The sequence below is a fragment of the Streptomyces sp. NPDC002446 genome, assembly GCF_053595675.1.
In genome coordinates this window covers 1-41,075 of the sequence record NZ_JBSFYC010000070.1, presented here as the reverse complement: position 1 = coordinate 41,075, position 41,075 = coordinate 1, and the positions used below count along the sequence as shown (strand labels likewise).

Below are 41,075 nucleotides of genomic sequence, written 5' to 3'. Positions count from 1 at the left end.
GAACACGGCCGCACGGTGGACCAGGGCGGCAGCGCGCTCAATCTCGTGGTGAACTCCTCCTCCGCGATGCTGCCGACGGAAGCGCTGCTGGCCGGAGCCGGCGCCGCCGCGGCCGTCGCTGATGCGGTAGGTGCCCGCGCTGTGCCACGCCATCCGGATGATGAACGGGCCGTAGTGGCCGAAGTCGGCCGGCCACCAGTCCTGCGACGTCGTCAGCACCTCGGCGATGTCCTGCTTGACCGCCGGAAGGTCAAGCGTCTTGAACGCCGCTGCGTAATCGAACTCCTCGCCCAGCGGGTTGGCCGCTGCCGGGTTCTTGGCAAGGATCTTCAGATTGAGGCGTTCCGGCCACCACTGACGGTTCCCGCCGCCTTGCGTGGGATGCGGTGCGCGCCCGTGCGCGACCGGGCAGCCACCCCCGCCCTCCGGCTTCGCGTCAGTGACGATCGCATCATGGTTCTGGGTCTCGTTCTGGTTCTCAGGCATGGGAATCCCTCCGGGCTAGGCGGATCACGGTGCTCAGGAACTACGGGCGGCGAAACGGTCGGGTGTGTGGTGAGCCGGTCGGGCAGGTCCTCATCCATGGCACACACGGCACGCAGCTGGGGAGCGGACCCGTCTGCTGAAGCATCACGTGCTGTTCCCGCCGTCGTCCGTCAACCGTCCGCCATGGCCGCCCACCCCGGAACCGATCCTACGATCGACAAAGTCCAAGTCAATACAACAACCAGGACCTGCGGAAACCTGCGGATTGATGCGCAGGAGCCACTCGCGGCGAGGCTGAAGGACATGGCAACGCCCGTCGGAAGTCGGCTTCCGGGGTTCCCGGGGCTTCCGGTAGGTACCGCGTGGCCGTGCCGGGGGCTGCGTCTGCGGTAGGTGGCACCGCCTCGTACTGCGTCTGCGGCAGGGCAAGTGTCTGCGGACGGGCGACGACAGCCCCGCGGCCACCACGGCACGGTGGAACTGCCGCAAACGCCCGACAGCCGACCGCAGACCGCGGCACATCGCAGCACACCGCGCCGCGCACCACCCGCATGAGAACTGGAGCAGTCATGGCCCCGGAGGCACCCAACGCCCACGCGGACGATGGCACCCCCACGCTCCCGGCAGCCGCACGCGATCGGCTGCGTCACGCAGCGGTCGATATCGCTCCCGTTTTCGCCTTCACCGTCAGCTTTGCCCTCACCCACCGGCTCACCACCGCGCTGACTCTGGCCCTGGCGGCCGCCGCCGGCGTCAGCGTCTACCGGATGGCACGCAGGCAGTCGGCACGGCGCGCACTGGCCGTCCTCGGCTTTGTGTGCCTCCAGGGTGCCGTGGCCGCGAAGACCGGGCAGGCCGCCGACTTCTTCCTGCCGAGCCTGATGGTGCACTGCGTGATGGTCGCGGCGAACGCGGTGATGATGCTGCTGCGATGGCCGCTGATGGGCATCGCCGTCGGGCTGATCACGAAGGAAGGCACCGCCTGGCGCCGCTGTGCGATCCGGCGCCGGGCCTTCATCAAGGGCAATCTGGTCGTCCTCGCCGGCAGTCTGGCCATGCTGGCGGTCCAGGTGCCGCTGTACTTGTCCGGCCAGGCCGTCGCGCTCGGCTTCGTCGACAGCCTTGCGCCACTCGTCCTAGCCGTCGGCGTACTGCTCGGCTGGCGCGTCTACCGCCGCGCCCTCGCAGACCACCGCTGCATCCCCCACGACGGCGGTCACGACCACGACCACGCCGACGATCACGACCACGCCGACGGTCACGATGCCGACCGCGCCGACGACCACGATCACCATCACGCCGACGACCGCACGACGGCCCCGTCACCCCGCCATACGACGGCCCCGTCACCCCGCCATCCGTCCCTCCAGCTGGAAAGGACCCTCCCGTGACGCACACCCAGCCCACCAGGACCCAGCCCACCAGGACCCAGCCCACTACGGCTCAGCCCGCCACGGCCCAGCCCACTGCACGGTCCTGCCCCTTCGACCCGCCGCCGGAGTACCGAACCCTGCGTGAGCAGCAGCCGGTCACCCCGATGACGTTCCCTGACGGCATGACCGGATGGGCGGTCACCCGCTACGAAGATGCCCGGGCGGTCCTCGCCGACCCGCGCTTCAGCGCGCGGCGCCGTTTCCTGCGGCCCGGCGCAGACCACTCCGAAACGCACGAGGCTCCCGCGCCGCAGCCCGGCATGTTCCTCATGATGGACCCGCCCGAGCACACTCGCTTCCGGCGGCTGCTCACCGGACAGTTCACCGTCCGCCGGATGCGGCAGCTGACTCCGGCGGTGGAGCAGATCGTCGCCGAGCAACTCGACGCAATGGCCCGTACCGAAGGACCGGTCGACCTCGTCCAGGCCTTCGCGCTGCCGGTCCCCTCACTGGTGATCTGCGAACTGCTCGGCGTTCCCTACACCGACCGGGCCGAATTCCAGCGCAACTCGGCGACGCTCCTCCGCCTCGACGCCAGCGCCGAAGAAGTCCACCAGGCCCACAACGCGCTGCACGGATACATCCACCAACTCGCCCTCGCCAAGCGCGAGAACCCTTCCGACGACATCCTCAGCGCCCTGGTGCACTCCGGCGAACTGACCGACGCCGAACTGGCCGGTGTCGGGGCACTGCTGCTGCTCGCCGGACACGAGACGACCGCGAACATGATCGCGCTGGGCACCATGTGCCTGCTGCGCACCCCCGACCAGCTCGAGGCGCTGCGCGCCGATGCGGCGTTGATGGACAACGCGATCGAGGAGCTCCTGCGCTACCTGACGATCATTCAGTTCGGCTTGCGGCGCACCGCCCTGGAGGACGTGGAACTCCACGGCCACCGCATCGCAGCAGGCAGCACCGTCCTGGTCTGTCTGGCATCGGGAAACCGGGACACCGCACACTTCACCGGCGACCCCGAGCAGTTGGACATCCACCGGCCCTACCGCCCCCACCTGGCCTTCGGCCACGGCATCCACCAGTGCCTCGGCCAGCAACTGGCCCGCGTCGAGATGAAGGCAGCCCTCTCCGCCTTGCTGCACCGTTTCCCCACCCTGCGACTGGCCGTCCCTGTAGAGCAGGTGCCCCTGCGCGACGACATGCTCGTCTACGGCGCCCATGAACTGCCCGTGACCTGGTGAAGCTGAACCGGCACGAGCCCAGCTAGCCGCCCGGCCCACCCTGCGCCCCCCGGCCCACCCTGCGCCCCGCCACTCCACTTCGCGCCACCGGAGCTCCCGATGAAGATCACCCTTGACCGGAACAAGTGCGTCGCAGCCGGCCAGTGCGTACTGGCCGCCCCTGACGTCTTCGACCAGCGAGACGACGACGGCACCGTCCTCCTCCTCGACGCCGCCCCACCACACGAGTCGCTGCCTCATGTCACCGACGCAGCGGCCCGCTGCCCCGCATCGGCCATCGAGGTGGCGCAGTAGCCACGGGACGCCACCCGCCTACGGCACCTGCACCTCTGGCCCGCGCCCCACCGCAAGCACCCCCGGGCCCCATCCTGCCCAAAGCACCCCGGCCCACCGTCACCGACCGGCCACGAACAGCGACAGCGCCAGCGCCAGCGACACCACCCAACGGCGCCCAACCCGACCCGAAGCCCAATCCCACCCGAAGCCCCATCCCACCCGACGCCCAACCCCACGCGGACCCCCACCCCGCCCCCCCGTAGCAAGCGGACCCCCACCCCACTGCCCGCCCGCCTGCCTCCCCCGCCACCCCGCCTCCGCCACCCGTAGCAAGGAGCCCGCATGTCCACCGCTGCGTACCGTGGAGGCGTGCAGTTCCTCCACCGGCTGGGACAGCAGCTACGGTCGGCTCCGCCGCCTCTGCGCGACCTGATGGTCACCGCGGGCTGCTTCACCCTGGCCGCCCCGGTGGCCGTCGGCACCGCCTACCACGACCACGCCTCCCTCACCGGCGCGGTCGCCGCCCTCGCCGTCTCCTGCCTGCCGCTGACCGTCCGCAGCCGCTGGCCCCTCGCCGTCGCCGTCACCACCGTGGCCATCCACCTGGCGCAACTCGTCCTGCTGCCGCTTCCCAGGCCTACGCCCGCGGCCACCGCCGTCGCGCTCTACACCGTGGCGCGCCGCAGCAGCCGCCGCCGCGCCTGGCTCGTGGGAATGAGCGCGGCCACCGTCCTCATCACCACCTCGCTGATCTTCCGCCCCGGTCTGGAGAACCTCCCGCAAGCCATCGCCCTGATCGCCTGGACGCTCACCCCGGTGGCGCTGGGCGACGCCGTCCGCAGCCGCCGCCAAGTGCTCGCCGCCGCCACCGAGCGGGCCGAACGCGCCGAACGCACCAAGGAAGAGGAAGCCCGCCGCCGGGTCACCGCGGAACGCCTGCGGATCGCCCGCGAACTCCACGACGTCGTCGCCCACCACATCACCCTGGTCAACGCCCAGGCAGGCGTCGCCCACCACCTCATGCGCACCGACCCCGACCACGCCTACCAAGCACTCGAACGGATCCGGGACACCAGCCGGGCGGCTCTCGACGAACTGCGTACCACCGTAGGTCTCCTGCGCTACAGCGAAGACGCCGTCGCACCCCGCGAACCGACCCCCTCCCTCGCCTCCCTCGACGACCTGCTGGACTCCTTCCGCCACTGCGACCTGACCATCTCCCTCACCCGCACCGGCGAGGCGGGCCAGCTTGCTCCCATCACCGATCTGGCGGCCTACCGCATCATCCAGGAAGCCCTGACCAACACCCGCAAGCACGCCGGCCCCACCTCGGCACGCATCCACCTCGACTACCTCCCCGACGCCCTGCGCCTGACCATCGAAGACGACGGCCCCCGCATCACCCCACACCACCACCCCGCCGGCGCCAACGCCGCCACCAGCACCAACCCCCTCACGGGCACTGGCACGGGCACGGGATCCGGCACCGGCACCGGCCATGGAATGATCGGCATGCGCGAACGCGCCAAAGCAGCCGGAGGCACCCTCACCGCCGGCCCGGACCCCGGCAAGGGCTTCCGCATCGACGCCGAGCTGCCTCTGCGACCCGGCCGAAAGGGCTGACCGTGACCATCCGCGTCCTGCTCGCCGACGACCAGGCCCTCCTGCGCGGAACCTTCCGGATGCTCATCGACTCCGCACCCGGCATGGAAGTCGTCGCCGAAGCCGCAACCGGACGCGAAGCCGTCGAACTCGCCCGCGCCCACCGCGCCGACCTGGTCCTGATGGACATCCGGATGCCCGACCTCGACGGCCTCGAAGCCACCAGACTCATCGGCCAGGACGAAGACCTCGCAGGCGTCAAAGTCCTCATCCTGACCACCTTCGAAAACGACGAATACGTCGCCGAGGCCCTGCGCGCCGGCGCGAGCGGCTTCCTCGGTAAAGGCATCAATCCCGACGAACTCCTCAACGCCATCCGCGTGGTCGCCGCAGGCGACTCCCTCCTGTCGCCCACCGCCACCAAATCCCTCATCGCCCGCTTCCTGGCCCAACCCGCCCCACGCCACCCCGCCGCACCCGCCCAACTGGCTGCCCTCACCCCGCGAGAACACGAAGTCGTCACCCTCGTCGCAGCCGGCCTGTCCAACGACGAAATCGCCGAACGCCTCTTCGTCACCCCCCTCACCGCCAAAACCCACGCCAACCGCGCCATGACCAAACTCGGCGCCCGCGACCGGGCCCAACTCGTCGTCATCGCCTACCAAACGGGCCTGGCCCACCCCGACGGTGCATAGCCCACTACCAACCGCCGACACCTTGGTTCCGGTGATGCTCGTGGTTTCGGGCTCTGGCTGGAACGGCCCTCTGGCCGCGGGGTGTCCGGTTCCCGCATAACGGGGGCATGTCAACGACAAGCGAGACCACAAGTGAGCAGACCACAAGCGAGACCACAAGCGAGCAGACCACCGACCCGCGTCCCCTCCACGAGCGCGTCGCTGCGGACCTACGCGACGAGATCCTGTCCGGAGCCGTACGCCCCGGCGCCGTCCTGCCGGCCGCCGAACTCCGCCGCCGCTATGCCATATCGAGCGCGACCGTGGACCAGGTGCTGCAACTCCTGCGAGCAGAACGCCTGGTCGCCCCACGGGCAGACAGTGCCGCGGCATCGCACGCCGTCGTCCTCGCACACCGGCAGCGGACCATGCGCCCCTCGCGCAGCGTGGCTCCGTCCGATCCGGGGCAGCCCTACCGCTGGATCACCGAGGCCCGCAAGCGCGGCGTACGCGCCCACAGCACGCTGCTGGAGGTCAAGGTCTTGCCCGAGGCACCGCCCCATGTGGCCCGTGCGCTCGAACTGGACGCGGGGAGCCCTGTCCTGCTGCGCTCCCAGGTCCTGACGTTCGACGACGAGCCGGCGGGACTGGTCAAGGCGTACTTCCCCGCCGAGATCGTCCGCGGCACCGCCATGATGGACCATCGCAAGATCCGCGGCGGCATCTCGACGCTCATGGCCCAGCTGGGCTACCCGCCGCGCCGGTGCGTGGACTCTGTGTCCGCCCGCATCCCCACCCAAGAGCAGCACGCCCTGCTGAGACTGCCGAACAACGTGCCGGTCCTGCGAACGTTCCGAGTGGTCTACAGCGACCACGACCGCCCCGTCGAAGTCCATGACACGGTCGAGTCCGGTCACCTCTACGAGCTGCAGTACGAGTTCACGCAGACGCTGTAGCGATATCCGGCCGCACCCTGGCTCTGGGGGCCGCGTCCCCGGCACTTGCGGCCCCCGCACGCCGCGGGTGCCGGCTGGCCTCGCGATACGCCCGTGGCGGCGGCGGGCCATCGTCCAACTGCCCAACATGCCCCGCCACCATGCCCCGCCAGCGTTTCGGCAGCGCGGAATCCCATTGAGCATGCAATCCCGGCCGTGGTACCACTTCCTGGTTCATCACATGATCACGGTGTGCGTAACGTAAGGGGAAGGTGGGCGTGGCACTCGGAGAACTGGTGCAACTGCGGGCGATGGGCCCGGCGGACGCCGAGGCGCTGTGGCGCTGGAATCACGACCCTGAGGTCATGCGGTGGATGGACGACACCTATGCACAGACGGTTGAACAGGTGCGCAGGGGACTGGACGAGCGCCCCCGCAACGCTTACGGCGACGTGCTCCTCGGCATCGAGGCGCTCGCCGACGGCACGCTGATCGGCCTGGTCATGCTGCATGACGCGGAGCCGGAGAAGGGCATCGCGAAACTCGACATCTACCTGGGCGAGAAGTCGTACTGGGGCCAGGGCTACGCCACCGATGCGGTGCGGACGATCTGCCGCTACGGCTTCGAGGACATGCGCCTGCACAAGGTGACACTGACCGTGGTCACGGACAACCATGCCGCGCGCAGGGTCTACGAGAAGGCCGGTTTCGTCGAAGAGGGCCGTCTTCGCCAGGTCTTCCGCCGCGACGGCAAGTGGTACGACATGTTCACGATGGGCCTGCTGGCGAGCGAACTGCGCTGAGCCGGTCTGTGGTGGATCCGCTGTGGTGGATCTGCCGGTAGAGGGCCACCGTCTCGACCGCACACACGGCCAAGGGGCATGCATGGGCAGGTCGATGGCAGGTCGATGGCAGGTTGGGGGAAGGTGCCGCAGAGCCATGGCGCTGTGAAGAATGGTCGCGGCTATTCAACCGTCTCGGTGCGAAGCAGGTCGATCTCACCCTGTGCGTTCAGCCGACGCTCTGCTTCCGAGGTGACGTAGCTGACGAAGATGAGTGTCGGATACCGGGGGAATTCTGGGACCGAGAGGATTCCTTCGTCGTCCGAAAAGTTCGACTCAATCGTGATCTCGAAGAGGTTTGAGCCCCGATGTAAGAGATAGTTCCCTCCTCTGAAGGAGCTTTCCCGCGATGTGAATTTCACTCCCAAAGCGCTGGATACAAGCCTTTTGGCTTCATCGAGATCTTCCCCGTGAAAGCCATACAGATTGAAGCGATGCGGCATTCAGTACCCTCTCTTTTCCCAGTCGGAAGTCGGGTTAGGTCCGCCCTTGGCGCCGGCGGGGCTGCCGACCAATATTATCGGGTACCCGATTTTATCCGCAGCATTTTGGATACGCCGCGCATCGTTCGGGCTGATCCTTGCCTCGGAGGCTGTTCTGAGTCCCGGTCCGTCGGGGATGGCACGCTGCGGGATTGGTCTGGGTAGTCCTCCGGAGCCCCCTGGGACGATAGGTATGACTCCGTATGCCATGTTTTCGCAGAGGTCGCCGGGTTGGCAGGTAGGCCCATTCCAGAGGTCGTGGACCGCCTCGCGCAAATTCCCGCGTTCGAACTTACCGAAGGAGCTGTCGGCAGGGAAGAAGTAGCGGATTTGTGGAGCTTCCTGGAAAACGAGTCTCTCGGGGGCGCTCACATCCGCACTGATACTGGCAGCCGCCTGCCGCCCGCGCGCAGCGGGCCGTCTGCCGCCTTGTCGTGCAGTTCCGTCTTGCGCCCGAGTCCGTCGTAGACGCTGGCGACCGTGGTGCCCCGGGCGTCGGTGGTGCTGACCTGTTGGCCGCGGTCGTCGAACGTGGACGTCGTCGTGCCCTTGTCGGGGTCCTTGGCCTGGACCTGGTTGCCGAGCTGGTCGTAGGTGTACGACCACGCGTTGCCCGCCGCGTCCGTGACTCCGGCCAGCAGATCCGCCGCCGTGTAGGTGTACCGGACGGTGTCGGCGGGCGCGTCGGCCGAGCGGGTGTGGTGCTGGCGGAGCTGGGTGGTGCGGCCGCGGGCGTCGGTCACGGTGGTGGTGGCCGTGCCGCCCTGGGGCGGGATGACGGTGGTGCGGTCGCCGCCGTAGCGGGTGGTGGTGACGGCGAGGACCCTGCCGCCCTCGCCGTTGTCGGCGACGTCCCGGCTCTCGGTCTCCCGGCCCAGACCGTCGTACGCCTTCCAGGTCCGGGTCTCGACGCTCAGCGCGTCGGCGGGCTTGAACAACTCCCGTTCCGGCTTCTTCAGCGCGTAGTACGGGGCGAAGGTCTTCGCCGCCAAGCCGCGTTCATCGTAGAAGGTGTCACTGATCAGCCGCCCGCCGTCGGGCCGGGCGCCTGGGTCTGCCGTGCGCGCAGGTACCCGTCGTAGAGGGTGTAGGAGACCGTCTGCGACTGAGTACTGGGGTTGAGGGTGTACGTGGCGACGGCAGCCGGCTTGCCCTCCTAGGTGGGCAGGGAGCCGCGGTCGGGCAGCCATACCTTCACCGAGCGGCCCAGTGCGTCGTACTTCAGGGTGGTGCGCTTGCCGTTGGTGTCGGCGGTGGCGGCGGGCTGGCCGCGCAGCGGGTCGAGTTCGGTGGTGGTGGTCTGGGCGGTGGTGCTGTCCTTGGCGTCGGCGGGCGGTGTGGTGACGGTGGTCTTGGTGGGGAAGCCGGTGGCGGGGGTGTAGGCCGTGGTGGTGGTGCGGCCGTCGGCGCGGACCGTGCGGGTGGGCGTGCTGTCGCCGAAGGCGGTGACGTCGGCCCTGAGGTCGGTGACCTTCTGGGGACGTCCGTAGCCGTCGTATGCGGTGCCGGACTCCAGATAGGTGGCCGTGGTGCCGTCGTGCTTCTTCAGCTTGGCGACGGCGGTGGCGTCGCCCTTGGTGGGCGCGGCGCCGTAGCCGCCGCCGTCGTATGCGGTGCGGACGTCGGCGATGACGTCCTTGGAGCGGTCCGGGCTGCTGCCGCATTCGGTGGCCACGGTCTCGACCCGTGCGGGCAGGGTGAGGATGTTCTTGTCGGTGTTGGTGGCGTAGGTGGTGCGGGTGCACCGGTCGTCGTCGGTGGTCGCGTCGTCGCCGCGGTCGCTGACCTCTTTGACGCGCCCGGCGACCGTGTCGAAGGTGGAGGCGGTGGTGGTCGTGCGTCACTTCGCACCGGCTCCGTCGTCGAGTGAGGTCCAGGCGCGGGTGCTGGCCGTTCCGGTGAAGTTCGCGGTGATGGTTCCCCAGCCGCGGACCTTCTTGGCGGTCTCGTGGTGCCAGGGCCGGCTGACGGTCTTGGCCAGCATCTTTCCTCCGGGCCCGGATTTCCTCCGGGCCCGGAGGAAGAGACGGTCTTGTAGGCGAAGCCCGCGGCGGAGGCATCGTCGCTGAGGGATGCGCCCTCGCCGTCGTCCAGGGAGATGGTGACGTCCTTGCAGCCGCCACCCGACATTCCGGGTAGCGGAGGTGCGTGATGCTGCGTGATGCCTGTCACTACGCTCAGGGGTCGTACGGTTTCACGTCGCATCTGCAGCGAGAGCGCGCCAGCGGAGTCGGGCTGATGACGGCTGGAAGATCAGGGCCTGACGGGTACTCAGGCCCGCATGCCGCCGTCGACCCGGAGGACCGTGCCGGTGACGTAGGACGAGCGGTCGCTGAGAAGCCAGGCGGCGGCCTGGGCGATCTCGTCCGGATCGGCGGCGCGGCCCAGCGGGGTCTGGGCGTTGAGCTGCTCAATGGTGCCGGGGGACTTCTCCTCCCACTCGTGCAGCATCTCGGTGAGCGTGGTGCCCGGCGCGATGGCGTTGACGCGGATGCCTTCCGGGCCGTACGTGGCGGCTGCCGATGCGGTGAGGCTGTTGACCGCCCCCTTCGCCGCGCCGTACGCGGGCAGCCAGGGGTTGGCCATCAGGCTGCCGACACTGGAGGTGTTGACGATGGCCCCGCGCTTCGCGGTGGCGCGGATCGCGGCGATCTCGGCGGTCATGGCCAGCCACGGGCCCTTGAGGTTGACGGCGCAGACGTGGTCGAAATCGGCCTCCGACAGCTGATCCATCGGGCCGGGCGGCTGGCCCGTCGCGCCGTTGTTGAAGGCCACGTCGAGCCGGCCGTACAGCTCCACGGACCGGTCGACGGCGGCACGGACGCTCGCCGGGTCGCCCAGGTCGCACACCACGTAGTCCGCGATGCCGCCGGTCGCCCGGATCTCCTCGGTCACCGCCTTGAGCTGGTCCTCCGTGCGGGCCGCGAGGAGTACGCGGGCACCCTCCCGGGCGAACAGCCGCGCTGACGCCGCGCCGATGCCGCGGCCGGCACCGGTGACGAAGGCGACCTTGCCGGAGAGCAGGTTGGAGGTCGTGGTGGGCGTGATCGGTGTGTTGTTCATGCCGACGAGCCTGCGTTCGGCCGCTCCGCTCATCCAGGCACCGGCAGTACCTGGCTGGGCATCTCGGTGCCGCGAGACACTGGGATGGTGGATCGACGAGAACTGGCCGGCTTCCTGCGCAGCCGGCGCGAGCGCATCACCCCCGCCGACGTGGGGTTGCCCGCCGGGCCCCGCCGCCGCACCCCGGGGCTGCGTCGCGAGGAGGTGGCGCAGCTGGCGTTCATCTCGACCGAGTACTACACGCGACTGGAGCAGGCTCGCGCCCCGCACCCCTCGCGAGAGGTGCTGGCTCAACTCGCCCGCGCCCTGCGCCTGTCGGACGCCGAGCGGGACCACCTCCACTACCTCGCCGGTGCCCCGCCCGGACCATCGGCCGGGCCCTCGCGGGAGGTACGGCCGAGCATCGTCGACCTGCTCCGCCGGATACCGGAAGCGGCGGCGATCGTGTTGTCGGCGACGTACGAGGTCATCGCCTGGAACGACCTGGCCGCTGCCCTGATGGAGGACTTCTCCGTCCTGGCGCGCCGGGACCGTAACCTCATCCGCCGCGCCTTCCTCGGCCCCCACCGCGACCGCCGACGGCTGTACGGCGTCTCGGACGCGGACGAGTTCGCCCGGACCTCGGTCCAGCACCTGCGCGCCGCCGCGGCTCGCTACCCCGACGACCCGGAGGTGACCGGCCTGGTCAAGGAACTCCTCCTCGGCAGCGAGGAGTTCGGCCGGATTTGGGCCGCCCACGACGTCACCGACCGCCCCACCCTCTGCAAGACCTTCGAGCACCCCCTTGTCGGCCCCGTCTCCGTCAACTGCGACGTCCTGGACATCGCCGACCGGGACCAGCGAGTCGTCATCTACACCGCCGCACCCGGCTCACCGTCGGAAGAGGCACTGCGGCTGCTGTCCGTCGTCGGCACGCAACGCATGGACGTGCCCGGCTGACCGGGGACGCGGGGGATGCGGGGGAGTGGGGGAGTGGGGGTATCGCCCACATGTAGGACACGGCCCTCCTGCCTGGCCTGCCCTCCAGGTGCTCACCGAGCCGGCGACGGGTCCAGTCCAGTCCCATGCCAAGGCCCGGCAAATTGCTCCAGAGTCTCCTCTGCAGAGAAGACTCTGCAAAATACGCTGTTGTCATGTCCGGCGAATCTGTCCGGCGAATCTGAACGCACATCAAGGCCCACTCGGCGCATCGATGCACGCAGTCTGCGGGGGCTGGCCCATCCGCTACGGATGAACATCTTCGAACTGCTCAGCCTGGACGGCCCCGCCACCGCCACCGGCCTCGCCGGACGCCTCGGCGAGAACACCGGCACCATCAGCTGGCACCTGCGCCACCTCGCCGAGCACGGCTTCATCGAGGAAGAGACCGGACGGGGCACAAAGCGCGAGCGCTGGTGGCGAAGAGTCGGAATCACCAACGAGTTGAACACCGCCGACTTCCGCGACGATCCGGACACCCGGGGCGCGCTGTCGGTCTACCTGCACGAGCTGGTGCAGCAGTACTTCCACCGTGTCACCACCTACGTCAGCGAGGACTGGGACGACATGTGGCGCAGCGCCGGCACCATCGCGGACTGGCGTGACCTGCGGCTGACGCCTGATCAGCTGAAGGCGCTCAACGCCGAGCTGACGGCCGTCATCGCCCGCCACACCCCTGCCCCGGACGCCGAGCCCGCTCCGGACGTGCTCCCGGTCGTCGTGCAGCTCCAGTCCTTTCCCCGCAAGGGGCGTGGCGCCACATGAGCCAGGGCGTACGAGGTGGCCTTCTGCGTCGCCACCGCGATTTCCGGCTGCTGTGGTGCGGCGAGACCGCCGGCAAGTTCGGCACCGCCGTCACCGGGGTGACGATGCCACTGATAGCCGTTTCCGCCCTGCACGCCAGCACGTTCGAGGTGGGTCTGCTGAGCGCCGCCACCTGGGCCCCTTGGCTGATCATCGGTCTCCCGGCAGGTGTCTGGGTGGACCGGCTGCGGCGCAGGCCGATCATGGTGGCCGCGGCCACGGCTTCCCTCCTGCTCTTCGCTGCCGTCCCGGCTGCCGCATGGTTCGGCTGGCTGACTATTGGACTACTGCTGGCCGTCGCACTGCTGACGGGCACGGCAGCCGTGTTCTTCCAGACCGCCTACAGCGCCTATCTCCCCAGCATTCTGGAACCCGATGACCAGCCCGAGGGCAACGCCCGACTGCACGGCAGTGCATCCGCCGCGCAGATCGCCGGGCTCGGCTCCGGCGGCCTGATCGCACAGCTGGCAGGTGCCGTGAACGGATTGTTCGCCAACGCCGCGACATTCCTCGTCTCCCTCCTCTGCCTGGCAGGCATCCGGTACCGCGAGCCACGCCTCACCGGGTCCGAACACCGCCCCACAACACTGGTCAGCGGAGTCCACGAAGGCCTGCGACTGATCGCCGAGGACACCTGGCTGCGCACACTGACCCTCTTCGGGGCAGCCTCCAACCTGGCCCTGATGGGATACCAGTCAATCCAGGTGGCCTTCCTGGTCCGGAACGTCGGCTTGGCGCCCGGGCCGGTCGGCGCACTCATCGCGATTGCCGGCACCGGAGGTGTGGCCGGAGCCTTCGTCGCACGCCCGGTCGCCGACCGGATCGGCACGGCCCGCGCCACGCTGCTGTTCGAACTGGGACTTCCCGCGCTCGCTCTGCTCATCCCGCTGACCACCGGCGGACCGGGGCTCCTGCTCTTTGTGACAGGCGGCTTCTGCGTCTCCGCAGGCGTCGTTGCCGGAAACGTCATCAAGGCCAGCTTCCAGCAACGCTACTGCCCGCCGGATCTCCTCGGCCGTCTCACCGCAAGCACCGCATTCCTCAGCTACGGGACGATCCCTCTCGGAGCACTGCTCGGCGGCGTCCTCGGAACCGTACTCGGCATCCGCACGGCAATGGCGATCACAACGGCGGGGGTCCCGCTCGCCGCTCTGATCCTGTTCTTCTCCCCGATCCGGCGGTCCCGAGACCTGCCCACGTCCCGTCAGCCAACGAGCATCTCCGAGCTCCCGCTGACCCCCGATGGCGAGCCGGTCCTACCTCGTCAATGCCCTCGCCGCAGGACGCAGGTCGCAGGTCACAGGGCTACAGGCTCGAGCCCCGGCCCAGATCCTTCCTACTGCTTGCCATGCGCCGTACGGCCTGATTGGCAGCTTCGATGATGAGGATGACAGCGATGACGACAATGGAGCGCAACCACCACGGGCAGCCGTAGTGCTCGCCGAGGATCAACGCGACGACAAAGCCGACGGGGAGGGTGAGCCAGATGGGCAGGTTCGGGACCTCCGGCTTGGTCTTCGGGTCGCTCACGGTGGAGGGCACGGTGATTCCTTGTCTTCTTGGGCTGACGTTCCCGGCATGGAGATGCCGGGGGAAAATCATATGTGAGTCAACACGTCACTTTTCCAGGGAAAGGGGGTGTGGAATCAGCACCCCGGCAAGAATGCACACACGGATCCGGCGTAGCGTGCATTTCACTCCCCCGGAAGCCCGTAAGAACCCGCCTCGCAAAGAGTGACGTGTTTTTCAACTCACTTGCCAGTCAAGGCAATTACTGCAACTTGAACTCGCGTTGTCGAAGGGTTGACAGTTGACAATAGATGGCGTTCAGGGGGCGTCAGGTGGTGGTGGCCAGCAGTAGATCCTCTCCGCTTGACGGGCGGAGGCCGTCGGCGCGATCGGCGAAGTAGCGCTCGGCGAGCGAAGCTCCTGACACGTGTCGGGCGTCTTCGAAACCGGCTTCGCGAGCCAGCGCCAGCATCTCGGACGGGGTGTAGAAGCTGATGAACGGCGTTCCGGATGCTTGCGCGCCTTCCCTACTCGCCCGGAGGCCGGCGCGATCGGCGGCGTCGAGCAGTTCGGTCGGCAGCAGGAAGGTCATGGCGAGCGTCGAGCCGGGTGCGAGCCCGGTGATCTGGCGCAGAGTAGCCGCGGTGGTGTCTTTGGAGAGGTACATGGTGACGCCGGTGGAGACGACGACCGCCGGTCGGCTGGAATCGAAGCCTGCAGCGGTCAGCTTCTTCAGCCAGTCTTCGCTCGCTTCGAAGTCGACGGGCACCAAGTGCAGCCAGTCGGGGATGCCGTAGCCGAGTTCGACCAGGCGGTGGCGCTTCCAGGCCTGGGTTCCGGGCTGGTCGACCTCGAAGACCTGTAGGCGGGAGGCGACTTCTGGCCTGCGCTGGGCAAAGGTGTCCAGGCCGGCTCCCAGGATGACGTACTGAGTGATGCCGCGGTCGGCCTGCTCAGTGATCAGGTCCTCGATGAAACGGGCGCGGACCACGATGGCCGCCCGGATTCCGCTGGTGGTGTGCAGGTCCATGTCGGGGCGGTGGCGCCAGTCAGGGCCGGGAGCCGCCAGCTGCAGGCCGATCTCGTCCTTGAGTACGTGCGGTGGCGGGTCGGCCTGGACATGCAGTGCCCGCCAGAGGGCGGTGCGCACCGCGGTGTTGTCCGGCGCTGCCTCGATCTGCTCGCGTGCCATGGTGGTTCCCCCTTATTTCTTCTTTCGCTGCGGTCAGTTTTCGGCGGGAGCCTGGAGGCTCCACAGACGCCCGTCGGGGTCGCGGACGGTCATCTCCTTGGTTCCGTAATGGGTGTCCTCGAACGGCGTGACCACCTCGACGGCAGGATCGGGACGGAACGTGTCCGCATCAGGAACCTTCAGCACGATCTGCGTCTGGGGCTCTTGGTCCTCGGGGATCTCGGCGATGAAGACATACGGCCCGTCGCCGTTGCGGAGCCGGCCGGAGTTGTGGTCGGTCGAGAACTCCAACTCGTAGCCCAGCGTCTGGAAGAACTTCGCCGCCTTACCCCAGTTATGGGTCGTCAGGAACACGGCCTCGATTCCTTCGGTCGCCATGTCAGATCTCCTTCTCGGTCGATTGCTGTGTGTGCCCATGGGTGTCGTCGAGGTAGGCGCGCAGCGCGTCAGCAACCAACGCCGACAGCGACATGCCCGACTCGATGGCGCGGAACTTGACCTGCTTGATCAGCCCGATCGGCAGGTAGACGTTGAACTGCTTGACTTCCTCATCACTCACGAGTGCGATGCTAGCATCCTAGCAAGCTAGCTCGCCGTGTTGGAATCGACTTTCAGGGCGTGCTTGAACGGGCGGGGGGAGAGGCAGGCGGCCGCCAGGAGGTTCTGATCTCGCTTAGGTACAGGAAATCGGGAGGATGAGGATGAGGATGAGGTGCTGGAACATCGGCACGATGCCCGGATGACTGATGAGTAGCGGACGGAACCACCGCGGACAGCCGGCGAGCGCGCCTGGTTGACCGGGCCGTGCCACTATCTGGCCTGTCTTTGCTCGGGCTGGCCCGGTATCTGGCCGAGGTCGAGCGGAGCTGGTTCCAGGTAAATTCCCGCCATCGTCGCGCCATCCGTGAGGGATCTAAGCCACAATAAATCCGCCCACATCAGGTCAATGTGCTAGGTGTCGCCATCTTGCTCACTCCTGGTTGGCTGTGGATTCTGGGGTCGAACACTCGCTCAGACACCTGGTACCCACCGGGCCCGCCCGCCGGGCCGGGCCATGCCGAAACCGCCGAGCCTCCCCATGGAGCGTCACCAATGCCGCTGACGACTGGCGTGGAGGAGGAGTTCCTCCTGGTCGATGCCCGCACCGGGCAGGTCGCCGGGGCCGCCGAGCAGGTGGTGGCCGAGTTGGCCGACGACTCCGGCACGGTCCAACTGGAGGGCACCTGCCACCAGCTGGAGCTGGCTACCCCGGTCACCCACACGCTCCAGGACCTGCGCTGTCACCTGTTGATGCTGCGGCGCCGGCTTGCCAAGGCGGCCGGCGAGCACGGTTGCCGACTGATCGCCGGCGCGGCACCGGTGCTGGCGCTGTCGGGGCCGCCGAGGCTTTTGGACAATGAGCGGCGGCGTCAGCAGGCGGCACGGTTCGGTGCCTTGACGCACACCATCGTCCACTGCGGCTGCCACGTACACATCGGCACCCTCGACCAGGACACGGCGGTCCGAGTCATGGGCCATGTGCGCGCCTGGCTGCCCACCCTGCTCGCCCTGAGCGCCAACTCGCCCTTCTGCAACGGGCTCGACACCGGCCATGCCAGTTGGCGGGCGGTCGCCTGGGGCTCTTGGCCCACGGCCGGCGTACCGCCGGTCTTCCGTTCCGCCGCCCACTACCGGCAGACCGTGCACCGGATGCTCGCCACTGGCGCGGCACTGGACAAGAAGATGGCGTACTGGGACATGCGCCCCTCCCCGAACTGGTCGACGCTGGAGATGCGGGCCGCCGACGTCTCCCCGAGCCTGGACGGGACCCTGTTGCAGGCCGCTCTCAGCCGGGCTCTGGTGGCCCGGGGGCTGCGCGCCGTACGCGAGGAACGGCCCGTCCCACAGATCCCCGACGACCTGCTGCGCATGGCCCGTTGGCGGGCAGCCCGTGACGGGTTCGAGGGAGAAGGTGTCGACCCGCTGACCGGTGCCCTGCGCCCCGCGGCCGCTCTCGCCGACGCGCTCGTCGAGGTGCTCGCCTTCGACCTGGAGGCCGTCGGCGACCTGGGCTACGTCGAGCGTGCACTGACCGCGCTGCGCCGGAACGGCTCCAGCGCCCATCGCCAGCGGCTGGCGTTCGAACGCCGCCATGACCTAGGGGACGTGGTGCGCCAACTGGCCGAAGACACCGAGCTGTAGCCCGGCGTGACGGTGCGACGGTTGGGTGGCGCGGGGATGTGGCCCTGCCCGACTGCTGCGCAGGGTAGTTCCCCTTGTGCTCCCCTTGTGTTCCCCTTGTCAGGCTGGACGGGGTGGGAGCCGCGACGACGTCCTTGGAGGTCGTCGCATTTGGCGTGATCGGTGGGCTGTTTCTCCGCGACCGTAGTAGCGGAGCGATGTGTCCCTGACGGGCCGTGGGAGTTGTTCCAACGGGTGGTGCCGGTCGAACCGGTTCGCGTCCGGTCAGTCGGCCGGTCAGGTGCGGCAGCGCAGCATTTCCAGCGGCGGTTTTGCGAGGAGGCCCGCCCAGTGCCCGCCTGCCTCGCGAGGAATGGATATGTCACTACTTGTAAACCCCTGGCAAATGGTGCCCCAAGTCGGTAAACGCACTTTGCAAGCCGTCAGCCAAAGATGTTGATCTTGGTGTGCATACATCGGACAGAGACGCATGCGCCCGCTTCCAGTGGACTTGAAAGGAAAGACATAGCTTTATGCGTATGACGGCACGTCAGAGGGCCGGCCTAGGTGTCGTAATGAATCGGAAGGAACCGGGACCGCCCAACGGCAGGGTGTTCTTCGCGGGTGCGGTCGCCGTGGCCATCTGCGTGGGAACGGCCCTCAAGGCGTCCATGTCCGGGTGGCCATCGACCGTGGCAGGGCTCGCCGGTGCCGTCGTGGTCGCCTTGGTGGGCAGGCTGTGGCATCGGCAGGCCGACCTGAGATACCGATACCGAGAGAAGGCGCGCGCCCTCACGGAAGAGCGCAAGGGCACCGGCAGCGGGACGTCGTAACCGTTCGCGAGCATCGCCGATGGGGCGCCGGGCCGGGCCGGTCCGGGGCTGGGCTTGTCATGTTGCCGACCAGGCGCCCGTCGGCGGTCTGCGGCTGCCGCGGGGTGGGTCTGAGGCGGTGGGTCACCTGCTGTCGGACGGACGCGGATTTTCCATGCGGGAGAGCCAGGTGGTGAGCAGCCCTTCGAGTGCCTGGGTTTCGGCGGGTGTCAGCAGGTCCAGCAGGCGGCGTTCGTTGCGCATGTGGTCGGTGAACGCCCGGTCGATGAGTTCGCGTCCGGGCCGGGTGAGGGCGACGATCCGGCCGCGCTGGTCGTCGTCGGAGCGGCGGCGGGTGACGAGTCCGGCGCGCTCCAGGCGGTCGATTCTCTTTGTCATCGCGCCGGTGGTGACCATGGTGTGGGCGGCGAGTTCGCCGGGTGCCCGTTCGTAGGGCTCACCGGTGCGGCGCAGTGCGCACAGGACGTCGAACTCTCCCTCGCTGAGTCCGTAGCGCCCGTAGACGAGGCAGAGTTCCTCGGTGAGCTGGTCGGCCAGGCGGTGCATTCGGCCGATCACGCCTTGCGGAGCGATGTCGAGGTCGGGTCGTTCGCGGCGCCAGTCGGCCTGGATGCGGGCTACGCGGTCCAGTGGTTGCGGGTCGTCCATGGACACCATGGTAGCTTCCCAGGAAGCTATATTGTCTTCCATGGAAGCTAATATGCGATGGGTGGCACTGACCGCTGTCGCGCCGGTGGCCTGGGGAGCCAACTACTACGTCACCCATGAATTTCTGCCGTCGGACCGCCCGCTGTATGGGGCCGCCCTGCGGGCGTTGCCCGCTGGCCTCGTCCTGCTGGGCCTGTGCAGGCGGCGACCGCACGGCGCCTGGTGGTGGCGGTCCGCGGTGCTCGGGCTGCTCAACGTGAGCGTGTTCTTCGTGCTCGTCTACGCCGCCTCCCAGTTGCTCCCCACGAGCATCGCCTCGACCGTCATGGCGGTGTCCCCGCTGGCGATGATGCTCATCGCCTGGGCCCTGGTGTCCGAGCGCCCCGGCCTCGCGCACCTGGTCGGCGCCGCGATCGGGCTCAGCGGGGTCTGTCTCATGCTGCTCACGGGGGCGGGAGGGGTGAGCGTGCCGGGAGTCCTCGCCTCGGCCGCAGCCATGCTCGTGTCGTCCTTCGGCCACATACTGACCAAGCGGTGGAACACCGGTGCCGATGTGCTCGCCTCGACCGCCTGGCAGCTCACCGCAGGAGGACTGTTCCTGCTGCCGGTCGCCGCAGCCGTGGAGGGCCGTCCGCCGGCACTCTCCACACCGGCGCTCCTCGCGTTCGGCTACGTCACCCTGGTCGCCACCGCGCTGGCCTTCGCCGCCTGGTTCACCGGACTGCGGCACCTGCCCGCAGGGACAGTGGGCCTGGTCGGACTGCTCAACCCCGTTACCGGCGTGCTGCTCGGCATGGTAGTCGCCGAAGAGGAGCTGACCGCCCAGCAACTGTGCGGGCTGGCACTCGTCCTGGCCGGAGTCGTCCTGGGCCGGCCCACACGCGCGGGCGCGGGCCGACGCGGCAGCAGCCAGGCCCCTCTCCAACCTGTACCCGACGAGCGTCCCGTCCGCGAGTCCTCTACCTGCAATCCCCGGTGAGGATCAGAGACACGGGGGCAGACGCATGGACAACTGCTGTCGAGCGGTTCGAGGAAACATGCGGTTCGAGGAAACATGCGGGTTCGCGGTGTTGATGGCTCGGTGCCTGGTTCGGGCCGGCTGATCAAGTGGCTTCGGCCATCACGTAGTTGTGGGCGACGCCACGGCGTGCGGCGGGACGGGGCCCACCCTCGTCCGCGCCGCCAAGCCCGCCACCGACCGACACTGTCATCGGCCCGGACACCGTCACGACCCCTGTAGCGGCAGAAGGGCACGCAACCGGCCCCGCTCCGCCGTCAATGCCACCGAGCTGGATTGACCGGGCTGCCGGGCCTCCGGGCCGCCGAGCCGCCGGGCACCCAGCGAACCGGCCCCCGTCCCGTCTGGCCACCACGATGGCTCCGTCCTGGAGAACCCGCATGCTCAGTGCCGAGGCAGGCAGACAGGCAGACAGGCAGGCAGGAGGGGCGGGCGGGCGGAGACGGACGGACGGTTCAGCGGCGGGTGGGACCAGGATGCCGGTCATGCCTTACTGTGGCGGTGTCCTTGCCGTGAGTGACTGCGGTCCGGCACTGACGCGTGGGTGTTGAGGAGTGGGAGTGGGTTCTACGGCCGTAACCGGTCTGGAAACGTCGCTGGCGCCTGGGACTGGAGAGCAGGACGCAGCGGCGCTGGACGGCGATGGTTGGCATGAGGCGCTGAAGAGGCTCGTCGGATCGGAAGCGTACGACGCTCCGATGGCACAGGACGCGGTTCGGCGCTGCCGGTCCGGGCTGCTGACCGTGCACGACATACGGCTGGTGCTGCTGGCTACGGGAGATGCTCCGGGCTGGACACCGGCACGGCGCGCGGTGATCGAAGTCCTGGCCGGCGACCCGGAGCGAGCCAGGCAGGTCCTGCTCCTGCACACCCAGATCGAGGTGTGGCCGCCCCCGAAGTACGAAGAGCCCGGGCAGACAGGCAACGCCAGCCCTCAGGTCACCTTCGCCGCCGTGATCGGCCCCGCTGGCGCGACAGTCACCGGGCCTGCACAACATGCCCGCACCGGCCGCGAAGCCAAAGCCCGGGCCGCGCTCGCCCTACTGGCCCGGCTCGCCGGTGTCGCGCTGCCCGGCGACGACCTGGCAGGCAGCGAGGCGGAACGCCTGGTCCTGCCCGGCATGCTGTCGGAGGTGTTCGAGCACCGCCTCCGTTCTGCCCTGGAGTCAGGACAAGGGCCCGACGCCGAACTCAAGGACGAGGCGCTGCGCCGCGCGCACACCGGACGGCTACGACACCGCGAAATGTATCTGCTGCTCCTCACTGTTTCTGGCGAGGCGTGGAAGCCCGTACGGTCGGCGGCACTTCAGCGAGCTGCGGGGATGCCACCAGCTCCGGCGCAGCTGCTGCAATGGCACGCCGAACAGCACGCCGAACAGCACGGCGAGGACCACGGCTTGTCGTACGAAGAGGAGCCACCCGACGAGCAGGGCCGCCACCGGTTACGGGCCCACTTGCGGGCGGATCGGACGTGGACAGGCTCGGCACGCTCCGCCTTGTCACGCAAGACAGCCCGGCACTACGCCGCGTGCGCCCTGCTCGCCGAACTGGCCGGCCTGCCCGAGCCGACAGCGCAGGTCGAGGACAAGCCGGCCCAGACACTGAGGATCACGATCCCGGCGCAGGGCCAGGATCCGGTCAAGCACCTCAACAAGCACCACCAGCGGGAGGTCATCACCAAGCCGGAAGCGCGCCTGCGCGCGCTGGGCCCGCGCGTGGAGTGCACCTACTCCTGCCAACACCTGGCAACCGAAACCCAGGTGCGGGCGACCGCAACCGGCCCGGAAAAGACCGCGGCCCGCCAGGCAGCGGCGCTGAAACTGCTGCGCAAGCTCAGCTCCCTCGACGGCACCGCACCCACGGCTGGCCGCTCCACCCCAGACGCACCAGACGCACCAGACGCACCAGACGCCCCAGACGTCCCAGCCGCCCCGTCAGCGCCGGCCCGGACGCGAGACGTGGAGCATTCTCTGCTGGAAGTGGGGGAGCGGACGGCGCAGGCACTGCTGTCGGAGGCGCTCTCATCCGGCTGTGCGCTCGCGTTCGTGCCTGGCGACGCCGACCGGGCGGCGTCGTGGTGGCTCCAGGACAACGGGCGGCGGGCACTACCGATGACCGGCCTGCCGGCCCCGCTCGCCGCCAGGCGCCTCCCCGATAGCGCCGCCGGCTGGTGGGCTCCGGTCATGGAAGGCCTTCCGGTCCTGCGCCGGGCCGACGCCGATACGAGCGCGACGGTGGTGTTCTGGAAGCGCGCGCTGCACATCGCCCTGCAGCTCGTCCATGCCCAGCTGATCTACCCCGCCCTCGACGACCACGAGCGGGCGGTGTGGCGCGTGGGCCCGATCCCGGCGGACGCCGAAGACGCGCTTGCGGCCCTTGCCGCAGCCACGCCGCCCGGCGCCGTACCCCCCGGAGTCCCGGCCCGCCAAGTGCTCGCCGACTTCTGCGATGCCGTGGCCGACGCGCTCGTGCGCACTCCGGCCGCCGACCTGTTCGGCGCCGGTCCATGGACGGCCCCCGAACCACGACCCGTTGACCGCGTGGACCTGGGCGGGGCGCGGAGGTGGCTGGACGGTGTGGAAGACCAGGTCGACGGCGGCCCAGCCCCGCTGCTGATCCTGCGCGTCCAGCACCCCGGCGACGACGAGGCCGCGTGCGGCCGGCTCACCGCCGACCTCCACCTGGCGCCCGCCGACGCGGGACCCGACACCGCATACGAAGTGCCTGCCGCTCACATGTGGTCGGGCACCGCCCGCCTGCACGGCGAGACAGCGGCCGCAGTCCGCCCCCGCGTACGGAGGGCCTTGCGGCGGGCCGCCCGCCTGTGCCCGGCGATGGCCGCGCTGGCCGGGGCGGACAACCCGCAGCGCTGCACCCTGCACGCCCTGGCGATCGAGGCGCTGCTGGAGCAGGAGCCGGAACTCACCCGCAACGGCGTGCGGATCGTATGGCCCGAGCGGCTGCGCACCGCCCTGCAGACGGCCGCAGTCGTCGGGACCGAAGAGAAGGCCGGCGACGGCGCCGCCAACCGTCCGGCGGGCACAGGGGAGCGGCCGCGGTTCACCGTGACCGCGATGCTGGACTTCCGGTGGCAAATCGCCCTGGACGGAACGGAGTTGAGCCAAGAAGAGATGGACGCCCTCGCCGAAGCCGCCCGACCCCTGGTGCGGGTGCGCGGACAGTGGGTACTGGCCGACCCGGCCCTGCGACGACGAGCACGCCACCGCTTCCTGGGCCGACTTCCCGGCACTCAGGCGCTGACCGCCGCCCTGACCGGCACCATCACCGTTGCCGACGACGTCGTGCCCTGCCGGCCCGTCGGAGCGCTCGCCGACATGATCGACGTACTGCGCAAGGGCGAGCAACACCCCGACGCCGTCCCCGTCCCAGGAGGGTTACGGGCGACACTGCGCGACTACCAGCAACGGGCCCTGACCTGGCTGACCCGCACCGCCGACTTCGGGTTCGGCGCGGTCCTGGCCGATGACATGGGCTTGGGCAAGACCCTCACGGCGCTCGCGTTCACTCTCCACCACCAGCAGCACACCCCTGGACCGGCGCTGGTGATCTGCCCGGCGTCCTTGGTCACCACCTGGTGTCGCGAAGCAGCCCGCTTCGCTCCGGAGCTGCGAGTTGTCGCCTACCACGGGCCCGACCGCACCCTGGAGCAGGTCACCGACACCACGCTGGTGGTCACCACCTACGGTGTGCTGCGACGTGACCAGGCCCGCCTCGCCGCCCGGCACTGGGCGCTGGTGATCGCCGACGAAGCTCAGCACGCGAAGAACCCCACCTCCGCCACCGCCCGCCAGTTGCGTGCCGTGCCCTCCACCACCCGCCTCGCGCTGACCGGCACCCCGGTGGAGAACAACCTCTCTGAGCTCTGGGCGCTACTGGACTGGACCAACCCTGGCCTGTTCGGATCGTTGAAGGTGTTTCGGTCCCGATGGGCGAATGCGGCGGAGAAGGCCCCGGATTCCGCAGAGGCCGCCGAACTCGGCCGGATCGTCGCCCCGTTCCTGCTCCGGCGCCGCAAGACCGACCCCGGTATCGCCCCGGAACTCCCCGACAAGATCGACCGTCCGCATCTGATGCGCCTGACAACCGAGCAAGCCGGCCTCTACGAGGCCGTCGTCCGCGAAACCCTCCAGCAGGTCCGGATCACCCACGGCATCGAACGCAACGGCCTGGTCTTCAAGCTGCTCACCGCGCTGAAACAGATCACCAACCACCCAGCCCACTACCTCCGCGAACAATCGCCCACCGCAACCGAGTCGGCCAGGTTCAGCGCACGCTCAGCCAAGACGGCGGCCCTCACCGAGCTGCTGACCACGATCCGGGACCGTGGCGAGTCTGCCCTCATCTTCACCAGCTACGTCACCATGGGCCACCTGCTCACCGCCCACCTCGGCCACCTCGGGCACAAACCGCTCTTCCTCCACGGCGGCACTCCGCTGGCCGAGCGGCAACGCATGGTCGACGCCTTCCAGGCAGGCCGGCACCCGGCGATGATCCTCTCCCTCAAGGCGGCTGGCACCGGCCTGACCCTCACCCGCGCCAGCCACGTCATCCACTACGACCGCAGCTGGAACGCCGCCATCGAGGACCAAGCCACAGACCGCGCCCACCGCATCGGCCAGCACCAGGCCGTCACCGTCCACCGCCTGATCACCGAGCACACCGTCGAGGACCGCATCGACGAACTCCTCACCCGCAAACGCGCCCTGGCCTCCGCCGTCCTGACCAGCGGCGACCACGCGCTCACCCAGCTCACCGACCGTGAACTCGCCGACCTCGTACACCTGGGAGGCCAGCGATGAACATCCAGCACACCACCAACGGATGGGCCCGCGCCCTGACAACCGCTCTGACCGCGTCCGTCGGAAACCCCGCGATCCTCAACGCCGGACGGCGCCTGCTCACCACCGGCACGGCCGGCCCACTCAACGTCAACCAAGGCTTCGCCACCAGCAAGTTCCCACTGCCTGAGGGCCGGGTAGCCCGACCCCGCCTACTCGTTGCCGAACTATCCGACCAACAGTGGGACCGCATCGAGGACGCGATCACCGCGCGCCCCGACGCTGCACAGATCGCCGGCACCGCCGCCATCAGCGACCGACTCGCCGACCCCGCCCATACCGCCGGCATCCCGCTCGTCCCCGCCCCACAGGACATGTCCCACACCTGCAACTGCACCCCCGAAGCCACCAGCGCCCCGTGCGTACACTCCGCTGCCGTCGGCTGCCTCCTCGCCGACCGGATCCGCACCGCACCCGCCCCGCTGTTCACCCTGCGCGGCCGCCCCCACCAGCACCTGAAGAAACGCCTGCGCGCCCACCCCAAGGCGGCAGCGGCCCCCAAATCCACCACTCCGCTACCCGCCCCTGCACCTCCTGCGGCACCGGCCACGCCCGACCCGCCGTCCGCCACCATCCCCGCTCAGATCGCCGAACCCACAGCGCCGATCCCCGAACCGAACGACCTCGACCTCACCACCACACGCCCCGCGCTCACCGGCTCCCTCACCACACCCCCGAGCCCACTACCGGAACTTGAGGCACAGAAGGCGCTGGTCGCAGACGCCGCGTACCGCGCCGGGACCCTCCTAGGCGGAGACGAACCACCGCTCTGCCCCGACGCCGGCAGCGACCTCGCCCGGTTCGTCACCCTCCCGCACGGCGTCCCCTTCCGCGACGCCGCCATGTGCCATCTGGACCTGGACATCGTCACCATGGGCCATCTCACCCTCGCCTACACCTACGGCGGCCCAGGCGGGGCCGCCACCTACCTTGAGCCGCTCACCGTCGACCACGACCTCCTCGCACACGCTCAAGCGGCCATCCAGCCCCATAGGCCCGCCGCCATGGAAACGGTCGAATACGAGGACAACCGCATCACCGACGCAGCCGCCGGCATCCAACTGCGCTACGGGACCGACGGCCGCTGGTACCCCTACCGCTCCCGATACGGCGCCTGGCAACCCGCCCCCGGCGTCTCCACCGACCCAGCGGAGGCATACCGCGCCGCCCACACACACCTCCGCAGCCGGTAGCAGAACGTGCCGCTCCATTCCGATACGAGCTCCTCGACGCTCGACGCTCGACGCTCGACGCTCGGCACTCGGCTTGCGGCTGGTCGGCTGGTCGGCCGAGGGGCGGAGCGGTCCGAGAATCGAACCGTCAGTCTTCGGCCGCGCTGGACAGAGCTTCGGCGATCATGCGGGTGGCGAAGTCGGGGTCGTCGGTGATGCGGTTGATGTGCTCCGCGAGCAGGAAGGCGGTGACTTCCAGGGGAGTCATCTCCTCCTCGGTCCAGTCTCCGTACTGCTTGCGCCACAGGTTGGGGCTCAGGCCGGTGCCCGCGGCGACGACCAGGCCGACCATGGTGGGGACGGCCTCGGGGCGGACGCTCTTGGGCATCATCCGCATCGTGGCCACGAGGTTGGGCACCACGTACTCGATGACGTCCTTGCCGTGGTCCTCGTGAGCCTCCCGCAGCCACTTCATGAACAGGAAGATCAGTGTGCACGCGCCATCCAGCACGTCATTGGCTTCCTTGGGGCCCAGTGACGCAGTGAACTGGTCGATAAGCGCCTGTTGTTCGGGGTCGATCCCGGTCCTGCCGTCGCGGATGCTTTTGAGCCGAGAGTCGATCATCATGAGTGCTGCGCCCACATCGCCGGCGGGAGCGTGCTGGGGGCCGTAGGGCGATGACACAGGATTCCTCCTCAGGTACCGCGATGGACAGCACGGTGTGTCCGTACAGTAGTCGGCCGATGACACGAGGGTCGGTGACTTATCACCTTTACGGCGACGGAGCGGTGGGGGGTACCTGTGCGCACCCAAGGGTTCCACTCGTTCGATGCTCGTCGCACCCTTGGGTGACGCAGGTGCACAGATCGCCGTCGGTGACGTGCTCGATCCGCGCCTCGTGGGAATTGCCGCCGGTACCGGACGTGATGACCCGCAGGCGGTCAACTGGTCTCCTTCCCCCTCTCTCCGAATCGCCGGAGTGTCCGCGTAGCGTTGCAGTGGCGATGTCCAGCAAGTCCACTACGGAGCCGGCGCAGCTGCTCGCCGGTGCCGCCAGGCACGTCTCGACAGGCAGGGCGTCCGCGACCGTCAGGTAGACGAGGTCGGGCCGGGAGTACGAGCCCGCGATGCTGACGGGGACGAGCGCGATGCCCTGGCCGGAGGCGATGAGCTCGAACTTCTCCTCCAGCGAGGACGTCCGCCGCGTCCTGCCGTCGAGGATCGGTGAGGCGCGTCCCGTTCCCACCAGCGCAGCGGAAAGACATCGATCTCGACCGTCGGATAGCTCGCCGTGAACGACCGGACCGCGTCCGACACGTGCAGACCGGGCGAGAAGCCGACGACGAGCCGCTGCTCGCCCCGCTGCGCTTCGCGCACGCGCCGCAGTGTCACGTCCACCACCGTGGTGATTCTTGACGCCTCGTCATACAGCTGTTTCCCCGCGGCGGTCAGCTCAACGCTGCGCGTGGACCGCGTGAACAGCGGACATCCCAGCTCCTTACTCGGAGACTTGCAGCGTGATCGCCACAGTCACTTCGCCGGCCGACGACGGCTGTGAATGACGCTTCACGAACGTCCTGACGCTTGCCCCGAGAGGAATCACATGACCAGCACCCGCAAGACAGCCGTCATCATCGGGGCTTCACGTGCCCTGGGCCTCGGGCTCGCCGCCGAGTACCTCCGCCGCGACTGGGACGTCATCGGCACGGTCCGCGGCAGCCGACGCACCGGGCTCCACGACCTGGCCGAAGCCTCCGGAGGGCGGCTGACCATCGAGTCACTGGAGATGACCGAGGCGGAGCAGATCTCGGCGCTGCGCGACCGACTTGCACGGCGCACCCTCGACCTGCTCTTCGTCAACGCGGCCATCACACGCGGCGATTTACCGATCGGCGAAGTGCCGACGGACATGTTCACCGAAGTCATGATCACCAACGCGCTCAGCCCGATGCGTGTCGTGGAGACCCTCGGCCCGCTGGTCACGCTGACCGGGACCATCGGCGTCATGTCCTCCGATCAGGGAAGCATCGCTCTGAACACCGAAGGCGGGCAGGACCTCTACCGAGCCAGCAAGTCCGCCCTGAACCAGTTGATGCGCAGCTACGCCGCCCGCCACGCCGAGGACACGCGGACGCTGCTGCTCATGGACCCGGGCTGGGTCCGCACCGAACTCGGCGGACCCGACGCCGATCTCAGTGTGGAGGAGAGCATTCCCGGGGTGGCCGAGACGATCGAGCGCCACCGGGGGGAGCCCGGCCTCCACTTCCTTGATTACCAGGGGCAGATCGTGCCTTGGTAGATCTGGGGTTCCGCTGCGGCCGCGGGGTCAGCGGTCCGCCCCGTGCACGGGGACTGCGGGTGGCGAGGTCGGCCGGACGGCTTCACCGCGCCGCGGACGGCTTCACCGCGGCGCTCCTGATTTGCGCGCAGAACCCGTCCCGACGGGGCCCGTGGCGGAGCGGAGCGTTATGGCCGAGATGGCTTGGCGTAGCGCTATGGCCGGGATGGCTTGGCGTAGCTCTGGCCGAGGTGTGCTCGCAGCCGGGCCGAGGTGGTGAAGAGGTGCCCCCGCATGCCGACGGCCTCGGCTGCCCGGATGTTGTCTTGACGGTCGTCGACGAAAAGGACGCGGTCCGGCGGCACACGCAGGGCACGTTGGCACCACCGGTAGGCGTCCGGGTCGGGTTTGGCCCGGCCGATGCGGCAGGACAAGGCGCATACCTCAAAGCGTTTGAGCCATGCGTGGTGTGCTTCGTAGTGGCCGGCCAACTCTTCGGGGATGTTGGACAGGAGCGCGATCCGCCGGTCCTGCGCGGCGAGTTCCTCGATGAGATCGACCATGGCGTCGTCGACGCCACTCCAACTGGCGATGTCGGCCGCGACGAGGCGCTCGATCAGGTGGTCGTCGAAGCGGGTGCCCAGCGTCTTGGCCACCCTGCGCCAGTAGCCGGGGCCGTTCACCTCACCGCGGTCGTATGGCGGACGCACCGTCCAGTAGGCGTCCCAGAGATCGGGCGCGGGTATGCCCGCCGCCCGGACGATCCGGTCCTTGCCCTCGGCGGACTGGTGGCGCGCGATGACGCCGAAGAGATCGAAGAGAAGCACGGTGCCGGTCATGAGGTCCTCACACCTTCCGTACGGTCACGCCCGCCGTGCTCAGCCGGTCGGTCTGGTCGTCGGGAGCGGACTCGTCCGTGACGACGGCGTGCAACGCAGAGGCCGGGGCGACGAAACCGAGGGCGGTACGCGAGAACTTGGCGGCTTCCGCGACAGCGATGACCCGGCGGGAGGAGGCGATCGCCGCACGCTTGACGGCGGCGTCGTCCAGGTCATAGGCGGTCAGGCCGTTGTCCGCGTCCAGTCCGCAGCAGCCGATGATCGCGGTGTCGAAACGCAGGGCGGCCAGCGACGCCGCGGTGAGGGGGCCGGTCAGCGCCAGCTCGCCCGGCCGCGGTCGGCCGCCGGGGACCAGCAGAGTCAGCTGCGGGGCTCCAGTCAGCGCGTTCACGGCGTGCAGGGACAGCGGCAGCACGGTCAGCCGTCGGTGCTCCAGGGCGCGGGCCACCTCCAAGCACGTGGTGCCGCTGTCGAGGGCGACGGACTCGCCGTCGGCGATCAGCCGAGCGGCCTCGGCGGCGATACGCCGCTTGGCCTCCAGGCCCTCCTGGGCCCGCAGCGCGAAGGGCGGCTCCTCACCGCGCAGCAGCAGGCTCCTGGCTCCCCCTCGATAGCGCTCCAGCACCCCTTGCGCGGCCAGGACTTCGAGGTCGCGACGGACGGTCATCTCCGAGGCTCCGGTGAGCCCGGCCAGTTCCGCGACGCCGATGCTGCCGGCTTCCCGTACGGCGTCGGTGATCTGCCTGAGTCGATCTGTACCAGCCATACCCAGATTGAACATCAATGCTGTTCGAAAGACAATCTTTCGAAAGAGGATTGTGTTCTATATGTTCGATGCATGGAACAAGACCTGCGGGCCGGTCGGCTCGCCACCTTCGCCTACTTCTCTCTCAACGGCTTCCTCATGGGGATGTGGGTCGTCCACATCCCCGGCATCGAGCACCGCGCAGGAATCAGCCATGCCGTGCTCGGCTGGCTCCTGCTGCTCCTGGGCGCGGGAGCCTTCGCCGGCATGCAAGCCGTCGGACCGCTCACGGACCGCTTCGGGGCCCGCACCGTCGTCCCGCTGAGCGCGGCACTGTGCAGCGCGGCCGTGGTCCTGCCCGGCCTGGCGGCGAACGTCTGGACGCTGGGGGCCGCGCTCCTGGCGCTCGGCGTCGGCAACGGCTGCCTGGATGTCAGCATGAACGCCCATGCCGTCCAGGTCGAGCGCGCTTACCGGCGACCCGTCATGTCCGCCTTCCACGCCGCCTTCTCCATCGGCGGTGTCCTCGCTGCGCTGGCGGGATCCCGTACGCTCAGCCTGGGCTGGAGCCCCGCGGTAACGCTCGGCGCGGTGGCGCTCGGCGGCCTGGCCGTCGCCGCGCTCGCGGCCCCCGCACTGCTGCGCCACGACGCCGTCCGCCCCTTGGACGACGTCACCCCTGCCACGAAGACCCGCCAAAGGACACCCCGGCGCATCTGGATGCTGGCCGCGCTGGCATTGATGATCATGCTGTGCGAAGGCGTGGCGAACGACTGGAGCACCCTCCATCTGCGCCAGGTCCTCGACGCGACCGCCGCCACCGCCGCCCTCGCCTACGGGGCCTTCGCCACCGCCATGACCGTCGGCCGACTCCTCGCCGACCGGGCCACCGCGCGCCTCGGCCCCGTGGCCATCCTCCGCTACGGCGCATCCGTCGCCGCACTCGGACTGGCAGCCGCGGCCCTCTCGCCCTGGATCCCCCTGGCCCTGGCCGGCTGGGCCGTCTTCGGGGCAGGACTGTCCGGCTGCGTTCCCCAACTCCTCAGCGCCGCCGGCCATTCCGACCAGGACGCTGCCGGCGTCAATGTCTCCCGCGTCGCCGGACTCGGTTACCTCGGCATGCTCGCCGGGCCCGCCGTCATCGGCCCGCTGACCCACGTCCTGCCGCTCAACCTCACGTTCCTCCTCCCCGTGGCGTGCTGTGTCATCGCCGCCTGCCTCGCCGGCATCCTGCGGTCACCCCACCCGGCCCCCGCTCGTCTGGAGGCCGAGGCGGTATGACCGACAACCACGACGTGAGCCCGCACCCTGGCCGGCTCCGTACGCTCACGGTGAACTGCGACGGTGAATCCCTCAGTTGCGCAAGGGCCGATGCCGTGAGGATGGCCGCGGGCCCGCGCACCTGCCCTACGGCCGTCCTGCTGCACGGCGCCGGCACCAGCGACAAGACACGCCTCACCGGCCTGATGACGGACTTCGCCGCCCGCGGACACCACGCCCTGGCCTACGACTTCTCCGGACGCGGTGACAGCTCCGGCACCCTCGAAGACCTCAGCCTGCAGCGCCGCTTCCACCAGGCCCGTGCCGTGATCGACACACTGCGTTCCCGCCGAGATCGGCCTCGTACTGATCGGATTCAGCATGAACATGAGCGGACAGACCGTCGCCGACCTGGTCGCACACTACGGCTCACGGGTGGCCGCCATCGGGCTGTGCGCACCGGCGGTCTACGCCGCCCGCGCATGGACCGTCCCCTTCCGCGCGGGCTTCACCGAGATCATCCGCGCTCCGGAGAGCTGGCGAACGTCGTCGGCTCTGGAGGTCTTCCGATCCCACCGCCCCCTGTCCACCCGCGCCGTACTGGCCACACCGGCCAACGACGCGGTGATCCCGCCAGCCGTCACCTAAGCCGTCGCCGCCGCCCTGGGCACATCCCGATCGAGCTTCGCCCGGCTCACCTACCCAGAAGCCGACCACCGGCTCGGGCAGTGGTTCGCCCACAACGCCGCCCCCCCCGCGGACGCTTCGTCGATGCCGTACTACGAGGCACAGGCGGCACACACGCGCCCCGCCCGCCCCAACAACCAGGATGAGACCCCCGGTACGCCGGCGGCACGCAAGGCATCAGCCAACGTGTTCTGGCAGATCGACAGCAGCAGGCCTTGGACTCACCCGTGGTCCTGGGGCCGAAGCGAGCGAGCGCTGGACGACACCCCAGGGCCTGTCCATTGGGTCGGATGACGGGGTCCGACAACCGGTCGTTCCGCAGGTCGTTCCGCAGGTCGTTCCGCTTGGTGCGGGGCGGGGTGATCCGTCGGACGCGGAGTGGGCTCGACTGGAGCCTCACTTGCCGTGGCCACCAGAGTGGTCACCAGATACGACAAGAGAGCGTACGTCTTTCACGGCACGGTCACCCTCGCCGCGATCCGGCTATGGCTCCGCTGACAATCCACCGACAGCCCTCGGCTCACGCCCGTCGAGTACCGAGGGACTCCTGAGGGCGCCCAGCCCGGCTCTGCCCCAAGGAGACCGCCGAGGGCTTTGAAGACGCCCCCCTCAGCGTTCTGAACGTCGATCTCAACGTCGCTCTCAACGTTCTGAACGGTGCCACACGGAGCGCCACCAAAGGGTGCCTGCCGCCAGTCTCCGACTTGCGCATTCCGCTGCGTCAACTTCTACGGTCTTCTCTGGGGCCGGAAAGACCGGCCCGGCGATGGGAGGCAGGGCAATGGCTTGGTCGATCGCGGACGTGGCCCGGATGTCCGGGGTGACGTCCCGGACACTGCGGCACTACGACGAGATCGGCTTGCTGCCGCCGGCGTGGATCGGGAGCAACGGGCACCGCTACTACGAGGAGGCCGATCTGCTGCGGTTGCAGCAGATCCTGCTGATGCGTGAGCTGGACGTGGGGCTGCGCGAGATCCGGGCGGTCCTGGAGAGCCAGGTCGATCAGGTGGCTGTGCTCCGCGAGCATCACCAACGGCTGCTCGCGGAACGGGACCGGCTGGAGACGCTCGCCCGTACGGTCGGCCGCACCATCGCCGAACTCGAGGAAGGCAAGGACAACAACGACATGGTGAAGATCAACAGGCCGGAGAACCTGTTCGAGGGCTTCGAGCCCTCCAGCCCCGAGACCGATGCCGAGGTCCAGGAGCGGTGGCCGCAGGCGTGGGAGGAGTCCCGGCAGGCCGTCGAGAAGATGACCGCCGAGGACGCGGAACAGTGGCAGCGCGAGGTGACGGCGCAGATGATCCGCATGGCGGAGTTCATGGCGGCCGGCACACCGGTTGCCGATCCTGCGGTGCAGGCCGAGGTGGACGCTCAGTACCAGTTCGTGTGCCGGTACTGGACCCCGAACGCGGCCGCCTACAAGGGGATGGGCCAGCACTTCGTCGATGACCCGCAGTTCCGCGCGAACTACGACAAGATCGCCGACGGGCTGGTCGACTACCAGCGCGATGCGATGGTCTTCTACGCCGATGCCCGGCTGAGCTGACCAACGGATCCGCCTGCCGGGGGCTGCAGACCCCGGCGGCAAGCCCCCTCCGCCAATCCTCTGCCGCGCTCATTGTGGATGCTGCCAACATAATCGGCGACCGCCGCCTACGAACGCCTCGAACGCCTCGGCCTGACTGACCAAACACCTCTCTGGAGCACACCTCTCTGGAGCGGCGCGCTGCTCTACCTGGCGAGTTCAAGGTGCTCGGTCAGCCCCCGCAGGTCGTACCAGGCACTGAACCGCGGTTTCGGCGCAATAGGACTTCGAGGGAGCTCCGGAAACTGTCCACTGCCCTCCTCGGAGAGGCCACCACGGAACGGGACGGCCAATATCGGCGGACGTGTCTGCGCCGCAGCGAATCCCGCGCGCTGAGCGCTGGATCGCTCTGGCTCAGGACCGGGCAGCAGAGTCGGCGGACGGTGCCGCCTTTGCCGACGAGTTCGCCGCGATCTGGCGGCGAGCCGACCGGCTGTGCCGGGTCCAGCGGGCCAGCCGTACCGTGCTCACGCGTCGTGGTGACGCCATGCTCTTGTCGGAGTTTCTGCTCACCCGAGTCGTTGAAGTCGCTGTCCACGGCCTCGACCTGGCTGATGCACTCGGACGCGAACCCTGGCTCACCTCATCGGCCAGTGACGCCGTACTGGAGCTGCTTCTCGGCGCACAGCAAATGGCGGCCGCCGACAAATTGGGTTGGAGCCATCCGCATTTCCTGCGCAAAGCCACCGGACGCGAGCCGTTGGACGAATCAGAGACCGCGCAGATCGAACATCTCGGCATCCGATGGCTCGCCCTGGGCTGAGACCTGTACTCGGTTGCCACCCCGCCAAGATCACCCCCGGACTCGCGGCCACGCAGCCGGCTGTGGACTCCGCATCAGCCAACGACACACATCAACCAACGGTTGATGATGATCCTCAGGAAACGGCCCAGCTCAACCGGACGGCGTGACCGAGGACCACACGCCGAACCACTGCTCGGCGCCGTACTCCTCGAACCGCTCCACCTCGGTGAACCCCAGCTTCGCCGCAAGGCGCATCGCGCGGTCGTTGGCGGTCTGAGTGCAGAGCACCACCGGCTCGCCGGGAAGCGTGTCAGCGAACCAGTCGAGTACCGCTGCACACGCCTCGGCGGCGTACCCGCATCCCCACGCCTCCGGCAGGAACATGTAGCCGAGCTGAGCCTCTCCGGCATCCGGAAGGACATGACCGGGATGCTCTGCGTCCCGCCGATCGAGCGTGATCATGCCGATCATCGCTCCGTCGAGCTCGATCACAAAAAGGCCCGGGCGCCGCCCGGGCACCTCCGGCATCGCGCGTTCGAGCTCATCACACGGCCGAGGCCCACCGATGTAGGTGCCCACCTCCGGCGATGCGAACAACTCGATGAACGCCGCACGGTCCCGGGCCTCGGACTCGCGGAGCACGAGCCGTTCGGTCCCTATCGGGGCAGGTGGCCAGGCGCCGGGCCCGAGTTCAGTCATGCCGGGCAACCTATCGCACGCCGGTGAGAGTGATCCGAAAGAGACGGCCTGGGCCCGCCCGGCGGATCTTGTGACCGTCGCGGTCTCGGGGCGTCGGCACGGTCATGGAACGGGGAGACCGTGCTGCCGTGCTATCGCAGTGTGCGCGGCGGAACCCATCCGCTCGCGCATTGATCCACGTGAAGCCGCCGGCTCGGCCGACAGGAATGCTCCCCACAGGAAGCTCCAGCCTCACCAGACCGAGCAGCCAGGCCACGCCGACGAGCGGGTACCCGGCGAACGGTATTCGGAGCTCTGGCGTGTAGATGTCCACGAAGCTCCGGCCCGCATCGTCGACGAAGACCGTTTCACTGAGTCCCAGCTCCCGGGCGAGGGCTTGTCGGGACCCCTCGTCGGGGAAGGCACGGCTATCGCATACCACGCCCAGGACTTGCCGTGGCTACTGTTCGAGTCGCAGACGACGCGAAGCAAGAGGGGGTCAGGGGTCACCTTGGCACTCGAAGCGTCGTCAGATCACCGGTTCCTGCTGTCCGGTCTGGCGGGGCCGGGCAGCTCTGTCACGGTTGCATCGACCGCGCCGGCGGCGGCACCGTCACTTCCGGAGTCAGGCCGCAGTTCAAGGCGGCCGCCACCTCGGAGAGATGTCTCACCGTGGCCCGCTGAGAGCCGCCGTACGTGCAGGTGGCCATCGCGAGGGAAGGAAGGCGGCGCCGCGGGCAGGATGCTGCCGAGTGCGTACCGGCTCTTCTGCGCAACCCTGCACGATGCCAGGTTGTCCACCTGGTGAAGGAGTTCGAGACGCTCCAGCCCGTAGGCTCCGAAGGTGTCGAAGGCCCAGCTGGTGAGCGCCTCCAGAGCGCGGGGAGCTACTCTCCGCCCACGCGCATGTGCCGCCGTCCAGTAGCCCACCTCAGCCTTCGGCGTGACGGGGTTGACTTCCTTGAGCACCACTTGGCCCACCAGCTGTTCGCGAACTGTCGGCTGACGCCGGCGCGCTGGGGTCAGCCGATAGCCAGCCCGCCCGCCCGTATCCAGCCCGCCCTGGGACAGCGGCGGCTGTCCCACGCCCGGGAGACGCAGGCGGCCCCAGCGCCTCGCCGGCCCGAATCCGTTGTGGAGCGCAGGGTCAGCGTGGGATCAGCGAGCCCTCTCCCGTGACCGTCAGGCGTGCCTGACGGCCGCCCGGCGAGCAGTTGCGGCCGTTGGGATAGGTGGGCTGCGGGGTGATACTGATCTGTCGGTCGAGCACGGTGGCGCCCCGCTGGTTCTTGAACACCAGCGTGACGCGTATCGGCTTCCCTGGGAGGTCACGTACGACCGCGAAGCCAGGCCAGATAGAGGGCTCGGGAGTCTGGGCGTTCCTCGCCGCCGGGCTTTCTGCGGCGGTAGGGGATTCCGTGGTCATCACGGGGTTCCCTGGGGTCGCCGGTTCTTCCGACAGGGTCTCCCGCAGCCGCAGTGTGCGCTTTTGGCATGCGCCGTCCCAACAGGCCGTAAGCGTCGCGTCGGCCACCCTGTTCGCCAATTGCGGGTGGACCTTCACCCGGATCCCCGCGGGCGTGTCCGTCAAAGTGCAGGGATGGGCGTCTCCCGCGGAACCCCCGCACGCGGTCAGCAGCACCAGAGCCGCCAGCGGTACCGCCCTTCCGACGTTCTGTCTCACACTGGCTCCTTGGTAACCGTCTGCGTCTTGATCACAGCCACTCATGCTCGCATGGCAGCTGCACCAGGTCGCCCGACCTGGACCGTCGCGGCCATCACCTCCCCTTCCGCTGAGTCAGGTCCGCGCGGATCGCGGCTGGGTACGGAGCCGTGTACCTGCCTGAGCACACCGGGGCGTACACCGACAGCACTCCGCCATACACCGGCGCTGGTGGTCCCCGCACATGCGAGGTGAACCGACCGACCTTGCACTGCTGGTTGACCCACGGGTGAGATGCCGACCAGCTCCGCCCAAGCTCAATCCAGCGCTGTGACCATCACCTAGGCCTGCACGCCGGCTCCTGCCCAAGGCCGCGACGAGGCGGCGATGGTGCCACGGCGGGCGGTCAGCGTGCGCGCTTGGGGCGCCGGGGCTTTGGGCGGCCAGGCCAGCTCACCCAGCGCAGCGCCCCGGCCTCCTCCGGCGGCAGCAGCCCCGCGCCGATGAGGGCTGCCCGGCCTGCCTGCTCCGCACCGATCCGGTAGGCGCTTGCCCAGGAGTCCGTCTCGTGGAAGTAGCCGTCCGTGAGCAGTACCGAGGCCGACACCCCGCCGAGCCCTTGCGCCAGGCCCTCCCGGATCGCCGGGAGGAATTCGGCGGGCAGCCGCTGCTCGGTCACAGCGCTCAGCAGTTCCAGTCCACCTTCGCTGCCCGGAGGTTCGAAGTCTGCGTCGAAGCGCGCGAACGGCCCGCAGCAGCCGCGGTTCATCAGCACGCAGACGCTTACGCCGGGCACGGGGACAGGGAGTCCGGTCATGGGGCCACGGTAGGGATGCAGCCATCGTGCGGCCAGCGGATTACACCGGGGTGCGGCCCGTTGCGCTAGAGACAGCCGTTGCGCATGGGGGTTTGCGTTGCCTCCATCTGAGGGTCTTCGAGAGCTTCGATCGGTAGGTCGTGCACAGCGGTTTCCTCCGGCGCGTGGCGAGCGTGCGGTTCGATTTCAAGCAGCCAGAAGCAGCCAGAAGCAGCCAGAAGCAACCACAAGCAGCCAGAACGGCCATGACGGGGTGACACGTGTGGTGCACGGGCTCGGCGGAAGACACATTCGCAGGAGGCCGCCCGGGGAACGGCGACCGGCGACCACCGGCCTCGCGGTCGGCGGCGGCCGGCCCGGGGCGCGCCGGGCGCGGCCAGACACGGGGCGGAGACAGCTGACAGCGCGTGCGGGCTGAAGGTCGTCGGCGGGCGCCGGTCGACTGGCCGCCGGGTGGCGTGGGCGCGGAGCCGTCCGTCGGGCGGCTCCGCGCGCGGCGTGCTGGGTTCAGTCGGTGATGTACCAATCGTTCTTGAGGTACTCCAGGGTGTAGTTGCCGAGGTCGCTCTCGGAGAAGGTGGCGGAGGCCCTGACCGCTTCGACCGGCATCTCGATCTTTTCGGGTGTGCGCACGGCGATGCGCTGGGTGTCGACCGTCGCGGTTTTCAGGGCCTTCTTCTGCGCGGCCGAGATCATCTGGAACACAGCGGTGTACGTCGACGTGCACGGGCCGAGCCCCTGGTTCTGTGCCTTCTTCGCGGCGGGCCCGGCCACTTCGCAGACCATGTCGATGTCTTCACGGCCCAGGGCGTGGAGGTACTGCTCGTACCGCTGGATCGCGCCCTCCTTCGTCCTGGGCGCGGGCCGGTCGCCGGTCGGCTCGGCCGGCGGCTTCTCAGTCCGAGCGGGCTCGGACGGTGTGGCCGACGGCTCTTCGGCCCGCGTGGACGCGGTCGGCTGCGAAGGCTTCGCGTCCATATCCTCCTTCTCTTTGTCCGGACCGCATGCGCACGCCACCAGCGCCACACAGGCCGATACCGCCACGCTCACCATCGTCCGCGCTCTCATGCGGTCCCCTCACCATCAGCCGACAACACGTCAAGAGGTCACGCAGGATCCGGGGGAATGGTTCCCGAGCCGGTGCAGGCGGTGTGCCGCCTGGACACGGTCGTGCAGCACCGGCGCTGAGTTGCGCCGGACGTTGACCTGCACCTCGGGGAGGGGGCACAGCATCAGCGGCATGAGGCAGCCACTGAAACGCTGACCAGACTCGTATGACCTTCCCGGTGAGTGTCGAGAACGTCCGTTGCTCAAGGCGAGAGGCTCAGCGTTCACTTGGGAACAGGCCGTGGAGGCGCTTATGGCCGGGGTGGAGGCGTGCTACATCTGTCGTCCGGAATCCGGCCTCGGCCTTTGACGCTGCACCGGCCATGGCGGTGTCGCCAGGGCCAACCGGGCGAGGAACCGCCGCGTATACGCGGGCGTGGACGCCCACCCCTCCGGGCACGCGCCGCACGCGGGCGACTGCGAAAGTCGTCCACAGCGCATTCAGGTCCGTTATCGCGGCCTGAGCGGTTGCCTCATCGGCGGCGGTGATGTCGAGCACCAGCAGACCGGGTTCGCCAAGGTGCTGCTCGTCGATTCGTTCGTCCATGTCTCCACCCACTCGTACGTCCATGTCTCCACCCACGCTGCATGTGCGGGCCGCAGTTCGCCGGCGCGTGCAGCACCACCCCTGTGGGTGACTGAAGAGGCTGGGGGTGCGTTCGCCTCAGCCATTGGGGAGTCGGCGGTGAACGGACCGACCCCCGTGACCCCCGTGCTGATCTGAGAGGCCGGCAGCAGTGGGCAGTCGATGACGCTTGGGCTCAGGCAGGAGCATGTCGGTCAGCTGAGGTAGTTCGTCAGCCCCTGGTCGTCCTCGGCAGGGGCCGCTGCGGGTAGGTCAGCGATTGAGGTTGCGCGTGGGGCGGAGCTGGGTCCGTATGCACAGCTCTTGGACTCCGAGCGGCTGGTGCCCAATGTGCACCGTGCCTACGCCGAACACCACGGCACGCCGCCGGACGAGCGACTGACCGTGACGGACATGGAGGCCGCGTTGAACGACATGTTCACGTTCCACGGCGGCCGGCCCCCCTGCCTGGCCTGAGCACCCCCCCCCGCACCACCGCTGCCCACACGCGGAACCACAGCACCCGCCCAACGGGAGCCGCCCCTCGTCGTGTTCACACCAGGTGGTCGGGAACCACCTTGCGCCACTTGGTGCGCAGCTCACCGTCCTCATACGTCAGGACGTCGCTGACGAAGCAGCTCGGCCCCACCAGCGGTGTCCGGTCACCTGGCGTGGTCTCCAGCACCAGGGCGTAGTACTCGGTGCGGATCGTGCTGTCGTCCTGGGGGAAGATCTCCAGCATGTTGAACCAGTGACGCCGCTGCACCGGGGCGCTGCGCTGCTGGGTCTTCTGGTACGCGCGGACCGCTTCGGCGATGGCCGGCCGGCCCGTCAGCGGCGCGGTGCCCGGACGGTTGTCGAAGACACCGCCCTGGGTGAACGTGTCGGCGAACTCGTTGGCCTGCATGGTGTCCAGGCGGCGCATCTGGCCAGCGTAGAACTGCTGGATTGCCACGTAGAGCTCGGCGAGCGACGCGGTGGTCCCTACAGGCGTGCTGGTCACAGGTTCTCCCAGAGGTAGGACGTCACGAATCGTGCATCGCGCCCGGCGTCAGCGCCGGCGACGCACGGCCCTCGCTCCACACGGCCCTCGCTCCACACGGCCCCCGCTCCACGCGGTCCGTTGTCTGGCCAGAGCCGTCGTCGTCGTTGCGGGTGCCGGGCCGTCGAGCGGCGAAGCAATGCCGGGCGAGCACGCCAGGAAGACCAGCCCAAGGTGGTCGGTGCCACCGTGACGACGACATTCCTGCCAGCCATGCCGACATCCGGCCCGTCGCAGCGCGATACGCCGCATAGTTTCAGACCGTCACTCAAACATCGCTGGACGCAGCGTGGAGGCCATCTCTTGCACCGGCCTCAGCGGTGTCGCCAGAGCCGGTCGTGGATTGCTGCCCCGGGTTGTCGGAGGTTGCCTGCCGGTTCCGTGTGCTTGGTTGATGGTGGCGAGGTTGAAGCCGTCCATTCGGTGTCCGTAGAGGTGTTTTCCGCCTGTTAGGGCGGTCTCTGGTGGCCCGCGGACGTGTCCCTGCCCCATTGGTGCGTCGGTGTCCTGGCGGTCGACGAGGGAGGCGTATGTGGCCGCCACGACCACAGGTCCGCGCCCTGTCCACAGCGTGAGCTGGATGGGGTTGGTGGTGGTGCGTAGCCCGAGCCGCTCCAGGACTTCATCCTTCTCCAGCGAGCACACAGCGATCATGGGGGAGCGGTGGCCTGCCAGGCGCCACGCCGCGGCGGTCTGGGCGAGTAGGTCCAGGGTTGGGACGGTGACCAGGATCCGGCCGCCTGGGAAGCACCCCAGCGTCGACGCAGCCGCGTGATCGTCTTCCCCGATCCGGTCGCGGACACGATCGTGCCCAGCACCCCTGAGCGGGCACAGAAGATCTTGCAGAGAATCCGACCAATTTACGAAATCTTTTTCTGGCCCATTTGGACTCGCGAAG

37 protein-coding genes and 5 pseudogenes are annotated in these 41,075 nt (G+C 68.9%); 21 read left to right on the top strand and 21 right to left on the bottom strand.

The window, feature by feature from the left end:
- Positions 1 to 486, bottom strand: a pseudogene (locus ACWD6P_RS30020) (hypothetical protein); the annotation flags it as partial.
- 569 nt (positions 487 to 1,055) lie between these two features.
- On the opposite strand from ACWD6P_RS30020, the gene ACWD6P_RS30015 reads away from it, so the two are divergent.
- From ACWD6P_RS30015 to ACWD6P_RS29985, 7 genes are all read left to right on the top strand, one after another.
- Positions 1,056 to 1,877, top strand: a complete 822-nt coding sequence (locus tag ACWD6P_RS30015; RefSeq protein ID WP_451447312.1) for a DUF3159 domain-containing protein — start codon at positions 1,056 to 1,058, stop codon at positions 1,875 to 1,877.
- Complete coding sequence (locus ACWD6P_RS30010) at positions 1,874 to 3,115, top strand: cytochrome P450 (RefSeq protein WP_451447311.1); 1,242 nt, start codon at positions 1,874 to 1,876, stop codon at positions 3,113 to 3,115. Before ACWD6P_RS30015 ends, ACWD6P_RS30010 begins: the two co-directional genes overlap by 4 nt.
- A gap of 99 nt (positions 3,116 to 3,214) precedes the next feature.
- Positions 3,215 to 3,409, top strand: a complete 195-nt coding sequence (locus ACWD6P_RS30005; protein WP_451447310.1) for a ferredoxin — start codon at positions 3,215 to 3,217, stop codon at positions 3,407 to 3,409.
- 324 nt (positions 3,410 to 3,733) lie between these two features.
- Positions 3,734 to 5,014 (top strand): sensor histidine kinase, encoded by a 1,281-nt coding sequence (locus ACWD6P_RS30000; RefSeq protein WP_451447309.1) that lies wholly within the window; start codon positions 3,734 to 3,736, stop codon positions 5,012 to 5,014.
- A 2-nt stretch (positions 5,015 to 5,016) separates the two neighbouring features.
- Positions 5,017 to 5,688 (top strand): response regulator, encoded by a 672-nt coding sequence (locus ACWD6P_RS29995; RefSeq protein ID WP_451447308.1) that lies wholly within the window; start codon positions 5,017 to 5,019, stop codon positions 5,686 to 5,688.
- Between the two features lie 107 nt (positions 5,689 to 5,795).
- On the top strand, positions 5,796 to 6,623 hold the full coding sequence (locus ACWD6P_RS29990) for a GntR family transcriptional regulator (protein WP_451447307.1): 828 nt from the start codon (positions 5,796 to 5,798) through the stop codon (positions 6,621 to 6,623).
- A 257-nt stretch (positions 6,624 to 6,880) separates the two neighbouring features.
- Entirely contained in the window at positions 6,881 to 7,405 is a 525-nt protein-coding gene (locus tag ACWD6P_RS29985; protein WP_451447306.1) for a GNAT family N-acetyltransferase, read from the top strand.
- A 161-nt stretch (positions 7,406 to 7,566) separates the two neighbouring features.
- Here ACWD6P_RS29985 and ACWD6P_RS29980 read toward each other — a convergent pair whose 3' ends face one another.
- The 3 genes and pseudogenes from ACWD6P_RS29980 to ACWD6P_RS29970 all read right to left on the bottom strand — a co-directional run bounded on the left by ACWD6P_RS29980 (position 7,567) and on the right by ACWD6P_RS29970 (position 10,989).
- On the bottom strand, positions 7,567 to 7,887 hold the full coding sequence (locus ACWD6P_RS29980) for a hypothetical protein (RefSeq protein ID WP_451447305.1): 321 nt from the start codon (positions 7,885 to 7,887) through the stop codon (positions 7,567 to 7,569).
- A 443-nt stretch (positions 7,888 to 8,330) separates the two neighbouring features.
- Positions 8,331 to 10,065, bottom strand: a pseudogene (locus tag ACWD6P_RS29975) (sugar-binding protein); the annotation flags it as partial.
- 132 nt (positions 10,066 to 10,197) lie between these two features.
- Complete coding sequence (locus ACWD6P_RS29970; protein WP_451447304.1) at positions 10,198 to 10,989, bottom strand: SDR family NAD(P)-dependent oxidoreductase; 792 nt, start codon at positions 10,987 to 10,989, stop codon at positions 10,198 to 10,200.
- Positions 10,990 to 11,076: 87 nt separating this feature from the next.
- Between ACWD6P_RS29970 and ACWD6P_RS29965 the strand changes: the two genes are divergently transcribed.
- From ACWD6P_RS29965 to ACWD6P_RS29955, 3 genes are all read left to right on the top strand, one after another.
- Complete coding sequence (locus tag ACWD6P_RS29965) at positions 11,077 to 11,928, top strand: helix-turn-helix transcriptional regulator (RefSeq protein ID WP_451447317.1); 852 nt, start codon at positions 11,077 to 11,079, stop codon at positions 11,926 to 11,928.
- A 207-nt stretch (positions 11,929 to 12,135) separates the two neighbouring features.
- A complete protein-coding gene (locus ACWD6P_RS29960) occupies positions 12,136 to 12,732 on the top strand; it encodes a helix-turn-helix domain-containing protein (protein WP_451447316.1) in 597 nt (198 codons plus the stop codon).
- Positions 12,729 to 14,153, top strand: coding sequence for an MFS transporter (locus ACWD6P_RS29955; RefSeq protein ID WP_451447303.1), 1,425 nt, complete (start codon positions 12,729 to 12,731; stop codon positions 14,151 to 14,153). Before ACWD6P_RS29960 ends, ACWD6P_RS29955 begins: the two co-directional genes overlap by 4 nt.
- A gap of 455 nt (positions 14,154 to 14,608) precedes the next feature.
- On the opposite strand, the gene ACWD6P_RS29950 is transcribed toward ACWD6P_RS29955, so the two are convergent.
- Genes ACWD6P_RS29950 through ACWD6P_RS29940 form a run of 3 tightly spaced genes read right to left on the bottom strand, consistent with a single transcriptional unit; the run spans position 14,609 to position 16,031 of the window.
- Positions 14,609 to 15,472, bottom strand: coding sequence for a class I SAM-dependent methyltransferase (locus tag ACWD6P_RS29950; protein WP_451447302.1), 864 nt, complete (start codon positions 15,470 to 15,472; stop codon positions 14,609 to 14,611).
- 33 nt (positions 15,473 to 15,505) lie between these two features.
- Entirely contained in the window at positions 15,506 to 15,850 is a 345-nt protein-coding gene (locus ACWD6P_RS29945) for a VOC family protein (protein WP_451447301.1), read from the bottom strand.
- Between the two features lies 1 nt (position 15,851).
- Complete coding sequence (locus tag ACWD6P_RS29940) at positions 15,852 to 16,031, bottom strand: ribbon-helix-helix domain-containing protein (RefSeq protein ID WP_451447300.1); 180 nt, start codon at positions 16,029 to 16,031, stop codon at positions 15,852 to 15,854.
- A 533-nt stretch (positions 16,032 to 16,564) separates the two neighbouring features.
- Between ACWD6P_RS29940 and ACWD6P_RS29935 the strand changes: the two genes are divergently transcribed.
- Entirely contained in the window at positions 16,565 to 17,653 is a 1,089-nt protein-coding gene (locus ACWD6P_RS29935; protein WP_451447299.1) for a carboxylate-amine ligase, read from the top strand.
- A gap of 935 nt (positions 17,654 to 18,588) precedes the next feature.
- On the opposite strand, the gene ACWD6P_RS29930 is transcribed toward ACWD6P_RS29935, so the two are convergent.
- Complete coding sequence (locus ACWD6P_RS29930; RefSeq protein ID WP_451447298.1) at positions 18,589 to 19,113, bottom strand: MarR family winged helix-turn-helix transcriptional regulator; 525 nt, start codon at positions 19,111 to 19,113, stop codon at positions 18,589 to 18,591.
- Positions 19,114 to 19,165: 52 nt separating this feature from the next.
- On the opposite strand from ACWD6P_RS29930, the gene ACWD6P_RS29925 reads away from it, so the two are divergent.
- From ACWD6P_RS29925 to ACWD6P_RS29915, 3 genes are all read left to right on the top strand, one after another.
- Positions 19,166 to 20,092 carry an EamA family transporter gene (locus tag ACWD6P_RS29925; protein WP_451447315.1) on the top strand — a complete coding sequence of 309 codons (927 nt, stop codon included), beginning with the start codon at positions 19,166 to 19,168 and terminating at the stop codon, positions 20,090 to 20,092.
- A 737-nt stretch (positions 20,093 to 20,829) separates the two neighbouring features.
- A complete protein-coding gene (locus tag ACWD6P_RS29920) occupies positions 20,830 to 24,951 on the top strand; it encodes an SNF2-related protein (RefSeq protein ID WP_451447297.1) in 4,122 nt (1,373 codons plus the stop codon).
- Positions 24,948 to 26,183 carry a hypothetical protein gene (locus ACWD6P_RS29915; protein WP_451447296.1) on the top strand — a complete coding sequence of 412 codons (1,236 nt, stop codon included), beginning with the start codon at positions 24,948 to 24,950 and terminating at the stop codon, positions 26,181 to 26,183. The genes ACWD6P_RS29920 and ACWD6P_RS29915 overlap by 4 nt, the downstream gene beginning before the upstream one ends.
- A gap of 127 nt (positions 26,184 to 26,310) precedes the next feature.
- Here ACWD6P_RS29915 and ACWD6P_RS29910 read toward each other — a convergent pair whose 3' ends face one another.
- On the bottom strand, positions 26,311 to 26,847 hold the full coding sequence (locus tag ACWD6P_RS29910) for a hypothetical protein (protein WP_451447295.1): 537 nt from the start codon (positions 26,845 to 26,847) through the stop codon (positions 26,311 to 26,313).
- An 88-nt stretch (positions 26,848 to 26,935) separates the two neighbouring features.
- Positions 26,936 to 27,409, bottom strand: coding sequence for a hypothetical protein (locus tag ACWD6P_RS29905; RefSeq protein ID WP_451447294.1), 474 nt, complete (start codon positions 27,407 to 27,409; stop codon positions 26,936 to 26,938).
- A gap of 357 nt (positions 27,410 to 27,766) precedes the next feature.
- Here ACWD6P_RS29905 and ACWD6P_RS29900 point away from each other — a divergent pair, with 357 nt between their 5' ends.
- Positions 27,767 to 28,462 carry an SDR family NAD(P)-dependent oxidoreductase gene (locus ACWD6P_RS29900; RefSeq protein ID WP_451447293.1) on the top strand — a complete coding sequence of 232 codons (696 nt, stop codon included), beginning with the start codon at positions 27,767 to 27,769 and terminating at the stop codon, positions 28,460 to 28,462.
- 194 nt (positions 28,463 to 28,656) lie between these two features.
- Here ACWD6P_RS29900 and ACWD6P_RS29895 read toward each other — a convergent pair whose 3' ends face one another.
- Together ACWD6P_RS29895 and ACWD6P_RS29890 are read right to left on the bottom strand one after the other, a co-directional pair.
- Positions 28,657 to 29,280, bottom strand: a complete 624-nt coding sequence (locus ACWD6P_RS29895) for an HAD family hydrolase (protein ID WP_451447292.1) — start codon at positions 29,278 to 29,280, stop codon at positions 28,657 to 28,659.
- A gap of 7 nt (positions 29,281 to 29,287) precedes the next feature.
- Positions 29,288 to 30,046, bottom strand: a complete 759-nt coding sequence (locus ACWD6P_RS29890; RefSeq protein ID WP_451447291.1) for a DeoR/GlpR family DNA-binding transcription regulator — start codon at positions 30,044 to 30,046, stop codon at positions 29,288 to 29,290.
- A 72-nt stretch (positions 30,047 to 30,118) separates the two neighbouring features.
- Between ACWD6P_RS29890 and ACWD6P_RS29885 the strand changes: the two genes are divergently transcribed.
- From ACWD6P_RS29885 to ACWD6P_RS29870, 4 genes are all read left to right on the top strand, one after another.
- On the top strand, positions 30,119 to 31,306 hold the full coding sequence (locus ACWD6P_RS29885) for an MFS transporter (protein ID WP_451447290.1): 1,188 nt from the start codon (positions 30,119 to 30,121) through the stop codon (positions 31,304 to 31,306).
- A 366-nt stretch (positions 31,307 to 31,672) separates the two neighbouring features.
- On the top strand, positions 31,673 to 31,933 hold the full coding sequence (locus ACWD6P_RS29880) for a hypothetical protein (protein ID WP_451447289.1): 261 nt from the start codon (positions 31,673 to 31,675) through the stop codon (positions 31,931 to 31,933).
- An 820-nt stretch (positions 31,934 to 32,753) separates the two neighbouring features.
- Positions 32,754 to 33,521: a MerR family transcriptional regulator gene (locus ACWD6P_RS29875; protein ID WP_451447288.1), complete on the top strand. Its 768-nt coding sequence runs from the start codon at positions 32,754 to 32,756 to the stop codon at positions 33,519 to 33,521.
- Between the two features lie 343 nt (positions 33,522 to 33,864).
- A complete protein-coding gene (locus tag ACWD6P_RS29870; protein WP_451447287.1) occupies positions 33,865 to 34,323 on the top strand; it encodes a hypothetical protein in 459 nt (152 codons plus the stop codon).
- 132 nt (positions 34,324 to 34,455) lie between these two features.
- Here the strand turns inward: ACWD6P_RS29870 and ACWD6P_RS29865 are convergent, their stop codons facing one another.
- The 6 genes and pseudogenes from ACWD6P_RS29865 to ACWD6P_RS29840 all read right to left on the bottom strand — a co-directional run bounded on the left by ACWD6P_RS29865 (position 34,456) and on the right by ACWD6P_RS29840 (position 38,507).
- Positions 34,456 to 35,004, bottom strand: a complete 549-nt coding sequence (locus ACWD6P_RS29865; RefSeq protein WP_451447314.1) for a GNAT family N-acetyltransferase — start codon at positions 35,002 to 35,004, stop codon at positions 34,456 to 34,458.
- A gap of 10 nt (positions 35,005 to 35,014) precedes the next feature.
- Positions 35,015 to 35,425, bottom strand: coding sequence for a PhzF family phenazine biosynthesis protein (locus ACWD6P_RS29860; protein ID WP_451447286.1), 411 nt, complete (start codon positions 35,423 to 35,425; stop codon positions 35,015 to 35,017).
- A gap of 236 nt (positions 35,426 to 35,661) precedes the next feature.
- A pseudogene (locus ACWD6P_RS29855) lies at positions 35,662 to 35,988 on the bottom strand (GNAT family N-acetyltransferase); the annotation flags it as partial.
- Positions 35,989 to 36,130: 142 nt separating this feature from the next.
- Positions 36,131 to 36,409 carry a hypothetical protein gene (locus tag ACWD6P_RS29850; RefSeq protein WP_451447285.1) on the bottom strand — a complete coding sequence of 93 codons (279 nt, stop codon included), beginning with the start codon at positions 36,407 to 36,409 and terminating at the stop codon, positions 36,131 to 36,133.
- 643 nt (positions 36,410 to 37,052) lie between these two features.
- Positions 37,053 to 37,463: a hypothetical protein gene (locus ACWD6P_RS29845; RefSeq protein ID WP_451447284.1), complete on the bottom strand. Its 411-nt coding sequence runs from the start codon at positions 37,461 to 37,463 to the stop codon at positions 37,053 to 37,055.
- A gap of 507 nt (positions 37,464 to 37,970) precedes the next feature.
- Positions 37,971 to 38,507, bottom strand: a complete 537-nt coding sequence (locus ACWD6P_RS29840) for a hypothetical protein (RefSeq protein WP_451447283.1) — start codon at positions 38,505 to 38,507, stop codon at positions 37,971 to 37,973.
- Between the two features lie 304 nt (positions 38,508 to 38,811).
- Between ACWD6P_RS29840 and ACWD6P_RS29835 the strand changes: the two genes are divergently transcribed.
- Entirely contained in the window at positions 38,812 to 38,880 is a 69-nt protein-coding gene (locus tag ACWD6P_RS29835; protein ID WP_451447313.1) for a hypothetical protein, read from the top strand.
- 54 nt (positions 38,881 to 38,934) lie between these two features.
- On the opposite strand, the pseudogene ACWD6P_RS29830 reads toward ACWD6P_RS29835, so the two are convergent.
- Positions 38,935 to 39,117 (bottom strand): annotated as a pseudogene (locus ACWD6P_RS29830) (DUF6207 family protein); the annotation flags it as partial.
- Positions 39,118 to 39,459: 342 nt separating this feature from the next.
- On the opposite strand from ACWD6P_RS29830, the gene ACWD6P_RS29825 reads away from it, so the two are divergent.
- Positions 39,460 to 39,612: a hypothetical protein gene (locus ACWD6P_RS29825; protein ID WP_451447282.1), complete on the top strand. Its 153-nt coding sequence runs from the start codon at positions 39,460 to 39,462 to the stop codon at positions 39,610 to 39,612.
- Positions 39,613 to 39,688: 76 nt separating this feature from the next.
- Here the strand turns inward: ACWD6P_RS29825 and ACWD6P_RS29820 are convergent, their stop codons facing one another.
- Entirely contained in the window at positions 39,689 to 40,138 is a 450-nt protein-coding gene (locus tag ACWD6P_RS29820; RefSeq protein ID WP_451447281.1) for a nuclear transport factor 2 family protein, read from the bottom strand.
- A 374-nt stretch (positions 40,139 to 40,512) separates the two neighbouring features.
- Positions 40,513 to 41,036, bottom strand: a pseudogene (locus tag ACWD6P_RS29815) (DEAD/DEAH box helicase family protein); the annotation flags it as partial.
- Positions 41,037 to 41,075: the final 39 nt, after the last annotated feature.

What these genes read in the sequence shown, in the direction of transcription:
- ACWD6P_RS30015 (WP_451447312.1), top strand. Translation starts at nt 1,056, where the DNA reads ATGGCCCCGGAGGCACCCAACGCCCACGCGGACGATGGCACCCCCACG.
- ACWD6P_RS30005 (WP_451447310.1), top strand. Translation starts at nt 3,215, where the DNA reads ATGAAGATCACCCTTGACCGGAACAAGTGCGTCGCAGCCGGCCAGTGC.
- ACWD6P_RS30000 (WP_451447309.1), top strand. Translation starts at nt 3,734, where the DNA reads ATGTCCACCGCTGCGTACCGTGGAGGCGTGCAGTTCCTCCACCGGCTG.
- ACWD6P_RS29990 (WP_451447307.1), top strand. Translation starts at nt 5,796, where the DNA reads ATGTCAACGACAAGCGAGACCACAAGTGAGCAGACCACAAGCGAGACC.
- ACWD6P_RS29980 (WP_451447305.1), bottom strand. Translation starts at nt 7,887, where the DNA reads ATGCCGCATCGCTTCAATCTGTATGGCTTTCACGGGGAAGATCTCGAT.
- ACWD6P_RS29970 (WP_451447304.1), bottom strand. Translation starts at nt 10,989, where the DNA reads ATGAACAACACACCGATCACGCCCACCACGACCTCCAACCTGCTCTCC.
- ACWD6P_RS29955 (WP_451447303.1), top strand. Translation starts at nt 12,729, where the DNA reads ATGAGCCAGGGCGTACGAGGTGGCCTTCTGCGTCGCCACCGCGATTTC.
- ACWD6P_RS29950 (WP_451447302.1), bottom strand. Translation starts at nt 15,472, where the DNA reads ATGGCACGCGAGCAGATCGAGGCAGCGCCGGACAACACCGCGGTGCGC.
- ACWD6P_RS29945 (WP_451447301.1), bottom strand. Translation starts at nt 15,850, where the DNA reads ATGGCGACCGAAGGAATCGAGGCCGTGTTCCTGACGACCCATAACTGG.
- ACWD6P_RS29935 (WP_451447299.1), top strand. Translation starts at nt 16,565, where the DNA reads ATGCCGCTGACGACTGGCGTGGAGGAGGAGTTCCTCCTGGTCGATGCC.
- ACWD6P_RS29930 (WP_451447298.1), bottom strand. Translation starts at nt 19,113, where the DNA reads ATGGACGACCCGCAACCACTGGACCGCGTAGCCCGCATCCAGGCCGAC.
- ACWD6P_RS29925 (WP_451447315.1), top strand. Translation starts at nt 19,166, where the DNA reads ATGCGATGGGTGGCACTGACCGCTGTCGCGCCGGTGGCCTGGGGAGCC.
- ACWD6P_RS29920 (WP_451447297.1), top strand. Translation starts at nt 20,830, where the DNA reads ATGGCACAGGACGCGGTTCGGCGCTGCCGGTCCGGGCTGCTGACCGTG.
- ACWD6P_RS29915 (WP_451447296.1), top strand. Translation starts at nt 24,948, where the DNA reads ATGAACATCCAGCACACCACCAACGGATGGGCCCGCGCCCTGACAACC.
- ACWD6P_RS29900 (WP_451447293.1), top strand. Translation starts at nt 27,767, where the DNA reads ATGACCAGCACCCGCAAGACAGCCGTCATCATCGGGGCTTCACGTGCC.
- ACWD6P_RS29895 (WP_451447292.1), bottom strand. Translation starts at nt 29,280, where the DNA reads ATGACCGGCACCGTGCTTCTCTTCGATCTCTTCGGCGTCATCGCGCGC.
- ACWD6P_RS29890 (WP_451447291.1), bottom strand. Translation starts at nt 30,046, where the DNA reads ATGGCTGGTACAGATCGACTCAGGCAGATCACCGACGCCGTACGGGAA.
- ACWD6P_RS29885 (WP_451447290.1), top strand. Translation starts at nt 30,119, where the DNA reads ATGGAACAAGACCTGCGGGCCGGTCGGCTCGCCACCTTCGCCTACTTC.
- ACWD6P_RS29880 (WP_451447289.1), top strand. Translation starts at nt 31,673, where the DNA reads ATGAGCGGACAGACCGTCGCCGACCTGGTCGCACACTACGGCTCACGG.
- ACWD6P_RS29875 (WP_451447288.1), top strand. Translation starts at nt 32,754, where the DNA reads ATGGCTTGGTCGATCGCGGACGTGGCCCGGATGTCCGGGGTGACGTCC.
- ACWD6P_RS29865 (WP_451447314.1), bottom strand. Translation starts at nt 35,004, where the DNA reads ATGACTGAACTCGGGCCCGGCGCCTGGCCACCTGCCCCGATAGGGACC.
- ACWD6P_RS29850 (WP_451447285.1), bottom strand. Translation starts at nt 36,409, where the DNA reads ATGACCACGGAATCCCCTACCGCCGCAGAAAGCCCGGCGGCGAGGAAC.
- ACWD6P_RS29845 (WP_451447284.1), bottom strand. Translation starts at nt 37,463, where the DNA reads ATGACCGGACTCCCTGTCCCCGTGCCCGGCGTAAGCGTCTGCGTGCTG.